The 56,191-nt window shown below is 69.8% G+C and carries 57 protein-coding genes and 1 pseudogene (1 of these 58 cut by a window edge); 49 read left to right on the top strand and 9 right to left on the bottom strand.

What is annotated here, in order from left to right:
* The 25 genes from rplV to truA all read left to right on the top strand — a co-directional run.
* Window positions 1-49 carry the 3' end of a 50S ribosomal protein L22 gene (gene rplV / locus ACFWEE_RS09975; protein WP_004571827.1) on the top strand. 299 nt of this gene lie to the left of the window's left edge, so 49 of the gene's 348 nt are visible here — the last part of the coding sequence; its start codon lies off the left edge, out of view; it ends in the stop codon at window positions 47-49.
* On the top strand, window positions 49-885 hold the full coding sequence (gene rpsC / locus ACFWEE_RS09970; protein WP_386888022.1) for a 30S ribosomal protein S3: 837 nt from the start codon (window positions 49-51) through the stop codon (window positions 883-885). The genes rplV and rpsC overlap by 1 nt, the downstream gene beginning before the upstream one ends.
* A gap of 5 nt (window positions 886-890) precedes the next feature.
* Window positions 891-1,310, top strand: coding sequence for a 50S ribosomal protein L16 (gene rplP, locus ACFWEE_RS09965; RefSeq protein WP_003966953.1), 420 nt, complete (start codon window positions 891-893; stop codon window positions 1,308-1,310).
* Window positions 1,310-1,534 carry a 50S ribosomal protein L29 gene (gene rpmC, locus ACFWEE_RS09960; protein WP_014047786.1) on the top strand — a complete coding sequence of 75 codons (225 nt, stop codon included), beginning with the start codon at window positions 1,310-1,312 and terminating at the stop codon, window positions 1,532-1,534. The genes rplP and rpmC overlap by 1 nt, the downstream gene beginning before the upstream one ends.
* A complete protein-coding gene (gene rpsQ, locus ACFWEE_RS09955; RefSeq protein WP_386888020.1) occupies window positions 1,534-1,821 on the top strand; it encodes a 30S ribosomal protein S17 in 288 nt (95 codons plus the stop codon). Before rpmC ends, rpsQ begins: the two co-directional genes overlap by 1 nt.
* 106 nt (window positions 1,822-1,927) lie before the next feature.
* Complete coding sequence (gene rplN / locus ACFWEE_RS09950) at window positions 1,928-2,296, top strand: 50S ribosomal protein L14 (protein ID WP_003966950.1); 369 nt, start codon at window positions 1,928-1,930, stop codon at window positions 2,294-2,296.
* Window positions 2,297-2,298: 2 nt separating this feature from the next.
* A complete protein-coding gene (gene rplX, locus ACFWEE_RS09945; protein WP_003966949.1) occupies window positions 2,299-2,622 on the top strand; it encodes a 50S ribosomal protein L24 in 324 nt (107 codons plus the stop codon).
* Window positions 2,622-3,179, top strand: coding sequence for a 50S ribosomal protein L5 (gene rplE, locus ACFWEE_RS09940; RefSeq protein ID WP_006126888.1), 558 nt, complete (start codon window positions 2,622-2,624; stop codon window positions 3,177-3,179). Before rplX ends, rplE begins: the two co-directional genes overlap by 1 nt.
* Before the next feature lie 2 nt (window positions 3,180-3,181).
* The gene (locus ACFWEE_RS09935; protein ID WP_024491590.1) at window positions 3,182-3,367 is read left to right on the top strand and encodes a type Z 30S ribosomal protein S14; all 186 of its coding nucleotides are present in this window, start codon (window positions 3,182-3,184) and stop codon (window positions 3,365-3,367) included.
* Between the two features lie 224 nt (window positions 3,368-3,591).
* Window positions 3,592-3,990, top strand: coding sequence for a 30S ribosomal protein S8 (rpsH, locus tag ACFWEE_RS09930; protein ID WP_266705211.1), 399 nt, complete (start codon window positions 3,592-3,594; stop codon window positions 3,988-3,990).
* Window positions 3,991-4,012: 22 nt separating this feature from the next.
* A complete protein-coding gene (rplF, locus tag ACFWEE_RS09925; protein WP_327176185.1) occupies window positions 4,013-4,552 on the top strand; it encodes a 50S ribosomal protein L6 in 540 nt (179 codons plus the stop codon).
* A gap of 2 nt (window positions 4,553-4,554) precedes the next feature.
* Window positions 4,555-4,938 (top strand): 50S ribosomal protein L18, encoded by a 384-nt coding sequence (gene rplR, locus ACFWEE_RS09920; RefSeq protein ID WP_266705209.1) that lies wholly within the window; start codon window positions 4,555-4,557, stop codon window positions 4,936-4,938.
* Window positions 4,939-4,985: 47 nt separating this feature from the next.
* Entirely contained in the window at window positions 4,986-5,591 is a 606-nt protein-coding gene (gene rpsE, locus ACFWEE_RS09915) for a 30S ribosomal protein S5 (protein ID WP_386888018.1), read from the top strand.
* Complete coding sequence (rpmD, locus tag ACFWEE_RS09910) at window positions 5,591-5,773, top strand: 50S ribosomal protein L30 (protein WP_386888016.1); 183 nt, start codon at window positions 5,591-5,593, stop codon at window positions 5,771-5,773. Before rpsE ends, rpmD begins: the two co-directional genes overlap by 1 nt.
* A 1-nt stretch (window position 5,774) precedes the next feature.
* A complete protein-coding gene (rplO, locus tag ACFWEE_RS09905) occupies window positions 5,775-6,230 on the top strand; it encodes a 50S ribosomal protein L15 (RefSeq protein ID WP_266705201.1) in 456 nt (151 codons plus the stop codon).
* 223 nt (window positions 6,231-6,453) lie between these two features.
* Window positions 6,454-7,773 (top strand): preprotein translocase subunit SecY, encoded by a 1,320-nt coding sequence (gene secY / locus ACFWEE_RS09900; protein WP_386888015.1) that lies wholly within the window; start codon window positions 6,454-6,456, stop codon window positions 7,771-7,773.
* On the top strand, window positions 7,773-8,429 hold the full coding sequence (locus ACFWEE_RS09895; RefSeq protein WP_386888014.1) for an adenylate kinase: 657 nt from the start codon (window positions 7,773-7,775) through the stop codon (window positions 8,427-8,429). Before secY ends, ACFWEE_RS09895 begins: the two co-directional genes overlap by 1 nt.
* Before the next feature lie 151 nt (window positions 8,430-8,580).
* A complete protein-coding gene (gene map, locus ACFWEE_RS09890; RefSeq protein WP_386888012.1) occupies window positions 8,581-9,417 on the top strand; it encodes a type I methionyl aminopeptidase in 837 nt (278 codons plus the stop codon).
* A gap of 218 nt (window positions 9,418-9,635) precedes the next feature.
* On the top strand, window positions 9,636-9,857 hold the full coding sequence (gene infA / locus ACFWEE_RS09885) for a translation initiation factor IF-1 (protein WP_014047798.1): 222 nt from the start codon (window positions 9,636-9,638) through the stop codon (window positions 9,855-9,857).
* Between the two features lie 60 nt (window positions 9,858-9,917).
* Window positions 9,918-10,031 (top strand): 50S ribosomal protein L36, encoded by a 114-nt coding sequence (rpmJ, locus tag ACFWEE_RS09880; protein WP_003956441.1) that lies wholly within the window; start codon window positions 9,918-9,920, stop codon window positions 10,029-10,031.
* 194 nt (window positions 10,032-10,225) lie between these two features.
* Window positions 10,226-10,606: a 30S ribosomal protein S13 gene (rpsM, locus tag ACFWEE_RS09875; RefSeq protein ID WP_266705192.1), complete on the top strand. Its 381-nt coding sequence runs from the start codon at window positions 10,226-10,228 to the stop codon at window positions 10,604-10,606.
* Between the two features lie 101 nt (window positions 10,607-10,707).
* Window positions 10,708-11,112, top strand: coding sequence for a 30S ribosomal protein S11 (gene rpsK / locus ACFWEE_RS09870; protein ID WP_003956432.1), 405 nt, complete (start codon window positions 10,708-10,710; stop codon window positions 11,110-11,112).
* A 142-nt stretch (window positions 11,113-11,254) separates the two neighbouring features.
* Window positions 11,255-12,277, top strand: coding sequence for a DNA-directed RNA polymerase subunit alpha (locus ACFWEE_RS09865; RefSeq protein ID WP_024755423.1), 1,023 nt, complete (start codon window positions 11,255-11,257; stop codon window positions 12,275-12,277).
* A gap of 149 nt (window positions 12,278-12,426) precedes the next feature.
* Window positions 12,427-12,915, top strand: a complete 489-nt coding sequence (gene rplQ, locus ACFWEE_RS09860) for a 50S ribosomal protein L17 (RefSeq protein WP_386888009.1) — start codon at window positions 12,427-12,429, stop codon at window positions 12,913-12,915.
* Window positions 12,916-13,054: 139 nt separating this feature from the next.
* Entirely contained in the window at window positions 13,055-13,930 is an 876-nt protein-coding gene (truA, locus tag ACFWEE_RS09855) for a tRNA pseudouridine(38-40) synthase TruA (RefSeq protein WP_386888007.1), read from the top strand.
* 42 nt (window positions 13,931-13,972) lie between these two features.
* Here the strand turns inward: truA and ACFWEE_RS09850 are convergent, their stop codons facing one another.
* A complete protein-coding gene (locus tag ACFWEE_RS09850; RefSeq protein WP_386888005.1) occupies window positions 13,973-17,050 on the bottom strand; it encodes a glycosyltransferase family 2 protein in 3,078 nt (1,025 codons plus the stop codon).
* 159 nt (window positions 17,051-17,209) lie between these two features.
* The gene (locus tag ACFWEE_RS09845; protein ID WP_386888004.1) at window positions 17,210-18,058 is read right to left on the bottom strand and encodes a hypothetical protein; all 849 of its coding nucleotides are present in this window, start codon (window positions 18,056-18,058) and stop codon (window positions 17,210-17,212) included.
* Window positions 18,059-18,159: 101 nt separating this feature from the next.
* Between ACFWEE_RS09845 and ACFWEE_RS09840 the strand changes: the two genes are divergently transcribed.
* The 4 genes from ACFWEE_RS09840 to glmM all read left to right on the top strand — a co-directional run bounded on the left by ACFWEE_RS09840 (window position 18,160) and on the right by glmM (window position 22,772).
* A complete protein-coding gene (locus ACFWEE_RS09840; protein ID WP_386888003.1) occupies window positions 18,160-19,779 on the top strand; it encodes an ABC-F family ATP-binding cassette domain-containing protein in 1,620 nt (539 codons plus the stop codon).
* A gap of 398 nt (window positions 19,780-20,177) precedes the next feature.
* Window positions 20,178-20,621, top strand: coding sequence for a 50S ribosomal protein L13 (gene rplM / locus ACFWEE_RS09835; protein ID WP_275493842.1), 444 nt, complete (start codon window positions 20,178-20,180; stop codon window positions 20,619-20,621).
* Window positions 20,622-20,665: 44 nt separating this feature from the next.
* Window positions 20,666-21,190 (top strand): 30S ribosomal protein S9, encoded by a 525-nt coding sequence (gene rpsI, locus ACFWEE_RS09830; protein WP_386888000.1) that lies wholly within the window; start codon window positions 20,666-20,668, stop codon window positions 21,188-21,190.
* A gap of 223 nt (window positions 21,191-21,413) precedes the next feature.
* Window positions 21,414-22,772: a phosphoglucosamine mutase gene (gene glmM, locus ACFWEE_RS09825; RefSeq protein WP_386887998.1), complete on the top strand. Its 1,359-nt coding sequence runs from the start codon at window positions 21,414-21,416 to the stop codon at window positions 22,770-22,772.
* A gap of 76 nt (window positions 22,773-22,848) precedes the next feature.
* On the opposite strand, the gene coaA is transcribed toward glmM, so the two are convergent.
* The 3 genes from coaA to ACFWEE_RS09810 form a co-directional block, all read right to left on the bottom strand.
* Window positions 22,849-23,844, bottom strand: a complete 996-nt coding sequence (coaA, locus tag ACFWEE_RS09820) for a type I pantothenate kinase (RefSeq protein WP_386887997.1) — start codon at window positions 23,842-23,844, stop codon at window positions 22,849-22,851.
* 214 nt (window positions 23,845-24,058) lie between these two features.
* Window positions 24,059-24,820: a hypothetical protein gene (locus ACFWEE_RS09815; protein WP_386887996.1), complete on the bottom strand. Its 762-nt coding sequence runs from the start codon at window positions 24,818-24,820 to the stop codon at window positions 24,059-24,061.
* A complete protein-coding gene (locus ACFWEE_RS09810) occupies window positions 24,817-28,308 on the bottom strand; it encodes an FG-GAP-like repeat-containing protein (protein ID WP_386887994.1) in 3,492 nt (1,163 codons plus the stop codon). Before ACFWEE_RS09810 ends, ACFWEE_RS09815 begins: the two co-directional genes overlap by 4 nt.
* A 735-nt stretch (window positions 28,309-29,043) precedes the next feature.
* Here ACFWEE_RS09810 and ACFWEE_RS09805 point away from each other — a divergent pair.
* The 4 genes and pseudogenes from ACFWEE_RS09805 to ACFWEE_RS09790 form a co-directional block, all read left to right on the top strand.
* Complete coding sequence (locus tag ACFWEE_RS09805) at window positions 29,044-36,657, top strand: polymorphic toxin-type HINT domain-containing protein (RefSeq protein ID WP_386887992.1); 7,614 nt, start codon at window positions 29,044-29,046, stop codon at window positions 36,655-36,657.
* A gap of 609 nt (window positions 36,658-37,266) precedes the next feature.
* The gene (locus tag ACFWEE_RS09800) at window positions 37,267-37,416 is read left to right on the top strand and encodes a hypothetical protein (RefSeq protein WP_386887991.1); all 150 of its coding nucleotides are present in this window, start codon (window positions 37,267-37,269) and stop codon (window positions 37,414-37,416) included.
* A 48-nt stretch (window positions 37,417-37,464) separates the two neighbouring features.
* Window positions 37,465-37,746 (top strand): hypothetical protein, encoded by a 282-nt coding sequence (locus tag ACFWEE_RS09795; RefSeq protein WP_386887989.1) that lies wholly within the window; start codon window positions 37,465-37,467, stop codon window positions 37,744-37,746.
* Between the two features lie 195 nt (window positions 37,747-37,941).
* A pseudogene (locus ACFWEE_RS09790) lies at window positions 37,942-38,107 on the top strand (IS5/IS1182 family transposase); the annotation flags it as partial.
* A gap of 360 nt (window positions 38,108-38,467) precedes the next feature.
* Here ACFWEE_RS09790 and ACFWEE_RS09785 read toward each other — a convergent pair.
* A complete protein-coding gene (locus ACFWEE_RS09785; protein ID WP_386887988.1) occupies window positions 38,468-38,845 on the bottom strand; it encodes a winged helix-turn-helix transcriptional regulator in 378 nt (125 codons plus the stop codon).
* A 116-nt stretch (window positions 38,846-38,961) separates the two neighbouring features.
* Between ACFWEE_RS09785 and ACFWEE_RS09780 the strand changes: the two genes are divergently transcribed.
* The 8 genes from ACFWEE_RS09780 to tsaE all read left to right on the top strand — a co-directional run bounded on the left by ACFWEE_RS09780 (window position 38,962) and on the right by tsaE (window position 46,837).
* On the top strand, window positions 38,962-39,324 hold the full coding sequence (locus ACFWEE_RS09780; RefSeq protein WP_386887987.1) for a DoxX family protein: 363 nt from the start codon (window positions 38,962-38,964) through the stop codon (window positions 39,322-39,324).
* A 115-nt stretch (window positions 39,325-39,439) separates the two neighbouring features.
* On the top strand, window positions 39,440-41,305 hold the full coding sequence (gene glmS, locus ACFWEE_RS09775; protein WP_386887985.1) for a glutamine--fructose-6-phosphate transaminase (isomerizing): 1,866 nt from the start codon (window positions 39,440-39,442) through the stop codon (window positions 41,303-41,305).
* Between the two features lie 21 nt (window positions 41,306-41,326).
* Entirely contained in the window at window positions 41,327-41,695 is a 369-nt protein-coding gene (locus ACFWEE_RS09770) for a holo-ACP synthase (RefSeq protein ID WP_386887983.1), read from the top strand.
* A 127-nt stretch (window positions 41,696-41,822) separates the two neighbouring features.
* A complete protein-coding gene (locus ACFWEE_RS09765) occupies window positions 41,823-43,274 on the top strand; it encodes an NAD(P)H-hydrate dehydratase (RefSeq protein ID WP_386887982.1) in 1,452 nt (483 codons plus the stop codon).
* A gap of 50 nt (window positions 43,275-43,324) precedes the next feature.
* Window positions 43,325-43,735 (top strand): DUF488 domain-containing protein, encoded by a 411-nt coding sequence (locus ACFWEE_RS09760; RefSeq protein ID WP_386887981.1) that lies wholly within the window; start codon window positions 43,325-43,327, stop codon window positions 43,733-43,735.
* 117 nt (window positions 43,736-43,852) lie between these two features.
* Complete coding sequence (gene alr, locus ACFWEE_RS09755; protein WP_386887979.1) at window positions 43,853-44,992, top strand: alanine racemase; 1,140 nt, start codon at window positions 43,853-43,855, stop codon at window positions 44,990-44,992.
* Between the two features lie 86 nt (window positions 44,993-45,078).
* A complete protein-coding gene (locus ACFWEE_RS09750; RefSeq protein WP_386887978.1) occupies window positions 45,079-46,293 on the top strand; it encodes an alpha/beta fold hydrolase in 1,215 nt (404 codons plus the stop codon).
* Window position 46,294: 1 nt separating this feature from the next.
* The gene (tsaE, locus tag ACFWEE_RS09745) at window positions 46,295-46,837 is read left to right on the top strand and encodes a tRNA (adenosine(37)-N6)-threonylcarbamoyltransferase complex ATPase subunit type 1 TsaE (RefSeq protein ID WP_386887976.1); all 543 of its coding nucleotides are present in this window, start codon (window positions 46,295-46,297) and stop codon (window positions 46,835-46,837) included.
* A 175-nt stretch (window positions 46,838-47,012) separates the two neighbouring features.
* Here the strand turns inward: tsaE and ACFWEE_RS09740 are convergent, their stop codons facing one another.
* Entirely contained in the window at window positions 47,013-47,207 is a 195-nt protein-coding gene (locus ACFWEE_RS09740) for a hypothetical protein (RefSeq protein ID WP_386887974.1), read from the bottom strand.
* Between the two features lie 88 nt (window positions 47,208-47,295).
* Complete coding sequence (locus ACFWEE_RS09735) at window positions 47,296-47,835, bottom strand: hypothetical protein (protein WP_386888188.1); 540 nt, start codon at window positions 47,833-47,835, stop codon at window positions 47,296-47,298.
* A gap of 204 nt (window positions 47,836-48,039) precedes the next feature.
* Here ACFWEE_RS09735 and tsaB point away from each other — a divergent pair, with 204 nt between their 5' ends.
* The 5 genes from tsaB to ACFWEE_RS09710 all read left to right on the top strand — a co-directional run bounded on the left by tsaB (window position 48,040) and on the right by ACFWEE_RS09710 (window position 51,180).
* On the top strand, window positions 48,040-48,690 hold the full coding sequence (tsaB, locus tag ACFWEE_RS09730) for a tRNA (adenosine(37)-N6)-threonylcarbamoyltransferase complex dimerization subunit type 1 TsaB (RefSeq protein ID WP_386888187.1): 651 nt from the start codon (window positions 48,040-48,042) through the stop codon (window positions 48,688-48,690).
* Complete coding sequence (gene rimI, locus ACFWEE_RS09725) at window positions 48,687-49,178, top strand: ribosomal protein S18-alanine N-acetyltransferase (protein ID WP_327176165.1); 492 nt, start codon at window positions 48,687-48,689, stop codon at window positions 49,176-49,178. Before tsaB ends, rimI begins: the two co-directional genes overlap by 4 nt.
* 5 nt (window positions 49,179-49,183) lie before the next feature.
* The gene (tsaD, locus tag ACFWEE_RS09720; protein WP_386887973.1) at window positions 49,184-50,305 is read left to right on the top strand and encodes a tRNA (adenosine(37)-N6)-threonylcarbamoyltransferase complex transferase subunit TsaD; all 1,122 of its coding nucleotides are present in this window, start codon (window positions 49,184-49,186) and stop codon (window positions 50,303-50,305) included.
* Window positions 50,302-50,571 (top strand): hypothetical protein, encoded by a 270-nt coding sequence (locus ACFWEE_RS09715; protein WP_386887971.1) that lies wholly within the window; start codon window positions 50,302-50,304, stop codon window positions 50,569-50,571. The genes tsaD and ACFWEE_RS09715 overlap by 4 nt, the downstream gene beginning before the upstream one ends.
* 144 nt (window positions 50,572-50,715) lie before the next feature.
* Window positions 50,716-51,180 (top strand): VOC family protein, encoded by a 465-nt coding sequence (locus tag ACFWEE_RS09710; protein ID WP_386887969.1) that lies wholly within the window; start codon window positions 50,716-50,718, stop codon window positions 51,178-51,180.
* A gap of 51 nt (window positions 51,181-51,231) precedes the next feature.
* On the opposite strand, the gene ACFWEE_RS09705 is transcribed toward ACFWEE_RS09710, so the two are convergent.
* Window positions 51,232-52,467 (bottom strand): SAM-dependent methyltransferase, encoded by a 1,236-nt coding sequence (locus ACFWEE_RS09705; RefSeq protein ID WP_386887967.1) that lies wholly within the window; start codon window positions 52,465-52,467, stop codon window positions 51,232-51,234.
* Between the two features lie 236 nt (window positions 52,468-52,703).
* Between ACFWEE_RS09705 and ACFWEE_RS09700 the strand changes: the two genes are divergently transcribed.
* The 3 genes from ACFWEE_RS09700 (at window position 52,704) to groL (ending at window position 56,067) form a co-directional block, all read left to right on the top strand.
* Complete coding sequence (locus tag ACFWEE_RS09700; RefSeq protein ID WP_386887965.1) at window positions 52,704-53,615, top strand: polysaccharide deacetylase family protein; 912 nt, start codon at window positions 52,704-52,706, stop codon at window positions 53,613-53,615.
* A 422-nt stretch (window positions 53,616-54,037) separates the two neighbouring features.
* Window positions 54,038-54,346 (top strand): co-chaperone GroES, encoded by a 309-nt coding sequence (gene groES, locus ACFWEE_RS09695; RefSeq protein ID WP_028439209.1) that lies wholly within the window; start codon window positions 54,038-54,040, stop codon window positions 54,344-54,346.
* 98 nt (window positions 54,347-54,444) lie between these two features.
* Window positions 54,445-56,067, top strand: coding sequence for a chaperonin GroEL (gene groL, locus ACFWEE_RS09690; protein WP_386887963.1), 1,623 nt, complete (start codon window positions 54,445-54,447; stop codon window positions 56,065-56,067).
* Window positions 56,068-56,191 lie beyond the last annotated feature (124 nt).

Below are 56,191 nucleotides of genomic sequence, written 5' to 3'. Positions count from 1 at the left end.
GACCAGCCACATCACCGTGGTCGTCAGCAGCAAGGAAGGAACCCGGTAATGGGCCAGAAGGTAAACCCGCACGGGTTCCGACTCGGCATTACCACGGACTTCAAGTCCCGTTGGTACGCCGACAAGCTGTACAAGGACTACGTCAAGGAAGACGTCGCCATTCGTCGCATGATGACGAAGGGCATGGAGCGCGCCGGCATCTCGAAGGTTGAGATCGAGCGCACCCGCGACCGCGTCCGCGTCGACATCCACACCGCTCGTCCGGGCATCGTCATCGGCCGCCGCGGCGCCGAGGCCGACCGCATCCGCGGCGAGCTGGAGAAGCTGACCGGCAAGCAGGTCCAGCTGAACATCCTCGAGGTCAAGAACCCCGAGGTGGACGCTCAGCTGGTGGCCCAGGCCGTCGCCGAGCAGCTCTCCTCCCGCGTCTCCTTCCGTCGCGCCATGCGTAAGAGCATGCAGAGCTCGATGAAGGCCGGCGCCAAGGGCATCAAGATCCAGTGCGGTGGCCGCCTCGGCGGCGCCGAGATGTCCCGCTCGGAGTTCTACCGCGAGGGCCGCGTGCCCCTGCACACGCTCCGCGCGAACGTCGACTACGGCTTCTTCGAGGCCAAGACGACCTTCGGCCGCATCGGCGTGAAGGTCTGGATCTACAAGGGCGACGTCAAGAACATCGCCGAGGTCCGCGCCGAGAACGCCGCTGCCCGCGCCGGCAACCGCCCGGCCCGTGGCGGCGCTGACCGTCCGGCCGGCCGTGGTGGCCGCGGTGGCGAGCGTGGCGGCCGTGGACGCAAGCCGCAGCAGACCGGCTCGGCAGCCGAGGCCCCCAAGGCCGAGGCTCCCGCCGCCGCTCCGGCTGCTGAGAGCACCGGAACGGAGGCCTGACCGAAATGCTGATCCCCCGTAGGGTCAAGCACCGCAAGCAGCACCACCCGAAGCGCAGCGGTATGTCCAAGGGTGGCACGCAGGTTGCGTTCGGCGAGTACGGCATCCAGGCGCTGACCCCGGCGTACGTGACGAACCGTCAGATCGAGTCCGCTCGTATCGCGATGACCCGTCACATCAAGCGTGGCGGCAAGGTCTGGATCAACATCTACCCGGACCGTCCCCTGACGAAGAAGCCGGCCGAGACCCGCATGGGTTCCGGTAAGGGTTCTCCCGAGTGGTGGATCGCGAACGTCAAGCCGGGTCGGGTGATGTTCGAGCTGTCCTACCCGAACGAGAAGATTGCTCGTGAGGCGCTTACCCGCGCTGCTCACAAGCTTCCGATGAAGTGCCGGATCGTTCGGCGCGAGGCAGGTGAGTCGTGATGTCGGCCGGTACCAAGGCGTCCGAGCTGCGCGAGCTGGGCAATGAGGAGCTCCTCAACAAGCTCCGCGAGGCCAAGGAAGAGCTGTTCAACCTCCGCTTCCAGGCGGCGACGGGACAGCTCGAGAACCACGGTCGGCTCAAGTCCGTCCGTAAGGACATCGCCCGGATCTACACCCTGATGCGCGAGCGCGAGCTGGGCATCGAGACGGTGGAGAGCGTCTGATGAGCGAGAAGACTGTGACTGCTGAGACGAACACCGACCGCGGTTTCCGCAAGACCCGCGAGGGTCTGGTCGTCAGTGACAAGATGGACAAGACCGTCGTCGTCGCTGTCGAGGACCGCGTGAAGCACGCTCTGTACGGCAAGGTCATCCGCCGTACGAACAAGCTCAAGGCTCACGACGAGCAGAACACCGCCGGCGTCGGCGACCGCGTCCTCATCATGGAGACGCGTCCGCTGTCCGCCTCGAAGCGGTGGCGCATCGTCGAGATCCTCGAGAAGGCCAAGTAATTCCTGAGGGGGATTCCCCTCAGGCAGGTTCCGCCAGGCTCGGTGGGGTCCGTTCCGGAGACGGGGCGGCCCCCGCCGGGAACCGGCAGACGATCAGGAGATAGACGTGATCCAGCAGGAGTCGCGACTTCGCGTCGCCGACAACACGGGTGCGAAGGAAATCCTCACCATCCGTGTTCTCGGTGGTTCGGGTCGCCGCTACGCGGGCATCGGTGACGTCATCGTCGCCACCGTCAAGGACGCGATCCCCGGTGGCAACGTGAAGAAGGGTGACGTCGTCAAGGCCGTCATCGTTCGCACCGTCAAGGAGCGTCGTCGTCAGGATGGCTCGTACATCCGCTTCGACGAGAACGCCGCCGTCATTCTGAAGAACGACGGCGACCCCCGCGGCACCCGCATCTTCGGCCCGGTGGGCCGGGAGCTGCGCGAGAAGAAGTTCATGAAGATCATCTCGCTCGCGCCGGAGGTGCTGTAAGCATGAAGATCAAGAAGGGCGACCTGGTTCAGGTCATCACCGGTAAGGACAAGGGCAAGCAGGGCAAGGTCATCGTGGCCTACCCCGCTCAGGACCGCGTCCTCGTCGAGGGTGTCAACCGGGTCAAGAAGCACACCAAGGCCGGTCAGACGGCTCGCGGTTCGCAGACCGGCGGCATCGTCACCACCGAGGCCCCGATTCACGTCAGCAACGTTCAGCTGGTTGTGGAGAAGGACGGCAACAAGGTCGTCACCCGCGTCGGCTACCGCTTTGACGACGAGGGCAACAAGATCCGCGTTGCCAAGCGGACTGGTGAGGACATCTGATGACTGCCACCACTGCGCCGCGTCTCAAGACGCGCTACCGCGAGGAAATCGCCGGCAAGCTGCGTGAGGAGTTCTCGTACGAGAACGTCATGCAGGTTCCCGGCCTGGTCAAGATCGTGGTCAACATGGGTGTGGGCGACGCCGCCCGCGACTCCAAGCTGATCGACGGCGCCGTGCGCGACCTCACCACGATCACCGGCCAGAAGCCCGCCGTTACCAAGGCCCGCAAGTCCATCGCGCAGTTCAAGCTGCGCGAGGGCCAGCCGATCGGCTGCCACGTCACCCTCCGCGGTGACCGGATGTGGGAGTTCCTGGACCGTACGCTGTCGCTCGCGCTGCCGCGTATCCGTGACTTCCGTGGCCTGTCGCCGAAGCAGTTCGACGGCCGTGGTAACTACACCTTCGGTCTCACGGAGCAGGTCATGTTCCACGAGATCGACCAGGACAAGATCGACCGGGTCCGGGGCATGGACATCACCGTGGTCACCACGGCGACCAACGACGACGAGGGTCGTGCCCTCCTTCGTCACCTCGGCTTCCCGTTCAAGGAGAACTGACCGTGGCGAAGAAGTCCCTGATCGCTAAGGCCGCCCGTAAGCCGAAGTTCGGCGTCCGCGGGTACACCCGCTGCCAGCGCTGCGGCCGGCCCCACTCCGTCTACCGCAAGTTCGGCCTGTGCCGCGTGTGCCTTCGTGAGATGGCTCACCGTGGCGAGCTGCCGGGCGTGACCAAGAGCTCCTGGTAACTTCCCCTCGCCCCCTGGGCGTTGGGAAAACCTTGAGACTCTCGGTAAGCATCTGGTCGGCAGGAGCCCGTCCTTTCATGCCGTAGGCTTGAAGGGTTGGGCGCCTGCCGTCCAAGACCGACTTACTACGCCGTAGGTCCCCGCACCGCACCCGTCCCGCCACTGAGCGGGGAGAGGGATGGCGCATACAGGAAACCCCGGCGAGAGAGGCCGAAGGCCAACTCATGACCATGACTGATCCGATCGCAGACATGCTCACGCGTCTGCGTAACGCGAACTCGGCGTACCACGACTCCGTCGTGATGCCGCACAGCAAGATCAAGTCGCACATCGCGGAGATCCTCCAGCAGGAGGGCTTCATCACCGGCTGGAAGGTCGAGGACGCCGAGGTCGGCAAGAACCTCGTGCTCGACCTGAAGTTCGGTCCGAACCGCGAGCGCTCGATCGCCGGCATCAAGCGAATCTCGAAGCCGGGTCTGCGTGTATACGCAAAGTCCACCAACCTGCCGAAGGTCCTCGGCGGCCTGGGCGTGGCGATCATCTCCACGTCCCACGGTCTCCTGACCGGCCAGCAGGCCAGCAAGAAGGGCGTAGGTGGGGAAGTCCTCGCCTACGTCTGGTAGTCGGGAATCGGAGGAATAGCTCATGTCGCGAATCGGCAAGCTCCCCATTCAGGTTCCCGCCGGTGTGGACGTCACCATCGATGGCCGCACGGTCGCGGTGAAGGGCCCCAAGGGTTCCCTCACGCACACCGTTGCCGCGCCGATCGAGGTCACCAAGGGTGAGGACGGCGTTCTGAACGTCGTCCGCCCGAACGACGAGCGTCAGAACAAGGCCCTTCACGGCCTGTCCCGCACGCTGGTGGCGAACATGATCACCGGCGTGACCCAGGGATACAGCAAGGCGCTCGAAATCAGCGGTGTCGGTTACCGCGTCCAGGCGAAGGGCTCCAACCTGGAGTTCGCCCTGGGCTACAGCCACCCGATCCTCATCGAGGCTCCGGAGGGCATCACCTTCAAGGTCGAGTCGCCCACGAAGCTCAGCGTCGAGGGTATCGACAAGCAGAAGGTCGGCGAGGTGGCCGCCAACATCCGCAAGCTGCGGAAGCCCGACCCGTACAAGGCCAAGGGCGTCAAGTACGCGGGCGAGGTCATCCGCCGCAAGGTCGGAAAGGCTGGTAAGTAGCCATGGCATACGGCGTGAAGATCGCCAAGGGCGACGCGTACAAGCGCGCTGCCCGCAAGCGGCGCCACATCCGCGTCCGCAAGCACGTCTCCGGTTCGCCGGAGCGTCCCCGCCTCGTCGTGACGCGTTCCAACCGTCACATCGTGGCCCAGGTCATCGACGACATCGCGGGCCACACGCTCGCGTCGGCGTCGACCCTGGACGTCTCCATCCGTGGTGGCGAGGGTGACAAGAGCGCTCAGGCCCAGCAGGTCGGCGCCCTGGTCGCCGAGCGCGCCAAGGCTGCAGGCGTCGAGGCCGTCGTGTTTGACCGCGGTGGTAACCAGTACGCCGGGCGGATTGCCGCTCTGGCTGACGCCGCCCGTGAAGCCGGGCTGAAGTTCTAAGCCCCGGTTCCTACGCACAGCGGACGTAACAGAGAGAGGTAATTCCAATGGCTGGACCCCAGCGCCGCGGAAGCGGTGCCGGTGGCGGCGAGCGGCGGGACCGGAAGGGCCGTGACGGTGGCCCCAGCGCCGCCGAGAAGACCGCGTACGTTGAGCGCGTTGTCGCGATCAACCGCGTCGCCAAGGTTGTGAAGGGTGGTCGTCGCTTCAGCTTCACCGCGCTGGTCGTGGTGGGCGATGGTGACGGCACCGTGGGTGTCGGTTACGGCAAGGCCAAGGAAGTTCCCGCGGCCATCGCCAAGGGCGTCGAAGAGGCCAAGAAGAGCTTCTTCAAGGTCCCGCGTATCCAGGGCACCATCCCTCACCCGATCACGGGTGAGCGTGCCGCGGGCGTCGTGCTGCTGAAGCCGGCTTCCCCCGGTACCGGTGTTATCGCCGGTGGCCCGGTGCGCGCCGTTCTGGAGTGCGCCGGCGTTCACGACATCCTGTCGAAGTCGCTCGGTTCTTCGAACGCGATCAACATCGTGCACGCGACCGTGGCGGCCCTCAAGGGCCTGCAGCGTCCCGAGGAGATCGCGGCCCGCCGCGGTCTGCCCCTCGAGGACGTCGCTCCCGCGGCTCTGCTTCGTGCGCGTGCCGGGGCTGGTGCGTAATGGCCAGCCTCAAGATCACGCAGACGAAGTCGTACATCGGCAGCAAGCAGAACCACCGCGACACCCTGCGTTCGCTCGGGCTCAAGCGCCTGAACGACTCGGTTGTCAAGGAGGACCGCCCCGAGTTCCGCGGAATGGTGCACACCGTCCGCCACCTCGTGACGGTTGAGGAGGTTGACTGACATGGCGGAGAACAGCCCGCTGAAGGCCCACAACCTCCGGCCTGCCCCGGGCGCCAAGACCGCCAAGACCCGTGTGGGTCGTGGTGAGGCGTCCAAGGGTAAGACCGCAGGTCGTGGTACCAAGGGAACGAAGGCTCGTTACCAGGTTCCGCAGCGCTTCGAGGGTGGCCAGATGCCCCTCCACATGCGCCTGCCGAAGCTGAAGGGCTTCAAGAACCCGTTCCGCACGGAGTACCAGGTCGTGAACCTGGACAAGCTCGCGACGCTCTACCCCGAGGGTGGAGAGGTCACGGTGGCCGACCTGGTCGCCAAGGGTGCCGTGCGCAACAACCACCTCGTCAAGGTCCTCGGACAGGGCGAGATCTCCGTGGCGCTGCAGGTTTCGGTTGACGCCGTCTCCGGCTCCGCCAAGGAGAAGATTGCCGCCGCCGGCGGCACCGTCACCGAGCTCGTCTGAGACAACTCGGACAACTCGATGTACTGAACACCCGACCGGGGATGTCTCTTCAAGAGGCATCCCCGGTTGGTCGTTCCTAGGGGGGCATGGTCGCCGGTAAGGTGGCGTTCGTTGTGTGTGCTATCCCCTCGGGCACTCGCCCTGGGACACTTTGACTTTTTTGTATCCGTCGAACCTCAAGACCGTCACCTCTACGCATAGCGCGGGGGTCGCAGGAGGCACCGTGCTCACCGCGTTCGCCCGGGCGTTCAAGACGCCCGACCTGCGCAAGAAGCTGCTCTTCACGCTCGGCATCATCGTTCTCTATCGGCTCGGGGCCCACATCCCCGTACCGGGAGTGAGTTACGAGAACGTCCAGACCTGTGTTGACCAGGCCAGCAAGGGCAACAACAGCCTCTTCGGTCTGGTGAACATGTTCAGCGGTGGTGCACTGCTGCAGATCACGATCTTCGCGCTCGGCATCATGCCGTACATCACGGCCAGCATCATTCTTCAGCTGCTGACCGTGGTCATCCCCCGACTGGAGGCCCTCAAGAAGGAGGGGCAGTCCGGGCAGACCAAGATCACCCAGTACACGCGTTACCTCACGGTCGCGCTGGCCATCCTCCAGGGCACCGGCCTGGTGGCCACCGCCCGCAGCGGCGCGCTCTTCAGCAGCTGCTCGGTGGGCGACCAGATCGTCCCCAACCAGTCGATCTTCACCACGATCGTCATGGTCATCACGATGACGGCCGGCACCGCCGCCGTCATGTGGCTCGGTGAGCTCATCACCGACCGCGGCATCGGCAACGGCATGTCGATCCTGATGTTCATCTCGATCGCCGCCAGCTTCCCGAGCGCCCTGTGGGCCATCAAGGAGAGCGGCAAGCTCGCCGACGGCTGGATCGAGTTCGGCACGGTCATCCTGATCGGCTTCGTGATGGTCGGCCTCGTCGTCTTCGTCGAGCAGGCCCAGCGCCGCATCCCGGTGCAGTACGCGAAGCGCATGATCGGGCGCCGTTCCTACGGCGGTACTTCCACGTACATCCCGCTCAAGGTGAACCAGGCGGGCGTCATCCCCGTCATCTTCGCCTCGTCGCTGCTCTACATCCCGGCCCTGATCGTCCAGTTCTCCAACTCCAACGCGGGCTGGGCGAACTGGATCAAGGACCACTTCGTCAAGGGCGACCACCCGTACTACATCGCGTCCTACTTCCTCCTGATCGTCTTCTTCGCGTTCTTCTACGTGGCGATCTCGTTCAACCCCGAAGAAGTAGCCGACAACATGAAGAAGTATGGTGGGTTCATCCCGGGTATCCGGGCAGGTCGACCTACAGCCGAGTATCTGAGCTACGTGCTCAACAGGATCACTTGGCCGGGCTCGCTGTACCTGGGCCTGATCGCTCTGGTGCCGACGATGGCGTTGGCAGGCTTCGGCGGTGCGAACCAGAACTTCCCGTTCGGCGGGACGAGCATCCTCATCATCGTGGGTGTGGGTCTGGAAACCGTGAAGCAGATCGAGAGTCAGCTCCAGCAGCGCAATTACGAAGGGTTCCTCCGCTGATGCGAATCGTCCTCGTCGGGCCTCCTGGTGCCGGCAAGGGAACGCAGGCCGCGTACCTTGCCAAGAACCTGTCGATTCCGCACATCTCCACGGGCGACCTCTTCCGCGCCAACATCAGCCAGGGCACCGACCTTGGCAAGCAGGCCCGGTCCTACATGGACAAGGGCCAGCTGGTGCCGGACGAGGTGACCATCGCGATGGCCAAGGACCGCATGTCCCAGGCGGACGCGGTGGGCGGCTTCCTCCTCGATGGCTTCCCGCGCAACGTCGGCCAGGCCGAGGCGCTGGACGAGATGCTCAAGAGCGAGGGCCTGTCCCTCGACGCGGTACTCGACCTTGAGGTCCCCGAGGACGAGGTCGTGAAGCGGATCGCGGGTCGCCGCATCTGCCGCAACGACAGCTCGCACGTCTTCCACGTCGCGTACAACCAGCCGAAGACCGAGGGCGTCTGCGACGCCTGCGGCGGCGAGCTGTACCAGCGGGACGACGACAGCGAGGAGACGGTCCGCACGCGTCTCGAGGTCTACCACTCGCAGACCGAGCCGATCATCGACTACTACCGTGAGCAGGGGCTGGTCGTGACCATCCCCGCCCTCGGCAAGGTCACCGAGGTGACCGAGCGGGCCATGGCGGCGCTCAAGTCCGACGAGGGCTGAGCACCACCCACGCAGTAACTTCCACAGCCGGCCGCGGTGCCCCAGGGCGCCGCGGCCGGCTGTTTGTCGCCGTATCGTGGATGGACGGCCGAGCCCCCGTCCCCCGGGACGGCCCCGTCCCCCAGAAGCAGACGCAGAGAGGCGCCCAGCAATGGTGCAGATCAAGACCCCGGAGCAGATCGCCAAGATGCGTGAGGCGGGCCTCGTGGTCGCCGCCATTCACGCCGCCACCCGCGAGGCCGCCGTTCCGGGCGCCTCCACCCACGACCTGGACCAGGTCGCACGCAAGGTGATCGCCGACCACGGGGCGAAGTCGAACTTCCTCGGGTACGGCGGATTCCCCGCGACCATCTGCACCTCGGTGAACGAGGTCGTCGTCCACGGCATCCCGGACGAGAAGACCGTCCTCAAGGACGGCGACATCATCTCCATCGACTGCGGCGCGATCGTGGACGGCTGGCACGGCGACGCCGCGTACACGGCCTTCGTGGGCGGCGGGCACGCTCCGGAGCTGATCGAGCTCTCCCGGGTCACCGAGGAGTCGATGTGGGCCGGTATCGCCGCGATGAAGGTGAACAACCGGCTCGTCGACATCTCCAAGGCCATCGAGGGCTACATCCGCCGCCAGCCCCGCCCGGCCACCGGCAAGTACGGGATCATCGAGGACTACGGCGGCCACGGCATCGGCACCGAGATGCACATGGACCCGCACCTGCTGAACTACGTCTCCCGCAAGCGCGGCAAGGGCATCAAGCTGGTCCCGGGCGTCTGCCTCGCGATCGAGCCGATGGTCTCGCTCGGCACCGCGCAGACGAAGGTGCTCAGCGACGACTGGACCGTGCTGACCACCGACGGCAGCTGGTCCTCGCACTGGGAGCACTCCATCGCGCTGACCGAGCAGGGCCCGCTGGTGCTGACCGCCCCGGACGGCGGCCGGGAGAAGCTGGCGCAGTACGGCGTCGAGGCCGCCCCGGACCCGCTGGCCTGAGCCTCCTACGCTCCGGCCCGGGCGCGTTTCCCGGCGCCGGACGATCCCGCCGCCCGTTCGGGCATAAGGATCACGGCCGGTGGGCAAACTTGACGGATTCGTCTTTTGGGGTCCGCTGACGTAGACTGACTCGTCGGCTCTCGTGCATCCGTGTGTCCACTTGGTGGTCGCAGGGCAGAGCGGGAGTCGATCAAGGTAGCCGATTCGAAAGGCGAAGCGTGGCCAAGAAGCAAGGTGCCATCGAAATCGAGGGCACCGTGATCGAGTCCCTCCCGAACGCCATGTTCCGGGTGGAGCTCCAGAACGGTCACAAGGTCCTCGCGCACATCAGCGGCAAGATGCGGATGCACTACATCCGTATCCTCCCCGATGACCGGGTCGTGGTGGAGCTCTCTCCGTACGACCTGACGCGTGGCCGGATCGTCTACCGGTACAAGTAGATCTTGCCCCTGCCCCGCTTCGGCGTGGTGATGGCACTGACCCGGAGAACCTGACATCCCATGAAGGTCAAGCCGAGCGTCAAGAAGATCTGCGACAAGTGCAAGGTGATCCGCCGTCACGGCCGGGTCATGGTCATCTGCGACAACCTGCGCCACAAGCAGCGCCAGGGCTGACGCACGACCCCCTGCATCTCGCAGTTCTTCGCGCGACGCACGTAATACGTACATACGCAGTGCCCGTCCAAGCCACGGCTGACGACACCTCCGGCGGGGGCCGGGGACCCGGGCGTACCACCGTCTCTCATCGACGGTCGGCGATCGGGAGCGGCACTGTGGAAGACCCCCGACTTAACAACTGGAGCCATTGAATGGCACGCGTTTCAGGTGTTGACATCCCGCGCGAAAAGCGCGTGGAGGTTGCCCTCACCTACGTCTTCGGCATCGGGCGCACCCGGTCCAAGGAGATCCTCGCCGCGACCGGCGTGAACCCGAACACCCGCGTTCGTGACCTGGCCGAAGAGGACCTCGTCAAGATCCGCGAGTTCGTCGACGCCAACCTGCGCACCGAGGGTGACCTCCGCCGCGAGATCCAGGGCGACATCCGCCGCAAGATCGAGATCGGCTGCTACCAGGGCATTCGCCACCGTCGTGGCCTGCCGGTGCACGGTCAGCGCACCAGCACGAACGCGCGTACCCGCAAGGGCCCGCGTCGCGCCATCGCCGGTAAGAAGAAGCCGGGCAAGAAGTAGTCCTCAGCGGACGCACTGCGCGGTCCGGACATCCGGCCGAGCAGCAACCAGCGGTCTTCGCTGTAGGACCGATCACCTCCCCTCTCCATCTGGAGTAAGACATGCCCCCCAAGGGTCGTCAGGGCGCAGCCAAGAAGGTGCGTCGCAAGGAAAAGAAGAACGTCGCTCACGGCCACGCGCACATCAAGAGCACGTTCAACAACACCATCGTCTCGATCACGGACCCCTCGGGCAACGTGATCTCCTGGGCCTCCGCCGGCCACGTCGGCTTCAAGGGCTCGCGCAAGTCCACCCCCTTCGCCGCGCAGATGGCCGCCGAGTCGGCCGCCCGCCGCGCGCAGGAGCACGGCATGCGCAAGGTCGACGTCTTCGTCAAGGGTCCGGGCTCCGGCCGCGAGACCGCGATCCGCTCCCTGCAGGCCACGGGCCTCGAGGTCGGTTCGATCCAGGACGTCACCCCGACGCCGCACAACGGCTGCCGTCCGCCGAAGCGTCGCCGCGTCTGACGCATGACGGCCGGTGACGGCCGTCTGTGTTCACGCACACCTGTGGGACCGGGCGGTACCTCCCTTCGGGGGCGTACCGCCCGTACCCTTGTTGTATCTGTCGGGCATCAAATAGTGGGTGCCCACGACTGAAGGAATCAGCATGCTGATCGCTCAGCGCCCGTCGCTGACCGAAGAGGTCGTCGACGAGTTCCGCTCCCGGTTCGTCATCGAGCCGCTCGAGCCCGGTTTCGGTTACACCCTCGGCAACTCCCTGCGCCGTACCCTCCTCTCCTCGATCCCCGGTGCCGCTGTCACCAGCATCCGGATCGACGGTGTCCTGCACGAGTTCACCACCGTGCCGGGCGTCAAGGAGGACGTGACCGACCTCATCCTCAACATCAAGCAGCTGGTCGTCTCCTCGGAGCACGACGAGCCGGTCGTGATGTACCTGCGCAAGCAGGGTCCCGGCCTGGTCACCGCTGCCGACATCGCGCCGCCGGCCGGCGTCGAGGTCCACAACCCCGACCTCGTCCTCGCCACGCTGAACGGCAAGGGCAAGCTGGAGATGGAGCTGACCGTCGAGCGCGGTCGCGGCTACGTCTCCGCCGTCCAGAACAAGCAGGCGGGCCAGGAGATCGGCCGCATCCCGGTCGACTCCATCTACTCGCCGGTGCTCAAGGTCACGTACAAGGTCGAGGCGACCCGTGTCGAGCAGCGCACCGACTTCGACAAGCTGATCGTCGACGTCGAGACCAAGCAGGCCATGCGTCCCCGTGACGCCATGGCGTCGGCCGGTAAGACCCTGGTCGAGCTGTTCGGCCTGGCGCGCGAGCTCAACATCGACGCCGAGGGCATCGACATGGGCCCGTCGCCGACGGACGCCGCGCTCGCGGCCGACCTGGCGCTGCCGATCGAGGAGCTGGAGCTCACGGTCCGCTCGTACAACTGCCTCAAGCGCGAGGGCATCCACTCCGTGGGTGAGCTCGTGGCGCGTTCCGAGGCCGACCTGCTCGACATCCGCAACTTCGGTGCGAAGTCGATCGACGAGGTCAAGGCGAAGCTGGCCGGCATGGGCCTGGCCCTCAAGGACAGCCCGCCCGGATTCGACCCGACCGCCGCCGCCGACGCCTTCGGCGCCGACGACGACGCGGACGCGGGCTTCGTCGAGACCGAGCAGTACTAGAACGCCCCCGGTCGGGCCGGCGCCTCGGTGCCGGCCCTTCCGTGAGGACCCCCCCGGTCCTCGAACCACCGACTTCCGCGGAGCGACCGCTTCACGGGAACTGACACCGGTACCTGATACGGCCGGTGCAGCACACAAGGAGAAACACCATGCCGCGTCCCGCCAAGGGTGCACGTCTGGGCGGCAGCGCCGCGCACGAGCGTCTGCTGCTCGCGAACCTCGCGAAGTCGCTGTTCGAGCACGGCCGCATCACGACGACCGAGGCCAAGGCCCGTCGTCTGCGCCCCGTCGCCGAGCGTCTCGTCACGAAGGCGAAGAAGGGCGACATCCACAACCGTCGCCTGGTGCTCCAGACGATCACGGACAAGAGCATCGTCCACACGCTCTTCACCGAGATCGCCCCCCGGTACGAGAACCGCCCCGGTGGTTACACCCGTATCACCAAGATCGGCAACCGTCGTGGCGACAACGCCCCGATGGCGGTCATCGAGCTCGTCGAGGCCCTGACCGTGGCCCAGCAGGCCACCGGTGAGGCCGAGGCCGCCACCAAGCGTGCGGTCAAGGAGGACGCGGCCAAGGCCGAGTCCGTCGAGGACGCCAAGCCGGCCGAGGCCGACACGGAGTCCAAGGACGCCTGAGCGTTCTGAGACCACTGTTCGGGCCCGCATCACCCTTCGGGGCGGTGCGGGCCCGTTCCGTTTCTGCGGTCCCCGCGTTCCTCGCGGGTTCCGCGACTTCTGGGATTTCTGCGATTTCTGGGATTGAGAGGACGCACGGGTGAGCGACGAGCCAGAGCCCGGTTCCGTACGCGTACGGCTGGACCTGTCCTACGACGGCAAGGACTTCTCCGGCTGGGCGAAGCAGACCTCCCGGCGGACGGTGCAGGGGGAGATCGAGGACGCGCTGCGCACGGTGACCCGCTCCTCGCGCACGTACGACCTGACGGTGGCGGGGCGTACGGACGCCGGGGTGCACGCCCGGGGGCAGGTCGCGCACGTCGATCTGCCGGCCGAGGTGTGGGAGGAGCACCGGGAGAAGCTGCTGCGCCGCATGGCGGGGCGGCTGCCGCTGGACGTGCGGATCTGGCGGGCGGGCGAGGCCCCGGCGGGGTTCAACGCCCGCTTCTCCGCGATGCACCGGCGGTACGCCTACCGGGTCGCCGACCGCCCCGGCGGGGTCGACCCGCTGACGCGCGGTCACGTGCTGTGGCACGACCGGCCGTTGGATCTCGACGCGATGAACGAGGCGGCGGCGCCCATGGTCGGTGAGCACGACTTCGCGGCGTACTGCAAGAAGCGCGAGGGTGCGACGACCATCCGTACGCTGCAGAAGCTGAGTTGGGTACGTGACGAGGAGTCGGGTGTCCTGACGGCGACCGTCCAGGCCGACGCCTTCTGCCACAACATGGTGCGCGCGCTGATCGGCGCCGCCCTGTTCGTGGGCGACGGCCGGCGACCCGCACCCTGGCCCGCCGAGGTGCTGGCGGCGAAGGTGCGGGACCCCGGCGTCCACGTGGTGAAGCCGCACGGCCTCACCCTGGAGGAAGTGGCCTACCCGGCCGACGAGTTGCTGGCGGCCCGTGCCCAGGAGGCCCGTAACGTGCGGTCGTTGCCCGACGGCAGCGTGGACCCGGACGGCTTCGGCTGCTGCTGAGCCGCTCCCGCCGAGTCCACGTCAGGCCGTGCGCCCGGGTGGCTACTTGCCCTTGAGGGCCCTGGCCACCCGGCGCAGCAGCCCCTGCTTGGGCGGGGCCGGTGCGGGCTCCGGGGTCTCCACCCGGAGCGAGAGGTCGCGGTGCGGCCTGGTCCAGTACGGGGTGATGGTGCGGGCCGGGTCGGCCGGGTGCGGGGCGGCGGTGAGCTCCTCGGCGACCTCGGCCGTGCGGGTCCGGCCCAGCCGGGCGGTCTTCGTCCAGCCGAGCGCGGTGAGCCGGACGTACAGATCCCAGGGGCCGTCGTCGAGCGCGGCGCCGCCGGCCGCCGAGGACGGGTCCAGCTCGGCCGTCCCGGCGACCGTCAGGCCGCCGTCCAGGGTGCGGCGCACCTCGGACTCGGTGGCCAGGCGGTACTCGGCACCGGTCTCGCGCTCCCGCAGCACCAGCACGGCGGTGGCCTTCTCCGGCACCGCGCCGCCCGTCAGCGACTCCCCGGCGAACCGGTCCAGCACGGTCTGCGGCAGTCCGGCCGGGGCCAGGGTGTGCCGCCCCTCCTCGTCGGTGACCACGCCCACCGGGCCGTCGGCCGCACGCGGGGTGCCGGTGAACGAAAGGCGGAAGACCCCGTCCTCCCGCCGCTCGAAACCGGTCAGCGAGGGTTCGCAGGCGAGGGAGCGGTCCCAGCGGGCGAGCCGGACCACGTCCTCGGGCCGGTCGTCCTCGATCAGGCCGACGGCGACCCGCCGGGCCAGGGGGAGCCCGGCGACCGCGCCGGCCGACGCGACTCCCGCGAGGGCGGCGCGGATGTCGCGCACCAGGGAGATCCGGTCCTCCTCCTCCATCTCCAGGAACGCCTTGCCGCTGATCCGGTCCAGCACCTCGACGCGCAGCCAGCGGCGGTGCAGCCGGTCGCGGGCCGGGCCCGGCTCGGAGACGCTGTCGGTGGTCTTCATCAGCCCGGCGACCGCCGCGTAGAAGTCCGCGGGCGACGGCGCCGGGGTGTTCCGCTTCGGGCCGTAGTGGTAGCAGACGTAGGAGCCCAGCACCGAGGCGTGCACGGCCCGCAGATACGCCTCCGCGGCGAAGGCCTGGTCCGCCAGCGGCAGGTCCTCGGCGGAGAACCGCAGGGCGTGCCGGAGCAGGAACGCGCGGTCGTACAGCTTGTTGACCGTGAGGCTGTCGGCCAGCGGGTCCTTGGCGAGGGTGGCGCGCGGCCGGTCGCGGACGAACAGCTCCTTGGGCAGGGAGCGGTCCTTGCCCGCGAGCTTCCCGACCACGATGTCGGTGTCGTTGGCCATGCCGTACGCGTACATCAGCTCCAGCGCCCGGGGGGCGAGGCGGTCGCCCGGCTCCACGAAGAGGACGTAGTCGCCGCGCGCGGCGTCGATCCCGGCGTTGCGGGGCTCGGTACCGGCCTCCGGGCGTACCTCGCCCTCCCCGTCCCCGACACGGACCGTCTCGAACTCCTCCTGCGGGAGGCTCTGCGCGTCCAGCGAGGCGAACGTCTCGCGCAGCGCCTCCGCGGTGGCCCCGGCGGTCGGCACGACGACGCTGACCTTCGGCCCGCGGGGACGCGGGGCGTCCGTGGTGGGGACGACCGTGAGGGCGAGCCCGGTACCGGTGCCCATGGCGTCGGCGACGACCGCGGGCCCGGCGCGGTGCCCGGCCAGGACCTCCCCGGCGGGCAGCGCGGACGCCTCGGCACCGGCGTTGCCGAGCGGCACCGTACGGTCGAACCCGGCGCCCATCACCCGGATCCGCACGTCCCAGGTGCCGGGGGCGAGCGGGCTGCCGCCCGCGCCGCGCACCGGGTCGAGCGAGGCGGTGCCGTTCAGCACGGGCCGCACCAGCACGGTGCCGTCCGCGTCCGTCTCCTCCTCCAGGGCGAGCCGGACGGTGGCGAGGGCGGGCCACAGGTGGGCGGTGTCGGCGTGCCGGAGCAGGACGTCCACCCGGAACGACTTCAGCTCGTCGGTCACGTCGACCGGCTCGTCCAGAACCCCGTCGGTGAGGGAGGGCGCGAGGACGTACCGGTCGCCCCGGCGGGCCAGCAGCAGCCCCGGGCCGTCCTCCCGCTCGGCGAAGCGGGCGGTGAAGGAGACCTTCAGCCGGTCGCGGTCCCAGTGGGCCTCCCCGACCGTGGTGAGCGCGGTCAGATCGGTCTGGCGGCGGGTGTACTCGGTCAGCTCGGCGGGCCGGTTCGCCCGCAGCAGGTCCGAGCGGACCCGCTGGTTGGCGGCGAGCGAGGCGTGCATCCCGTCGGTGACGAAGGTGTCGGCCAGCTCGCGCACCGCCTCGAAGGGGTCGGCGTCGAAGTGCGGGTCGATGACCGCCCCGCGCGCCGGAACGCCCAGGCGGCCGAGCATCTCGCCCCGGTAGAAGCGCCGCAGCAGCCGGTCGCGGTCCGGGCCGGGCTCGGTGCCGTCGGCCACCGTGGCCATGATCTCGCGGAGGTTGGCGTAGTACCGGCGCGGGTCCATCGCCCGGGTACCGGCGTTCGCCGCGTCGTCGCGCGCCCAGTACGTGTAGCAGACGTAGTCGCCCAGCACCGAGACGACCTCGGCCTTGAGGTACGAACGGACCAGGAAGAGCTGGTCCTCCAGGATCCACGGGCCCTCGGGGTGCACGATGCCGTGCTCGCGCAGGAACGCGGTGCGGAACATCTTGTGCGGGGTGAGGCTGTCGATCAGCGAGGCCGTGCGCACGGTGCACTTCTCACGGGTCGTGCTCATCAGGCCGTACGGCACGCCCCGGCTGGTGAAGTTGCTGGCCACCTTGCCGATGACGATGTCCGAGCCGTTGCGGACCGCCATCGCGTGCAGGCGCTCCAGCGCCTCGGGGGCCATCAGGTCGTCGTGGTCCACGAACTGCACGTACTCGCCGCGCGCCTGCTCGACCCCGATGTTGCGCGGCCTGCCCGGCCAGCCCGAGTTGGGGATGGAGGTGGTACGGAAATGGGCGTGCTCGGCGGCGAGTCGCGCCAGCCGGGCCGGGGTGTCGTCGGTGGAGCCGTCGTCGACGAACAGCACCTCGAACTCGTCGGCCGACAGCGTCTGGTCCAGCATCGAACGGACCAGCGGCTCGATGTGGCTCCCCGAGTTGTATGTCGGGACAACCACCGTCACCTTGACTGTCACAGCCCACCCCAGCTTCGTCGCCGCCCCGGGTCCCGGGCGGATGAACCGAACCCTATACAGGCGTGACGCGCAGGTGTCCGCGGTACCGCTCCACCGCGTGGGGCGGGAGCCGGCGGACCGCCGGCCGGCGGACCGGGCGGATCAGACGGCGGGTGCCGAGGCCGCCGCCGACGCCTGGACCTCGCCCCGGTGCCGTATCTGGTGGAACGTGAAGTTGGTCAGGTCGTCGCCCGCGGTGAACACGGCCTTGTCGTCCTTGGTGACGTTCCTGCTGTTCGTGAAGCCGCCCACCGAGAAGTACGCGTACCGGCCGTAGGAGTTGGCCGTACGGCGGCAGATCACCCCGGCCCGGCAGAAGGTCGGCACACCGGCGCCGCTGAGCGAGGCGATCCCGTCCGAGGACTCCGCGACGGCCTTCTTCGCCTGCGCCTCCGTGCCGAACACCGCGACACCGACCGTGACCGCGACGCCGTCCCTGGTGTACGTGGCGCGGATCAGCTGGTCGCAGCCGTTCCTGGTGAGGACCGCGCCCAGCGCGCCCTGGGCGCCCGCGGCGCACTGCGTGGTGCGGGCCGTCGGCCCCTTGAGGTGGACGCGGTCGCCGGACGTGAGCTTCTTGCCCGGGAAGAAGCCGTCCACCGTGATCGGCTGCTTGTCCCTCTTCTCGTCCGTGATGAAGTCCATCGGGTCCGGCGGGGGAGCCGGGGCCACCGACGAGAAGGACGGAGCGGGCTCCGCGGACTCCGGCGGCAGGTCCTCCGGGCCCGGCAGCGCGCTCGCGCTCGGACCGGCCTCCGGATCGCCGTTGCCGGCCGACACCACCGCCGTCGCCACGATCGCCGCGACGGCCGCCGTGGCCAGCACACCGCCCCCGATCAGCAACCACTTCCGGCGGCGGCTCTTCGCCGCGGACTCCTCGGCCAGCGCCGCCCAGTCCGGAGTCCGACTGTCCCCGGGCCCCCAGGAGGGCCCCCCATGCCCAAAGCTCATGGGGCGCATCCTAGAGGTTCTCGGACAGTGAGCGGCCCGGGTTGCGGGCCTCCCCGGGAATCCGGTTGGGCCACAGCGCCCGCGCACCCGACAATGCGGGTATGGGACATCTCGAAGCGGGCCACCTGGAGTACTACCTACCGGACGGGCGGGTGCTGCTCGGCGACGCTTCCTTCCGGGTCGCCGACGGAGCCGTGGTGGCCCTCGTCGGCGCCAACGGCGCGGGCAAGACGACCCTGCTGCGCCTGCTCTCCGGCGAGCTCCAGCCGCACGGCGGCACGGTCTCGGTGAGCGGCGGGCTCGGCGTGATGGGCCAGTTCGTCGGCTCCGTACGCGACGGGCAGACCGTCCGCGACCTGCTGGTCTCCGTGGCGCAGCCGCAGATCCGGGTCGCCGCGCAGGCGGTGGACGCCGCCGAGGAACTGATCCTCACCGTCGACGACGAGGCCGCGCAGATGACGTACGCGCAGGCCCTCAGCGACTGGGCGGAGGTGCGCGGTTACGAGGCGGAGACCCTCTGGGACATGTGCACCACGGCCGCGCTCGGCGTCCCGTACGAGAAGGCGCAGTACCGCGAGGCGCGGACCCTCAGCGGCGGCGAGCAGAAACGCCTGGTCCTCGAAGCGCTGCTGCGCGGCCCCGACGAGGTGCTGCTCCTCGACGAGCCGGACAACTACCTCGACGTGCCCGGCAAGCGCTGGCTGGAGGAGAAGCTCAAGGAGACCCGCAAGACGGTCCTCTTCGTCTCCCACGACCGCGAACTGCTCTCCCGGGCCGCGGAGAAGATCGTCAGCGTCGAGCCCGGCGCGAGCGGCAGCGACGTCTGGGTGCACGGCGGCGGCTTCGACACCTACCACCAGGCCCGCAAGGACCGCTTCGCCCGCTTCGAGGAGCTGCTGCGCCGCTGGCAGGAGGAGCACGCCCGGCTGCGCGCCCTCACCCTGCGGCTGCGGCAGCAGGCGGCCATCAGCCCCGACATGGCCAACCGCTACCACGCCATGCAGACCCGCTTCAAGAAGTTCGAGGACGCCGGACCGCCCCCCGAGCCGCCCCGCGAGCAGGACATCCGGATGCGGCTGCGCGGCGGACGCACCGGCGTGCGCGCGGTGACCTGCACCGGGCTGGAACTGACCGGCCTGATGAAACCGTTCGACCTGGAGGTCTACTACGGCGAGCGGGTCGCCGTCCTCGGCTCCAACGGCTCCGGGAAGTCCCACTTCCTGCGGCTGCTCGCCGGGGAGCCGGTCGCGCACACCGGTGAGTTCAAGCTCGGCGCCCGGGTCGTCGCGGGCCACTTCGCGCAGACCCACGCCCACCCGGAGCTGCTGGGCAAGACCCTGGTGGAGATCCTCTGGAGCGAGCAGGCCAAGGACCGGGGCGCCGCGATGGGCGTCCTGCGCCGGTACGAGCTGGAGCGCCAGGGCGACCAGCCCTTCGAGAAGCTCTCCGGCGGACAGCAGGCCCGCTTCCAGATCCTGCTCCTCGAACTCTCCGGCACCACCGCCCTGCTGCTGGACGAGCCCACGGACAACCTGGACCTGGAGTCGGCGGAGGCCCTTCAGGACGGTCTCGAGGCGTACGACGGGACGGTGATGGCCGTCACGCACGACCGCTGGTTCGCGAAGTCCTTCGACCGGTACCTGGTCTTCGGTTCGGACGGTGTGGTGCGCGAGACGACCGAGCCGGTGTGGGACGAGCGGCGGGTCGAGCGGGCGCGGTAGGCGGCGGGCCCGCTTTTCTCTCCGGGGCCGTGCCGCCGGTTTTTGTCGGGCCCGCTCTCCCTCCGGGGCCTCGCTGCCGGTCTTCGGCGGGGTCGTCGTCGATCTTCCGCCGGGCCGCCGTCGATCTTCCGCCGGGCCCCGTCAGTCCCGTAATCAGGGGGTTCGACGGGGCCGGTCGGGGGCCATTTTGACCCGTGCGGGGGCCCCCGGGTATTCTTCTGGTTTGTTATGCGTATTGGCTTGGTCGTTCTCACGCGAGGGGCCCTTACGCCGGTCCACCGGGCCGATGACCAGCGGCAGGCACTCGGGTTGCGTCCCCGCAGCGCCGCCAAGGCTGGTGGAATCGTCCGGGTGGCCTTGTCAGGACTCCACTCACTGAAGAAGCGAAGGCTACGACCGTGCGTACGTACAGCCCCAAGCCCGGAGATGTGACGCGCCAGTGGCACGTCATCGACGCTCAGGACATCGTCCTGGGTCGTCTGGCCACCACGGCCGCGAACCTCCTCCGAGGCAAGCACAAGGCGATCTATGCCCCCCACATGGACATGGGCGACTTCGTCATCATCATCAACGCCGACAAGGTTCACCTGTCCGGCAACAAGAAGACCCAGAAGATGGCGTACCGCCACTCCGGCTTCCCGGGTGGTCTCCGCTCGGTCCGCTACGACGAGCTGCTCTCCAAGAACCCGGAGAAGGCCGTCGAGAAGGCCATCAAGGGCATGATCCCCAAGAACACCCTGGGCCGGCAGATGCTGTCGAAGCTCAAGGTGTACGCGGGCGACCAGCACCCGCACGCTGCGCAGCAGCCGGTCCCGTACGAGATCACCCAGGTCGCGCAGTAGTTCCGGCCTCCCCCTAAGACCATAAGAAAGATCTGAGGAGAATCGTGGCCGAGACCACTGTTGAGACCGTCGAGGGCACCGAGGGCGAGGAGACCTTCGCCGAGGTGACCACCTTCGAGTCCGAGGTCCCCGTCGAGGGTGAGTACACCTCCGAGTCGCTCGCCGGCCGCTTCGGCGACCCGCAGCCCGCCGCCGGCCTTGGCCGTCGCAAGAACGCCATCGCCCGCGTCCGGATCGTTCCGGGCACCGGCAAGTGGAAGATCAACGGTCGCACCCTTGAGGACTACTTCCCCAACAAGGTGCACCAGCAGGAAGTCAACGAGCCCTTCAAGGTGCTCGAGCTCGACAACCGCTACGACGTCATCGCCCGCATCGCGGGTGGCGGCGTCTCGGGTCAGGCCGGCGCCCTGCGCCTCGGCGTCGCCCGTGCGCTGAACGAGGCTGACGTGGACAACAACCGCGCCACGCTGAAGAAGGCCGGCTTCCTCTCCCGCGACGACCGTGCGGTCGAGCGCAAGAAGGCCGGTCTCAAGAAGGCCCGCAAGGCCCCCCAGTACAGCAAGCGCTAAATCCCGCCTGCTCGTCTGCTTCACACGTTCGCCCCGGCGGCACACACCGTGCTGTCGGGGCGTTCGTTTATCGCCTCTCACGGGCGTATAACGGCATAAGACGTTCATCGGCACATCCGGGCCGCTCACACCCTCAGGCGTGTGAAGTGTGACGGTTGGCGCTCTTCTGCCTGTTGTTAATTGTTGTGGTTTTGCGGTTGTCGGAGCATTTCGGAGGACACCAGTGGGACGACTCTTCGGTACGGACGGCGTGCGCGGGGTCGCCAACGCGGATCTCACGGCCGAGCTGGCGCTCGGTCTGTCGGTCGCGGCGGCGCACGTACTCGCCGAGGCGGGCACCTTCGAGGGGCACCGTCCCACGGCCGTGGTCGGCCGCGACCCCCGGGCCTCCGGAGAGTTCCTCGAAGCCGCCGTGGTGGCGGGTCTCGCCAGCGCGGGCGTCGACGTCCTGCGGGTCGGTGTGCTGCCCACGCCGGCCGTGGCGTACCTCACCGGCGTGCTCGGCGCCGACATCGGTGTGATGCTCTCCGCCAGCCACAACGCCATGCCCGACAACGGCATCAAGTTCTTCGCACGCGGCGGCCACAAGCTCGCCGACGAGCTGGAGGACCGCATCGAGACCGTCTACGACCAGCACCGCACCGGCGCGCCCTGGGCCCGCCCCACCGGCGCGGGTGTGGGCCGCGTCACCGACTACACCGAGGGCTTCGAGCGGTACGTCGCCCACCTCATCGGCGTCCTGCCGAACCGGCTCGACGGCCTCAAGGTGGTGCTCGACGAGGCGCACGGCGCCGCCGCCTACGTCTCCCCGGAGGCGTTCGCCCGGGCGGGGGCCGAGGTCGTCACCATCGGCGCCGACCCCGACGGCCTCAACATCAACGACGGCTGCGGCTCCACCCACCTCACCCTCCTCCAGGCCGCCGTGGTCGAGAACGGCGCCGACTTCGGCATCGCGCACGACGGCGACGCCGACCGCTGCCTCGCCGTCGACGCCCAGGGCAACGAGGTGGACGGCGACCAGATCCTCGCCGTCCTCGCCCTCGCGATGCGCGACGCCGGACAGCTGCGCGGCAACACCGTCGTCGGCACGGTCATGTCGAACCTCGGCTTCAAGATGGCCATGGAGCGCGAGGGCATCGAGCTCGTCCAGACCGCCGTCGGCGACCGGTACGTGCTGGAGTCCATGAAGGCCGAGGGGTACGCGCTCGGCGGCGAACAGTCCGGTCACGTCATCGTGCTGGACCACGCCACGACCGGCGACGGCACCCTGACCGGCCTGATGCTGGCGGCCCGCGTCGCCGCCACCGGCCGCACCCTCGCCGAGCTCGCGGGCGTCATGCAGCGCCTGCCGCAGGTCCTCGTCAACGTCCCCGACGTCGACAAGTCGCGCGTCTCCACCTCCGCCGAACTGGCCTTTGCCGTCGCCGAGGCCGAGCGCGAACTCGGCGCCACCGGGCGGGTGCTGCTCCGCAAGTCCGGCACCGAGCCGCTGGTACGCGTCATGGTCGAGGCCGCCGACTTCGGCCAGGCCCAGGCCGTCGCGGGCCGGCTGGCCGACGTGGTGAAGTCGGCGCTGGGCTGAGCCTTCTGACGGTGCGTCACGAAGCGTGACGTCATGGCGGGGCGGCTCCTGGCGGGGCCGCCCCGCTCTCGCGTCCCTACAGCTTCCGCAGCGAGAGCCGCTGCACCTTGTGGTCCGGCCCCTTGCGCAGCACCAGCGTGGCGCGGCTGCGGGTGGGCGCCACGTTCTCCAGCAGGTTCGGCTTGTTGATGGTCCGCCAGGTGTTGCGCGCGTACTCCATGGCCTCCTCCTCGGAGACCTGGGTGTACTTCGTGAAGTACGAGGACGGGTCCTGGAACGCCGTCTCGCGGAGCTGGCGGAACCGGTTGAGGTACCAGCTCTCGATGTCCTCGGCGCGCGCGTCCACGTACACGCTGAAGTCGAAGTAGTCCGCGAGCCCCACCCTGGTCCGCCCGTCGCTGCCGGGCAGCGCGGGCTGGAGGACGTTCAGCCCCTCCACGATCAGGATGTCCGGGCGGCGCACGGTGAGCCGCTCGCCGGGCACGATGTCGTAGATCAGGTGCGAGTAGACGGGGGCGGTGACCTCCTCCTTCCCCGACTTGATGTCCGCGACGAACCGGGTCAGCGCGCGGCGGTCGTACGACTCGGGGAACCCCTTCCGCGAGGTCAGCCCGCGCGCCCGCAGTTCCTTCATCGGCAGCAGGAATCCGTCCGTGGTCACCAGCTCCACCCGCGGGTGCTCCGGCCACCGCGCCAGCAGCGCCTGGAGCAGCCGGGCACTGGTCGACTTGCCGACCGCCACGCTCCCCGCGACCCCTATGACGAACGGGGTACCGCGCTGCGCCCCGTGACCGTTGCCCGCGTCCCCGAGGAAGGTGTTCAGGGCGCCGCGCAGGCCCGAGGTGGCCTGGACGTACAGGTTCAGCAGCCGGGAGAGCGGGAGGTAGACCTCGCGGACCTCGTCGAGGTCGATGACGTCACCGAGCCCGCGCAGCCGCTCCACCTCCTCGGCGGTCAGCGGCAGCGGGGTCTTGTCGCGGAGGGCACTCCACTCGGCGCGCGAGAGGTCGACGTAGGGCGTCGGCCCGTGCTCGGTGCGACGCTGGCTGCCACGGGGCGGCGTTGTGATCACGTATTCATTGTTGCGGGAGTTTGAACGGAGCGGGGGGTGGGGTCCCTCACGCGGGCGTGGGGTCGCGCGGTGCGGTGCGCGCGGCGGGAGGTCACGCGGGGCCGGGGAGCGCGGGTAGGGGGCGCGGGGCGGGCCTCGCCCGGACGCGGCTGCGGGCCCGCAGCCCGGGTGGGTACGGGCCCGCAGAGGAGGCCGGCGGCGGTCGGTGTGTGGATCAGGCCAGGGCCACCGATTGCGCCTCGACGACCGCAGGCGGTACGGCGAGGCCCTCGGGAGTCTTGGCCGAATCGGCTGCCTTGGCCGCTTCGGTCCCCGCGGCCCCCTCGGTGGCCGTGGTGGTGAAGAGGGCGACGGTGGTGCCCCGGCGCATGACGGCGATCTTCTCGGGCGTGTCCGTACCGTCCGTCCCGCCGATGCGCTGCGTGACGCCGAAGCCCATCGCTTGGTCGGCGCCCTGGGGCGCGAGCTCCCGGGCGGCGACGGTGACCCGGTGCTCCTTCCCGGAGACCTTGAGGGTGAAGCCGTGGGCGCAGGCGTCGGCCGCGTCGGAGAGGGCGGTCAGAGCGACGGTGGCCTTCTCCTCGTCCTCGTAGACGCTGAGGGTGACGGTGGTGATGAGGCCGCCGCCGGTGACCCTGCGCACCACGGTGTCCTCGGGGGTGCCGAGAGCGGCTCCGGCGACCGCGCGGGCCAAGGGCCCGCACGGCTTGTCGCTCTGGACGTCCTTGGGGCGGGGGGCCTGGGTGCCGGTCGGGGCGGTGACCGTGGCGCCGGGGACGCTGCCGGCCTTCAGCGCCTTCGCGGTGAGGCCGGCGGCGTCGGTAGGGGCGGGGCTGGCGGCGCCCAGGCGCTGCAGACCGCCGTTGCCGCCCTCTCCCGCACTGCCGGAGACGGAGCACCCGGACGCGAGTGTCAGGGCTGCGGCCGACACCGCGCAGACGGTGATCTTGTGGACTGCGGAGGTGTGGCGGATCATCCCATGGCCTTCTTGCCGGACCAGCCACCGCTGATCACCGTGACGGGGGCGCCCAGCGAGGTGGCACCGCCCTTGAGGAACTTCACCGTGCCGTCGGCGGCCAGGGCCCACACGTCGGGGATGCCGTCCTGGCTGACGTCGGCGGACCCGGTCATCAAGGGGTAGGCGGCCAGGCTCCAGCCCGTGGCGTACTCCGCGTCGGCCCCCGAGAGGGAGGCTGCCGCACTGCCCAGGGAGGCCAGGCTGGTCCCGCCCGCCGCATCCTTCTTGCCGAGGCGCAGGAGCAGGCGGTCCGTGCCGAAGGTGCGGTAGACCAGGTCAGCCGCCCCGTCCTTGTTCACGTCTCCGATGTTCACGAGGTCGCGGGAGGTCCAGGAAGCACCGGAGAGGGTGGTCGCGGTCTGAAATATGCCTCCGGTGTATCCGGAGAAGGCCCACAGGGCGTCGCCGGCGGTCGCGAGCATGTCCGGCCGCCCGTCGCCGGTGATGTCCCCGGCCGCGAGGATCTGTGTGAACGTCGACGGATCGGGGGCGTTCGAGGGGAACCGCACCTCGGTGCGCCGGTCGATGTCGACGCTGCCGTACCCGTCGCCCCGGTATATGTAGACCTTGCCGTCGGGCATCCGCGCGACGAGGTCTTGGACGCCGTCCCCGGGCAGGAAGTCACCGTTGTGCGTGATCAGGGCGGGGGTTCCGTCCTTGTTCAGCCAGTAGGTGCCGTAGTCGGAGACGCCGTCCTCGTCGAGGTCGTCCTCCAGGCTCACACCGCTCTTGTACGCGCCGACGAGCGAGGTGTGGATGTCGCCGGAGAAGGTGGCGGGGTAGAGCCGCAGGTCACCGGTGCCGTCCAGCAGGTACAGGTCGGCGGCCTTGTCACCCGTGACGTCTCCGGCCGCGTCCTTGCTGTCGCGCGGGGTGACGTAGTGGACGTACATCGTCGGGGAGGAAGAGGAGTTGCCCGCACTGTCGACGGCCTTCACGTAGAGGACCGAGGGGCCTGCAGTCAGCGGCTTGAGCGACACGGTGGCCGACGCACCGGCCGCGACGGTGACCGAGTTGTTCAGGGCGGTGCTGTTGAACGAGTAGAGGTACTTGACCGTGTCGGTCGAGCCGGCCGGGCTGAAGGTGAAGTTTCCCGCCGTGCCGAAGAGGACCTTGCTCCAGGTGGAGGCGTTGCCGTCGTCCTCGGGGAAGTCGGTGGAGGTGACGTCGGGGGAGTTGGGCGCCGAGGAGTCGTAGACGAAGCCGCAGTTGGCCGTCGACGGCGGACCGTAGGTGGAGGAGGAACCGGAGGCGTCGAGGGCCCGGACCGCCCAGAAGTACGTCTTGCCGTTGGTGAACTCGCTCGCGGTGCCGTCCGCGCCGTCGATGGTCACGCTGGCGGCGCCGGTCGAGTCCACGGTGCGGTTGCCGTCGTACAGCCGGGTGCTGCTGCCTGACTGCCACACTGCGAAGTTGAGGTACTTCAGGTCGCCGTCGGGGTCACTCGACTTGGCGGACAGCGTCACGTCGCTGAGACCGATCGACGGGTACGGGCTGACGGTGTCGCAGCCGGTGCCGGGGGTGATGTCGAGCTTGGTGGGCTCGGCGGGCTTCCGGTTGTAGGTGATGCTGATCTTGGGCGCGGAACCTCCCTCCGCCTTGAACTTCTTCCACGAGGTCGCGGAGTCCTCGTTGGTCGCCTGGAGGCCGATGGTGATTTCGGTGGCTCCGCTGGTCGCCGCGGCCTGGGCGGCCGACTTGCCGTCGTACGTGACGAAGGCGTCGGGGCAGGCCGAGCTCCAGCCATTGGCGAAGGATTTGGCACCGATCATCGAGCTCCAGGCCGGCTGGTTGTTCCAGGTGGTCTTGGAGGAGATGCCGCCGGTGTGCCAGACCTGCATTTCACGGGGGGTGCACGACCAGGCGTAGGTCTCCATGAGCTGAATGTCGGCCTTGGTGACGGTCGCGCCCTTGATGCTGGAGGTCCAGCCGAGCCGGAAGAACGAGCGCGACAGACCGCCGGTCGTCGACTCGTAGCCGACCCGGCCCTCGGTGGTGCCGGTGTTGTAGTTGGCACCGTCGTAGAAGCTGGACGTCGGGTACTTCTTGTACACCGTTGTCCATGCCTTCGTCTGACCGTAGATCGAGGGGTCGATGAAGACCGGCCAGGTGGTGTCCGGATCAGTCAGCAACGAGTCGTCCGGCACGATGTCCAGGGTGCCGACGCTGCTGCCCTCACCCGCCAGTGAGGCCTTGCCCAGCGCGGTCTTCGCACCGACCTGCGGCCCCGCGAGACCTGGGAGGGCGAGCACTTCGGCGGAGGCGGAGGCGGAGGCGGGTATTCCGTCGCCCAGTGAAGCTCTGGACACCGTCCCGGAGTGGTACGCGGACTGCTGCGCGCGACCCTCCAATGATTCTTCGGGTTCCGGAACGGCTGAAGGGACAGCCGTGGCACCGCTGTCCTCGGGAGCCGGGTCGGTGTTCTCGGGCGCGGCCGTGTCGGCGGTGTCCGGGACCTCGGAGTCGGCCGGGGCTTCCGTCAGCTCCTCGCCGGGCTCCTCGGAGTAGGCAGGCGCCGGATCCTCGGTGGGCTCGGCGGGCTGCGGGTCGGCGCCCTCGGTCACGGCGGGGTGGCCGGCCGAGTCCCAGAGAAAGGGGGTCGGCGACACAGCGATCTCCCTCCCCGCGTCGTCCACGGCAGTGACGGCGTGTGTCACCGGGTCGAGGTGGAAGGAGAGGTCCGGCGAGGTCAGCCGGTACGAGAGCCCGGCCTGCTGAAGGCGGGCCGCCGCGGCTGCGTCACGGATCACCAGTACGTGCGTGAAACCGCCGTCCTGGGCGGTCAGCAGCAGGTCCACGCCGTCGAGGACGCCGCGGTAGAGCGCCGTGGCGCCGTTGATCTCCGGCTCCGGAAGGTCGCCCGGCCACCCCATGGTGACCGTGTGGCCACCGGAGTTCAAGGTGACGAGGTCGTGGTAGGCCGCGCTCTCGTCCGAAGCGGTGAGGGCACGGGTGCCGGAACCGCGGGAGACCGTGAACGAGGCGGTCCGCACGGAGCCGTTGCCGGAGCTCCGGGCGGTACGGGCGCTCGCGGTGCTGCCGCTGCCGTCGGAGAACACCACGGGGTCCGACGCGGCGCGCGGTGCCCAGCCGTTCTCCGTACGGACCAGGGTGGCGTCCAGCGGCTTCCAGACGCCGTCGACCTTCGCGCGTACGGGAGCCGCGCTCGCGGTGAGTTCGAAGCTGCCGTTCGGCAGCGCGAACGTCGTCGAGGTGGCGTCGCGCAGGGCGGTCACTTCGACCCGCTTGCCGGTGCGGACGGCCTCCTTCTGCGCCGTGCTCTCGTCGAGCGGGGCGGTGGCGGGCGTGACCGGCGCGGCGGACTCCCGCACCGAGCCACCGGGGGCGGGCCCGAGCATGGCGAAACCAAGGCCGGCGGCGACGAGTGCCGCCACTCCCGCCGCGGTGCGCCGGACGGTGGCCCGGCTGGGTCGACGACGTTCCACGGAGCTGGATTCCCTCCCCCAAAAAACGGTCACCGCCAAACCGGAAGAACGCCTCCGACACGGGAAATCCGTCTCTTCGGGGGTGTTCCGGAGTGCGCGCCGCAACATTCTCTGTGAGTACCTGTCCTTCCCCGGGAAGGCTTTCCGCGGGAATGAATTGACGCCCCCGACAGGGAGGGGACAGTCCGAAAGCATGCCGGATGGAGCGCATCTCCTCCACATGTGTGCTCATCGCGTGAGGCGATGTGGATGGTTTCCTTCCGCACCTTCCCGACTCCTGGCGGGGCTGCGCATGGCGCACCGGGACTCCCCGATAGTCCTTGACTGATCACACCAAGAGGCCCATAGTGCATCATTTTGGACAGTCAACTCTCATGTTTCACCTAGGTATATGCCGAGATGGGCAATATCTGGCGATCCTTTCGCATTGAGGTGCAGTATCTGCAATAGAGGCATAAGGGTGAGATAAGTGTTGTTTGAAATTAAATAGCGCGTGAGTCAAATCACCTCATGTGAAGGTCATTTGACGAGTTGTGAATGCATGGGTGAACATTCGGCGAATCAAGTAGCCTCCGGTGGCTTGTGCTGCGCACGAACCCCGTCGAAGGTGCAGGATCGACTTGGGGGGCCGCGGCCGTCGTGTGGGGATCGCTTTCATGGAGTGGCCGGGGGAGACTTCCCGGAACTCAGGCGCAGAGACGCCGGCGCAGGCGTACAAGTGCCGGTGTCATCACGGTGGTTGCCACCGCCCTGACGATCGGCGTGCTGCCGGCCTCGTACGCCGCGCCGCCCCCGAACGACCGTGCCGGTGTCGACCTCGTCGACCTGCCCGCCGCCGAACTCGCCGACGGTGAGGACGGTGGCGGTCTCGCCGAACTGACGACGGCCGACGTGCCGCCGGGGAAGGACTACGAGCCGAAGAAGATCACCGCTCCTGAGGGCACCGGCATCACGACGCCGGCGACCGGGACGGTGGACGCGCTGACGCCGGGTGAGACGCAGCCGATCAGTACGCTGCCGATCGAGATCGGTGCTCCGGCCGAGGCGACCGCCGAGGAGACGACGGCCCTGGAGGGTGACTGGCAGGTCGCTCTCGCCAGCCAGGCCGAGTCCTCGGCCGCCGACGTCGAGGGCCTGGTCTTCACGGTCACCCCGCCGGCCGGCGCGACCGGCGATGCGGTGGTGGCCCTGGATTACACCGAGTTCGCGGAGCTGTACGGCGCGAACTGGGCGGACCGGCTCCAGCTGGTCAAGTTCCCCGAGTGCTTCCTGACGACGCCGGATGCCGAGGGGTGTGCGGAGCCGACCGAGGTGGACACCACCAACGTCGTCGCGCCGCAGGACACCGACGTCGAGGGCGACGGCGTTCTCGACGGTGAGCGCCGCATCGAGGCGACGCTCGACGTCGCCGACCTGGCCGACACCGGCCCGGTGACGACGGCTGCCGTGGCGACCTCGGCCGGGACGGTCTCCCAGGCCCTGTACGTCAAGCCGACCTCCGGTTCGGCCCCGCTGACCCGGAGCGCGGCGCTGAGCGCGGCAGCCAACTCGGGCTCCTCGGTGTTCATGGCGACCTCGGCGGGCGGCGGCGCGAAGGGCGACTTCTCCGCGACTCCGCTGGCCAGCGCGGGTTCCTGGACGGCGGGCAGCAGCTCGGGTGGGTTCTCGTACACGTACAACCTCCAGGCGCCCAGCGTCCCCAACGGTCCGACTCCGAGCTTGTCCTTCGGTTACAGCTCGCAGGGTGTGGACGGCCGTACGTCCGCCACGAACAACCAGGCGTCCTGGATCGGTGACGGCTGGGACTACAACCCCGGCTCCATCACGCGTACGTACAAGACGTGCCGTGACGACACCGACGGCGGTAACAACACCAAGCGCAAGACGAGCGACCTGTGCGAGGGCTCGGAGAACGCGACTCTGACCCTGGGCGGTACGACCACTGAGCTGGTCAAGGACGACGACGAGACCGGCAACGAGTGGGTCACCGCCAACGGTGACGGCTCGCGCGTGCGGCTGCTGAAGGACACGTCACTGGACAACGGTGACTCCTTGGGCGAGTACTGGGAGGTCACCACCCGCGACGGCACGATCTACTACTTCGGCAGGCACAAGCTCCCCGGCTGGAGCGACAACGGCACCGCCGCCGACGACCCGGTCACCAACTCCGTGCTGACCGTCCCCGTTTCGGGCAACCAGCCCGGCGAGGAGTGCTACGACGCCGACTTCGCCAAGTCCTTCTGCACCCGCGGCTGGCGCTGGAACCTCGACTACGTCGTCGACACCTCCGGCAGCGCCATGTCCCTGTGGTGGGAGAAGGAGAAGTCGCTCTACGCCAAGAACATGAAGTTCAAGACCCCGGTCTCCTACGACCGGGGCGGCTACCTCAAGCGCATCGACTACGGTCAGCGCGCCAGCAGCCTCTACAGCGCCGCGCCCGTGGCCCGAGTCGACTTCGCGGTCGACGAGCGCTGTTTTGTCGAAGACGGCATAGCCTGCTCCGAGGCGAACTTCACCTCGGGCGACTTCGCGAAGAACCACATCTGGTACGACACCCCCGCCGACCTCCTCTGCCAGTCCGGCAAGGACTGCTACGTCCCGGTCCCGACCTTCTGGACCCGTAAGCGCCTGGCGCAGGTCACCACCTCCACCCAGCGCACCGAGGGCTCCACCGCCCTCTCCAAGGTCGACTCCTGGACCCTTCAGCAGTCACTGCCGTCCGAGCGCACCGACGAGGGCACCGCCCTCTGGCTGGACTCGATCACCCGTGCCGGCTACGGCACCGACGGTGAATCGAAGCCCCTGAACCCGGTCACCTTCGTCCCCAACACGCAGCCGATGCCGAACCGTGTGCGGCGGGGCGAGAAGGACCCCAACCCGACGTTCGACCGGCTGCGGATCGAACGGATCATCAGCGAGTACGGCGGTGAGACCTTCGTCGACTACCGCGAGCCCACCGGCGCCTGCAAGACCGGCTCCGGCTTCCCGGCCGTCGAGTCCAACACCGGTCTCTGCTACCCGGCTTACTGGCACCCGGACCCGGACAAGGTCGACGAGTCGATCGAGTGGTTCAACAAGTACGTCGTCGACCACGTCGAGGAACTCCCCGACGTCAAGGGCGTCGAGCCCGTCACCACCTCGTACGTCTACGGCGACGACGGTGACACCAAGGGCGCCTGGGCCCTGAACCAGGCCGAGTTCTCGAAGAAGAAGACCCGCACCTACGACCAGTGGCGCGGCTTCAGCCGGGTCCGCACCATCAGCGGCGCCGACTCCTCGGACACGTACGAGGGCAGCGCCAAGTCCATGTCGGACGTGCGCTATTTCCGCGGCATGGACGGGGACCCGCTCCCCGGTGGCTCCAAGCGTTCGGTGACCGTCCTCGACAACGACGGCGTCAAGATCGCCGACGACGTCGAAGCTCTGCAGGGCCGGGTCGCCGAAGAACTCGACTACACGGCGAACAACGGCACCCTGGTCTCCCGCTCGGTCGACTATCCGAAGGTCGTGGAGCTGGCGAGCCGGGCGCGCGACGGCGGCATCCCGGCGCTGAAGGCGTACCGGGTCCTGGACGACCACACCATCACCACCACTCGCTCCTCGGGCACGTACGACGTGAACGAGACCCGGCAGTGGCGGTCTTTGCGGACCAACACCACGTACGACGACATCTACGGCCTGCCGCTCACCGTGGAATCCCTCGGTGACACCGGCAAGACCGGTGACGAGTCGTGTGCGGTGCTCAGCTACGTCCACAACACGTCCAAGAACCTGATCGGTCTGGACAAGGAGACGCTGACGACGGCCGGCACCTGTGCCGCCGCCGCGACCGCTCCGGCCTCCGCCCGCATCGCCGGCTCCCGTATCGCCTACGACGACCTGGCCTTCGGCGCCACGCCCACCTCCGGTTCCGCGACGACCACGTGGTCGCTGAACGGCACGGGTGACGCCTGGCGGCAGACGGCCAAGCTCACCTACGACACCCTCGGCCGTGTCCTGACCACGACCAACGCGAAGAGCGAGACCGAGAAGACCACCTACACGCCGTCCACCGGCCAGGTCTACTCGATCACCGAGGAGAACGCGAAGCACCAGACTTCCACCACCTACGTCGATCCGGCGCGCGGCACCGCGCTGAAGGAGGTCGACGCCAACGGGCGCGCGACCCTCTACCAGTACGACGCGCTGGGCCGCACCACTGCGGGCTGGCGCACCTCGCAGGCCGCCACCGAGAAGCCCTCGGTCACGTTCGAGTACGACATCGAAGAGGGCCAGCCGGCCAGCGTCGTCACCTCGACGCTGAAGGAGAACGGCACCGACTACGAAAAATCCGTCATTCTGTACGACGGTCTGGGACGTGAGCGTCAGCGCCAGGAGCCGGCAGTCGGCGACGGTCGCCTGATCACCGACACCATCTACAGCGCCAACGGCACCATCGCCCGTACCAACAACGGCTACTACGCCGAGGGCGATCCGCAGCCGGTGATGTACGAGGTCGACTCCGACTTCAAGATCCCGAACGCGACCTTCTACACGTACGACGGCCAAGGCCGTGTGTTGTCGGAGACGCCGTACATGGCGGGCGCCACTGTGCCCGCCAAGGCGACCCGCTACGACTACGGCTACGACTGGTCCACCGTCATCCCGCCCGCCGGCGGCGCGGCCCAGCGCACGTGGAGCGATGCTCAGGGGCGGACCGCGCGGATCGACACCTTCACGGACGCGGCACGCAGCGCGTTCCGGTCGACCACGTACACCTATGACGCGCGCGGCGACCAGACCAAGGCCGAGGACTCGTCCAAGAACGTCTGGTCCTGGACCTACGACGCACTGGGTGAGCAGCTCACGGCCACCGACCCGGACACGGGTACGAGCAGCACCACGTACGACGTGCTCGGTCGGCCCGAGACGACCACGGACAGCAGACAGAACACGGTCTGGACGAAGTACGACGAGCTCGGCCGCACGACCGAGCAGCGCAAGAACTCCTCCACCGGCGAGCTGCTGACCTCGGCCACGTACGACACGGTCATCGGCGGCCTCGGCCTGCCGGCCACCACCACCCGCTACACGGACGGGCTGCCCTACACCAGCACGGTCACCGGGTACACCCCGGAGTACGACCCGACCGGCACCAAGTTGACGCTGCCGGCGACGATCGCAGCGCAGTACGGATTGCAGGAGACGTACGCCTACACGTACGAGTACAGCAAGTCCGGCCAGCTGCAGTCGGCTTCGCTTCCGGCGGCGGGCGGTCTCTCCCCGGAGAAGATCGTCACCCGGTACAACGAGGACGGCCTCCCGGTCTCCACGTCGGGCATCGACTGGTACAACGCGGACACCGACTACAGCGTCTACGGCCAGGTCCTGCGCGCGGTCACCGGCGAGAACCCCAACCGGGTGTGGACGACCAACCTGTACGACGAGCGCACCGGTGAGCTGACCAAGGCGTACACCGACCGCGAGTCCATCAGCGACACCTCCACGGTCCTCGGTCACCGGGTCAACGTCCGTTCCTACGGATACGACCAGGCCGGCAACGTCACCAAGATCGAGGACGCGGTCGACTCCAAGACCGACCGTCAGTGCTTCACCTACGACGCGATCGGCCAGCTCACCCAGGCGTGGACGGCCTCCGACACGGCCTGCGCGGTGACCTCCACCGGCACACCGAGTGCGCCGACCATCGGCGCGGACGGCGACGGGTACAGCAAGTCGTACACCTACGACGTGATGGGCAACCGCAAGACCGAGGTCGACCACTACCTCGGCGCCCCCGGCACCACCACCACGGCGCCGGACGCGACGAAGGACGCCTCCACCTCCTACACCTACGGCAAGGCGGACGGCACCCAGCCGCACACCCTGACCGGGATGTCGTCCACCCATCTGACGGACGCGGGTGCCAAGGTCACCGAGGCCTCGACCCGTACGTACGACGAGGCGGGCAACACCGAGACCCGGACCGACGGCGGCGACGAGCAGGGCCTGACCTGGACCTGGGACGGCCGGCTGGAGTCGGTCACCGGCTTCGGCGAGAGCGGCGCCGGCGCCTGGGTGGGCCTGTCCGGGAAGTGCATCGACCTGGCGTCCAGTTCCACGGTCGCGGGCACGGCGCTTCAGATCTACGGGTGCAACGGCACCCGTGCGCAGCAGCTGAGGATCGAGGGCGCCACGCCCACAGACTCGTCCAAGGGCGCTCTGAAGGTCCTCCAGCAGTGCGCGGAGCCCAAGGGCGGCGCCACTGCCGACGGCACGGCCGTCGTGATCGGCACGTGCACGGGGGCCGCGGCCCAGCAGTGGACGGCGGTCGAGTCCGGTCACAAGCTCAAGCACGTCGCGTCCGGCAAGTGCCTGGTCGTCCCCGGGGCCAACACGGCCGCGGGCACCGACCTGACGCTCGGCACCTGTGACACGAACGGGGCCGCGCAATCGTGGGCCCCGGCCGACGAGACGAAGTACGTCTACGGCCCGTCCGGTGAGCGGCTGATGGCGGTCACCGCGAGCACCCGCACCCTCTACCTCGGCGAGGCCACCGTCTCGGTGAACGTGGACGGGACGCCGAACTACTCGGAGCGCTACTACCAGCAGGCCGGCGGCCCTGTGGTGATGCGGTTCAAGAAGGACGGCGGCGCGGATCAACTGTCGATGCAGGTGACCGACCAGAACGGCACCGCCTACATCAACGTCAAGCTCGATGCCGGCAACGCGGTGAAGTTCGACAAGACCGACCCGTTCGGCGTCAGCCGCAAGGAGAACGCCACCTGGCTCTCCCACAAGGGCTACATCGGCGGCGACGACGACAGCTCCACCGGCCTGATCCACCTCGGGGCGCGTGAGTACGACCCCGAGACCGGCCGCTTCATCTCCGCCGACCCTGTCCTCGACCTGAACGACCCCGTCCAGATGAACGGGTACGTCTACTGCGAGAACAACCCGGTCACCTTCGCCGACCCGAGCGGCATGATCATGGAATCAGTCGGCGGCAGCGGTGTCGGCGGTGGCTCGGGAGAGACGGCCGAGGAGGCCTGGGCCAACAAGCAACTGCACACCTCGATGCGCGACATCATCGTCAGCGTCGGCTGGTCGGTGTTCAAGGGGCTTGTCGGTTTGGACGACCTGGAGTCGTGCTTCTCCCGCGGGGATCTCTGGGCCTGCGGATCACTGGTTCTGAGCGGTGTCCCCGCCCTCGGAGTCCTCAAGAGGATGAAGAGTGTTTATCGAGCCATCGACAGGGTCGCCGGCGCGATCAATGCCTGGCGCAAGGCCCAGGCGAAGGCGCGGGAAATCATCGCGGCTGCGAAGAGGGCGCGTGAGCTGGCCCGGAAGGCCGCCGAGCTGAAGAAGGCGCTGGCCAAGCAAGCCGCACAGTTGAAGAAGGTCGCTGAGCAAGGATTCACTCGTGGACTGAAGAAGGGTGCCGAGAAGACTGGGAACATCGTTCAGAAGAGCAAAAAGATAACGGCCAAGAGTGTCGAGAAAGTAAAGAGCGTCTTCAGGAAGGATGGCTGTAAGACGCCGAACAGCTTCGTTGCCGGAACCCAAGTCCTGATGGCTGACGGCTCCACGAAGTCGATCGAGAAGGTCAAGAACGGTGACGAGGTTCTCGCCACCGACCCCGAGACCGGTGAGACGACCTCCGAAGTCGTCACCGCCGAGATCACGGGCGAGGGCCTCAAGCACCTCGTCAAGGTCACCATCGACACCGACGGCGACAAGGGCGACAAGGCGGCCTCCGTCACGGCGACGGACAACCACCCCTTCTGGGTGGAGGCCGTAGGAAAGTGGCTCGACGCCGACGACCTGAAGCCCGGTGAATTGCTGCGCACGAGCGCCGGTACCTATGTCCAGGTCACCGCGATCGACCGCTGGACGGCACAGGACGCCAAGGTCCACAACCTCACCGTCAACGATCTCCACACGTACTATGTGGTGGCAGGCGCCACGTCAGTCCTGGTTCACAACTGCAATACCAGGCCTGATGGACCCGATCCCGACGGAAATATCGTCTACCGTGCGCTGGCTGAGAATGATGACGCTGCAATGGGATTGGCGGCCAGGGATCCCAGCAATGCAGGGGTCAGTCCTCTGTCGCATGTTGCCGGAAAGAAGCTGACGCCATGGATTTCGACAACCAAGAACCCCAGCATTGCATTCGATAAGTACAACCAAGGTCATGGGGTGGTTGCGATCGACCTGAGGCGAATTCCGAATAGCTACGTGGATATCTCCTCTGGCCCGTTCCCGTCGAGCAGGAGGCACAGCGCCTACGCCAGGAAGGACTCAGAAGTTTTGGTCTGGCAGACTATCCCGGCGGAAGCGATCGTCGGACACTGGCCGGGAGGGTGAGGATGGATGACTTGCTGGAACTTCTAGACGAAGCATGGGATGACGAGTCTGGATTTCTTGGGAAGCTTCGGTCTGGGGAGTTTGATCTCGATGCTGGCGAAGCATACGTAGCGCTACTTTCTCGAATTCCTCCGATCGGTGAGAATGTGGAAGCGAGACTCGTGCAACTCATCTGGTTCGCTCCCATGTTCATCGAGTGGCAAATTGAGCGAGCCACCAAGAGCGAGGATGAGCTTAGGCAGCTAACTCGCATTGCGACTCAGGTGCAGGAGGCGGTATCTAGCGTTCTCGGGATTCCGTAATTCGCTTCACTGCTTCGGGCTTGCAAGTAAGTACCAGGCAGTGAAGGGAAATGCTGCGGAAAATGTCAACCAGGGAGCCCTGCCGGACGCAGTCCGGCAGGGCTCCCTGGACGTTTGGCGACAACGCCGACGGCAATGCGAGCGAATGGCAGGGCACTTCCACGCGCACCCGCGGAAGGATTATTTGGAAGATGGTGGATGCGTGTAGGCTGGCGAAAATGGATGTCATTAATGGATCTTCTCCTTGAGGGTGGATGTGGCACTGTTGAGTTTCGATGTGACGGAGACGGTTGGTACGTCAGCGGGCATGTTTGCCCTGTGGCAGCTCTCCCGCTTCGCCAGAGTGGTCGACTTGTATGAGTGGGAAGGAGAGGTCGCGGACGAGGACAGCCTTTCCGGAGCCATCGCGGAGGGTGTCCTGGTGCCCGTCAATATCGGCGGTGACGGCGCGTACTAGTTCACCGTTCGTGGAGTCGCAGCGCTTGACAGTCTCACAGAGCGCGAGATGCAGTACCGTCTCGTTTCGTCGCAGCCCTACCTGCTGGTTTCTGATGGCCTGGTGGCGCTGGGTGGGCTTGAGGCGGTCGGAGAGTACAGCGGTGCTGACCGGCTTCGGATCCCGCTCGATCCGGGAAGATACGCGGTCCAGGTTCACCTGATCGACTGGAAGGCTGAGTCTGGCGCACTCGACGCCAACGGGAAGCCGGGTGACAACGCCCTGGGGGATTTCGTGATCGAGATCTGCCGGGAGTCCCCCGGGGGCGGCCGTGAATACCGGAAGAGTTAGTCACGTTCACCAGGTGAGAATGCCCTCTCGGGGGTCTGCCGTAGGCCTTTAAGGCTGTCCCGCCAGGAGTTTCGGGACAGTCTTGAGTTCCGCCGACGTTGTTGGCGGATTCGAGGGCGCGCGTGACGTCGGCCTTCAGGGCCCGGTTGTGGTCTCGAAGGCCGACGTTTTCGTTCGGGATGGGGCGGGTGTCTTATACAGCCGAGCGAGCCGGGTGAGATCCCGGCGGAGACAGTGCGGGTGGCGCGAGCCGCGCTTCCGAAAGGGAGCCTGGCGATCCCGGCTCGTGGCCAGCTGGGGTGCTGTTCCCGACGTGCAGTTCAAGGTTTTGTTCACGGCGCAGGGAGAACCAGCCTGGTCGCGGTAGTGGACTGCCCACCGCTGAGCGGTGGTGGGCGAGACCCGGAAGCGCTCGGCGGCTCGCCGCGGCGGCGCTGGCCGTCGTCCACGGTGCAGCGAGTCCAGACGTAGATGTCGGGACTCGGGCAGGGGCACGTTTACGGTGGGGCGCGAGGGCCTGCTCGCCGGTCGCGCAGATGCCGCAATCCACACCGAACCCATAAGGCCTTCACTCGTCCAAGATTCCCGAGCCGTGGAATCCGTCACCAACCTCCGTGGACAGAACACCTGGTGGCACGGCGCACCGCGGTGCGCTCACATGACGGTGGCGGCGCCGAGCGGATCGGGACTCGTGCCCCGGACGCCCGTGCCGGGGGCGGGGTCAGGTCCGTCCCGCGTCGAATCTGGCCCGACTGGCCTCGACGGCCGGCCCGTGGTCCACCGCCCACTCCGCCAGCGCCACCGCCGGACCGATCAGGGTCCGCCCCCGGTCCGTGAGCTCGTACTCGACCCGGGGCGGGACCTCCGGGTAGGACGTCCGGTGCACCAGGCCGTCGCGCTCCAGGTTGCGCAGGGTGCGGGTGAGCATGCGCTGGGAGATGCCGGGGACGCGGTGCTGGAGTTCGCCGAAGCGGAGGCGTTCGCCGTCGAGGACGGCCACGACCAGCAGGGACCAGCGGTCGCCGATGCGGTCCAGGAGGCCCCGGACCGTCCGGCCGCCGTCGCCGCGGATGAGGCAGGAGCCGCGGTTCTTCGACATGGGCAACCGTCCTCTTCTCCGCTCACGCACACCGGTGTGCCTTTTGTACGCGCCTCGGCCCGCGCCCATCATGTGGGTCCGCACCGGTCTGCCCACCATCATGACGGAGGACGAGGATGGACATCGCGTACTGGATCGTCGCAGCGCTTCTGGCGGTCTTCTACCTCTACGCCGGAGGCAAGAAGGTCGCGCAGAGCAAGGAACAGCTCGCGCCCATGATGGGCTGGGTGGACACCGTGCCGATGGGGGCGGTCCGGGGGATCGGGGTCGTCGAGATCCTCGGCGCCGCCGGGCTGATCCTGCCGCCGCTCACCGGGATCGCCCCCGTCCTCGCGCTGGTAGCCGCGCTCGGCCTGGTCGTACTCCAACTCCTCGCGGGCGCCCTGCACCTGTCCCGGGGCGAGGTCGAGGAGACCGGGCTCAACGCGGCGCTGATCGTGCTCGCCGCCGTGACCGCCTGGCTCGCCGCCGCGCGCTGAGCCCCGCCCCACGCGCGCCGCCGCACGCTGAGGCCGGTGCGGGACGCCCCGCCCCCCACGCCCACCCGTTCCGTAACCCCCGCCCTGACCGCCTCTCCCGCCTTATCGTGCCGACATGTGTGGAATCGTGGGTTATGTCGGATCACAGTCGGCGCAGGACGTCGTCGTCGCGGGGCTGAAGCGGCTGGAGTACCGGGGGTACGACTCCGCCGGGGTCGCCGTACTGGCGGACGGGGCGGGCGGCACGGCCGGGAGGCTGGCCAGTGCCCGCAAGGCGGGGAAGCTCGTCAACCTGGAGAAGGAGCTGAAGGACCGGCCGCTCCCCGCCGGGCCCACCGGCATCGGGCACACCCGGTGGGCGACGCACGGGGCGCCGACGGACGCCAACGCGCATCCGCACCTGGACAACGCGGGCAAGGTCGCGGTGGTGCACAACGGGATCATCGAGAACTTCGCCACGCTGCGCACCGAGCTGACCCGGCGCGGGCACGACCTCACCTCGGACACCGACACCGAGGTGGTGGCGCACCTGCTGGCCGAGGAGTTCGAGGCGGGCAGCGGGCTGGCCGAGTCGATGCGGCGGGTCTGCCGGCGCCTGGAGGGCGCGTTCACCCTGGTCGCCGTGCACGCGGACGAGCCGGACACCGTCGTCGGCGCGCGGCGCAACTCGCCGCTGGTGGTGGGGGTCGGGGACGGGGAGGCGTTCCTCGCCTCGGACGTCGCCGCGTTCATCGCGCACACCCGGGACGCCGTCGAGCTCGGCCAGGACCAGGTGGTCGAGGTGCGCCGGGACCGGGTGACCGTCACCGGGTTCGACGGTACGCCCGCCGAAGTGCGCGGCTACCACGTCGACTGGGACGCCTCCGCCGCCGAGAAGGGCGGGTACGACTCCTTCATGCTCAAGGAGATCGCCGAGCAGCCCCGGGCCGTCGCCGACACCCTCCTCGGGCGGATCGACGGCGAGGGCGCGTTGACCCTGGACGAGGTGCGGCTGCCGCCGAGCGTGCTGCGGGAGATCGACAAGGTGGTCGTGGTGGCGTGCGGCACCGCGTACCACGCGGGTCTGATCGCGAAGTACGCCATCGAGCACTGGACCCGGCTGCCCTGCGAGACCGAGCTGGCCAGCGAGTTCCGCTACCGCGACCCGATCCTCTCGCCGAACACCCTGGTCGTGGCGATCTCGCAGTCCGGCGAGACGATGGACACCCTCATGGCGCTCCGGCACGCCCGGGAGCAGGGCGCGCACGTGCTCGCCATCTGCAACACCAACGGCTCGACCATCCCGCGCGAGTCCGACGCCGTCCTCTACACGCACGCCGGGCCCGAGGTCGCGGTCGCCTCCACCAAGGCGTTCCTCACCCAGCTCGTCGCCTGCTACCTGGTCGCGCTCTACCTCGGGCAGGTCAGGGGCACGAAGTTCGGCGACGAGATCCGTACGGTCGTCCGCCAGCTCTCCGACATCCCCGACGCCGTCGAACACGTCCTCGCCGCCATGGAGCCCGTCCGCGAACTGGCCCGCTCCCTCGCGCACAAGGACACCGTGCTCTTCCTCGGCCGTCACGTCGGCCACCCGGTGGCGCTGGAAGGGGCGTTGAAGCTCAAGGAACTCGCGTACATGCACGCCGAGGGGTTCGCGGCGGGGGAGTTGAAGCACGGGCCGATCGCGCTGATCGAGCAGGACCTGCCGGTCGTCGTCGTCGCGCCGTCCCCGCGCGGGCGGTCCGTCCTCCACGACAAGATCGTCTCCAACATCCAGGAGATCCGCGCCCGGGGCGCCCGCACCATCGTCGTCGCGGAGGAGGGCGACGAGACCGTCGCCCCGTACGCCGACCACCTCATTACGATTCCACCGACGCCTACGCTGCTTCAGCCCCTGGTCGCCACGGTCCCGTTGCAGGTCTTCGCCTGCGAACTCGCGACGGCCCGGGGCAACGAGGTGGACCAGCCGCGCAACCTGGCGAAGTCCGTGACCGTGGAGTAGCAGAGGAACGAGGGTGGGCCCGTGATCATCGGGGTCGGGATCGATGTGGCCGAGATCGCGCGTTTCGACGCCGCGCTGGAACGTACGCCCCAGATGGCCGAGCGGCTCTTCCTCGACCGGGAGCTGCTGCTGCCCGGCGGCGAGCGGCGCGGCATCGCCTCGCTCGCCGCCCGGTTCGCCGCGAAGGAGGCCGTCGCCAAGGCGCTCGGGGCGCCCGGCGGCCTCCTCTGGACCGACTGCGAGGTCTGGGTCGAGGAGAGCGGGCAGCCCCGCCTCCGCGTCACCGGCACGGTCGCCGCCCGCGCCGAGGCCCTGGGCGTCCGCAGCTGGCACATCTCGCTCAGCCACGACGCGGGGGTGGCGTCCGCCATGGTGGTCGCCGAAGGTTGAGAGGGTGGGCCGGGGCTTGTGCGGGCGGGCGTACGGGTACGTGTGAGCCGACCCGCCGAATGATCGTTTCCCGGACCCGTTCCTCCCGGTACGGGACCGCTCCTCCTGACCCGCGAAGGGCTGACCGATGCGTACCGCTTACAGCGTGGAGACCGTACGGGCCGCCGAGCAGGCCCTGATGGCGCGGCTGCCCGAAGGCGCCCTGATGCAGCGGGCCGCCGCCGGGCTCGCGGTCGCCTGCGGGGACCTCCTCCGGCGCAACGGCCGGGTGTACGGGTCCCGGGTGCTGCTCCTCGTCGGCAGCGGCGCCAACGGCGGCGACGCCCTGTACGCGGGCGCCCGGCTGGCCCGGCGCGGGGCGGGCGTCAGCGTCCTGCTCACCGCGCCCGGCCAGGCCCACGCGGGCGGGCTCGCCGCGCTCCGCGCGGCCGGGGGCCGGGTGCTGGAGCGTCCCGAGGAGGCCGGGATCGTGGACCTCGTGGTGGACGGGATCACCGGCATCGGCGGCCGGGGCGGGCTGCGCCCGGAGGCCGCCGCGCTGGTGAAGGCGGTCACCGAGGGGCACGGGGCGCCGGTCCTCGCCGTGGACCTGCCCAGCGGGGTGGAGGCGGACAGCGGTGAGGTGCGCGGCGCGGCGGTACGCGCCGACGCCACCGTCACCTTCGGCGCGTACAAGCCCGGCCTGCTCGTCGACCCCGGCGCCGAACGGGCGGGCGGGCTGCGGCTCGTCGACATCGGCCTCGGCCCGGAGCTGCCGGAGACCCCGGACCTGGAGGCGCTCCAGTTCGCGGACGTGGCGGCGCTGCTGCCGCTGCCGGGCGCCGAGAGCGACAAGTACGGCCGGGGCGTCGTCGGGGTGGTCGCCGGTTCCGAGCGCTACCCGGGCGCGGCGGTCCTCGCCGTCGCCGGGGCGCTGCGCGGCGGCGCCGGGGCGGTGCGGTACGCCGGTCCGGGCGGGGAGACGGTGATCGCCCGGTTCCCCGAGACCCTGGTGCACGAGGGGCGGCCCTCGCAGGCGGGCCGGGTGCAGTCCTGGGTGGTCGGCCCCGGGCTCGGCGACGGGCGGGCGGCCACCGCCGCCGTCGAGGACGTGCTCGCCACGGACGTGCCGGTGCTGGTGGACGCGGACGGGCTGCGGCTGATGGACGGCGACGCCGTGCGCTCCCGCTCGGCGGCCACCGTCCTCACCCCGCACGCCGGGGAGGCCGCCGCCCTGCTGGGCGTGGAGCGCGCGGAGGTGGAGGCGGGCAGGCTCGCCGCCGTACGCGAGCTGGCCGCCCGCTACCGCGCCACGGTCCTGCTCAAGGGGTCCACCACGCTGATCGCGGAGACCGGCGACACGCCCGTACGGGTGAACCCGACCGGCACCGCGTGGCTCGCCACGGCGGGAAGCGGGGACGTGCTCTCCGGGCTGATCGGCTCGCTGCTCGCGGCCGGCCTCGCCCCCCGCGACGCGGCCTCGGTCGGCGCCCACCTGCACGGCCTCGCCGGGCGCCACGGCGCGGACGGGGCGCCCGTCTCCGCGCAGGACATCGCCGAGGGCATCCCGGCCGCCTGGCGCGACGTACGCAGGGGCTGAGCGTGCGGGGCCCGCCCGCCGGGACCACCCTGGAACGGGAGGCGGTACGCATGAGCGGTGCGATCGACGGCAGCGGCATCCGGGTCCGCAGGGTCTACGACCCGCCCGAGCCGCGCGCGGACGGCATCCGGGTGCTGGTCGACCGGCTCTGGCCGCGCGGGGTCTCCAAGGAGCGGGCCGCCGTCGACCGGTGGCTGAAGGACATCACCCCCTCGAACGAGCTGCGCGGCTGGTACCACCAGGACCGCTCCGGCGCCCGGCACGACGCGTTCGTCGACCGCTACCGCGCCGAACTCGACGACTCCGCGCACGCCGAGTCGGTCGCCCTCCTGCTGAGCCTGCTGGACGGGGACACCCCGGTGACCCTGCTGACCTCCGTCAAGGACATCGGAGCCAGCCATGTGCCGGTGCTGGCCGAGTACCTGGAGCACGCGCGGGCCCACCGGCCGGACGACGGCTGACGGGGATCGGAGGCCTCCCGTCCGGACCCGGCACGAGCCCGGCGAGAGGAACCGGGCCCCGCGCCGGGCTCCCGGGTGCCGACCTGGGAGGGCCCGCGACCTGAGACACTGGCCGCGATGAACGAGAAAGCGTCCTTGAGAGCCCGGGCCGAGATCGACCTCGCCGCACTCCGCGCCAACGTGCGCGAGCTGCGCGCGCGGGCGGGCGGGGCCCAGCTCATGGCCGTGGTGAAGTCCGACGCCTACGGCCACGGCGCCGTGCCCTGCGCGCGCGCCGCGCTCGAAGCCGGCGCGACCTGGCTCGGCACCGCCACCCCGCAGGAGGCCCTGGCCCTGCGGGCGGCCGGTCTCGGCTCCCGGGTCATGTGCTGGCTGTGGACGCCCGGCGGCCCCTGGCGCGAGGCGATCGAGGCCGACATCGACGTCTCCGTCAGCGGACTGTGGGCGCTGCGCGAGGTCGTCGCCGCCGCCGCGGAGGCGGGCCGGACGGCCCGTATCCACCTGAAGGCCGACACCGGGCTCGGCCGCAACGGCTGCCAGCCCGCGGACTGGCCCGAGCTGGTCGCCGAGGCCCGCACCGCCGAGGAGAGCGGGGCCGTCCGCGTCACCGGCCTCTGGTCCCACTTCGCCTGCGCCGACGAGCCCGGCCACCCCTCGATCGCCGCCCAGCTCACGGTCTTCCGCGACATGGTGGCGTACGCGGAGAAGGCCGGGGTGGAGCCCGAGGTCCGGCACATCGCCAACTCCCCGGCCACCCTGACCGTGCCGGAGTCCCACTTCGACCTGGTGCGCACCGGGATCGCCATGTACGGCATCTCGCCCAGCCCCGAGCTGGGCACCCCCGCCGACTTCGGGCTGCGCCCGGTGATGACGCTCTCGGCCTCGGTCGCCCTGGTCAAGCAGGTCCCCGCCGGACACGGCATCAGCTACGGCCACCACTACACGACCCCGGCCGAGACCACCCTCGCCCTGGTGCCGCTCGGGTACGCCGACGGCATCCCGCGCCACGCCTCCGGGCGCGGCCCGGTGCTGGTCGCGGGCCGGGTGCGGACGGTGGCAGGGCGGGTCGCGATGGACCAGTTCGTCGTGGACCTGGAGGGCGACCGCACCGAACCGGGCGCCGAGGCGGTCCTGTTCGGTCCGGGCGACCGGGGCGAGCCGACCGCCGAGGACTGGGCGGTGGCGGCGGACACCATCGCGTACGAGATCGTCACCCGGATCGGTACGCGGGTCCCCCGGGTACACGTCGGCGCGTGAGCACCTTCGGGAAGTACCCCGTGAGCACCTTCGGGAAGTAACCGCCGACGAGCACGGACCACGACCACGGACGAGGAGCGGGCACGGTGAGCGACAGCAGCGCGGGAGCCGCGGGGGACGTGGTGGCGGCGGCTGCCGCGGCCACGGCGGGCGGATGGCGCAGGGCCGGGGTCGCCGGCGCCGCCATAGGAGTCCTCGCGGCGGGTGCGGCGGCCGGGGTCGCGGTGGAGCGGCTGACGGTCGGCCGGGGCATGCGGAAGAGGGCGCGCCTCGCGCTGGACGCCTCCGGGCCGTACGGCGCGCTCCGCGGCACCCCGGGCCAGGCGGTCGCCGACGACGGCACCGCGCTGTACTACGAGATCGACGAGGCCGAACCGGCGGCCGGCGGGAGCGGCGGCCCCACCGGTCCGCGCAAGCGCCGCCTCTTCGGCCGCAAGGCTCCGGGCCCCGTCACCGTCGTCTTCAGCCACGGCTACTGCCTCGCCCAGGACTCCTGGCACTTCCAGCGGGCGGCGCTGCGCGGGCTGGTCCGTACGGTCCACTGGGACCAGCGCAGCCACGGCCGGTCCGCGCGCGGCAGGTCCCAGGCCGACGGGGTGCCGGTCACCATCGACCAGCTGGGCCGGGACCTGAAGGCGGTCATCGACGCGGCGGCCCCCGAGGGGCGCCTCGTGCTGGTCGGGCACTCGATGGGCGGCATGACGATGATGGCGCTGGCCGACCAGTACCCGGAGCTGGTCCGCGACCGGGTCGCCGCCGCCGCGTTCGTCGGCACCTCCAGCGGACGGCTCGGCGAGGTCAGCTTCGGGCTGCCGGTGGCGGGCGTCAACGCGGTGCGCCGGGTGCTCCCCGGGGTGCTGAGGGCGCTCGGTACGCAGACGGAGCTGGTGGAGCGGGGCCGCCGGGCCACCGCGGACCTCTTCGCGGGCCTGATCAAGCGGTACTCCTTCGGCTCCCGGGACGTGGACCCGGCGGTCGCCCGGTTCGCCGAGCGGCTCATCGAGGCGACCCCCATCGACGTCGTCGCGGAGTTCTATCCGGCGTTCACCGAACACGACAAGAGCGCCGCGCTGCCCGTCTTCCGGGACATGCCGGTGCTGATCCTGGCGGGCGACAAGGACCTGGTCACGCCCAGTTCGCACAGCGAGGCCATCGCCGACGTGCTGCCCGACGCGGAGCTGGTCATCGTCCCGGACGCGGGCCACCTGGTGATGCTGGAACACCCCGAGACGGTGACCGACCGGCTCGCGGACCTGCTGGTGCGGATCGGAGCCGTACCCGCTCCGACTAACGTGGTCTGACATGGAAGCACCGCACAACGGCCAGGCCGCCGAGATCGCGGCGGCCCCGGACGCCGTCACCGTACGTATCGCCGTCGAGTCACCCGAGCAGATGACCGAGCTCGGCCGGGAGCTGGCCGGGCTGCTGGCCCCCGGCGACCTGGTGATGCTCACCGGTGAGCTCGGCGCCGGGAAGACGACCCTGACCCGGGGCCTCGGCGAGGGGCTCGGGGTGCGGGGCGCCGTCACGTCCCCCACCTTCGTGATCGCCCGGGTCCACCCCCCGCTGGGCGACGGCCCCGCCCTGGTCCACGTCGACGCCTACCGCCTGGGCGGCGGGCTCGACGAGATGGAGGACCTGGACCTCGACGTGTCGCTGCCGGACTCGGTGGTGGTCGTGGAGTGGGGCGACGGCAAGGTCGAGGAGCTGTCCGACGACCGGCTCCACGTGGTCATCGACCGCGCAACCGGCGACACCGACGACGAACGGCGCGAGGTGACCCTCGCGGGCGTCGGGGCGCGCTGGGCGGACCTGGGGACCCGGATCGGCGGGCACCCGGCCTGAGCCCGGCTTTCTCCGCGCGCGGGGCGTCTTCCTCCGGGGAGGCGCCCCGCAGGTGTGTCCGGGGGTGAAGGGGAGACGGGTTCCCGGGTGGTTTCCGACAAGCTGTCGGTAAAATGTTGCGCGGACGACCCCGCCCGTGGTGGTATGGGGTGGCGAACTGGTTAGGTATACCTAACTACTCCTCCAGCGGAGCCCAGGAGGCATCCATGCCGACGCCCGAGCGAGAAGTCCGGTACCCGTGCCCCTCCGGGGTGCCGATGAAGGATCTGCTCGCGTCGTGTGCGGCGGCCAGCGCCGTGTCGACCCCGCCGTCCGAGGCGCCCGCGGCGCGCGCGGCGGACGACGCCGAGGCGGCGACGGAGGACGACACCGAGCTCCCGGCCACGGTGCACGGAATCAGGCCGCCCGCGCGGTGCGAAGCGGCCTGAGTTCCGGAAGACCCGGTCGGGGAAGCCCGGCTACCGGACGACGACGACCTTCACGGCGACCGTGGCGAACGACCACATCGCGTCGGCGTCCGCCCGCGTCATCCGCACCCCGCCCGTCTTCAGCGTCGGGTCCGGGGTCGGCAGCGAGCCGTCCTGCGCCGCGCTGAAGCCGATCACCGTGTCGTCCACCTCGGTGAACCGCACCACGTGCTCGATCGGCACACCGTCCGAGCCGGTCACCGAGCCGGTGCGGGAGAAGACCGCGTACGAACCCGGCGTGGGGCTGACGCTGCTCGGCACCACCTTGAACGTCCGCGACGCCTTGCCGTCCTCGCCGACCAGCCACACCCGGCGCTCCTTGAGCGCGTACACGACCCGCAGGCCGCTCCCGGACCCGGCCGGCACCGTGAGCGGGTCGACCTCGGGGGCGGGCTTCTTCGCCGACGGCTTCGCGGACGCGGAGGCGGAAGCGCTCGTCGAGGGGGCGGCCACCGAATCCGGGGCGTTCGCCGACGCCTGGTAAGCGAGGAATGCGACCACGGCGACGGCCGCCGCAGTGAGCCCGGCCACGATTCCCGAGCTGCCCCTTGCCACCTGAGCTCCCCTTTCGCATGCGGTCCGCCGCATGCCGCCTGTCGCATGTCGTACAAGGTTTACGTCGTACTCGTGTATCCCGGGTGACGGTAGCAGCAGCCACGGGGCGGACCGGGACGACGTACGGGCGCGATGCCCCGGTCGCCGGAGCCGTAGGCTGTTTGCGTGCTCTTGCTCGCCATGGATACCGCCACCCCCGCCGTCACCGTCGCCCTCCACGACGGCACCTCCGTCGTCGCGGAGTCCGGCCAGGTGGACGCCCGACGCCACGGGGAGCTGCTGCTCCCCACCGTCGACCGCGTCCTCGCCGAGGCCACAACCACCCTCGACGCCGTGACCGGCATCGTCGTGGGCGTCGGCCCCGGCCCGTACACCGGGCTGCGCGTCGGCCTGGTGACCGCCGCGACCTTCGCCTCCGCCCTCTCCGTCCCCGTGCACGGCCTGTGCACCCTGGACGGACTCGCGTACGCCGCCGGGGAGGAAGCCGGGATCACCGGCCCCTTCGCGGTCGCCACGGACGCCCGCCGCAAGGAGGTCTACTGGGCGCGGTACGCGGACCCCCGCACCCGCACCGGCGGCCCCTCCGTCGACCGGCCCGCCGACATCGCCGAGGAGCTGGCCGGCCTCCCCGTCGTCGGCGCCGGAGCGGCCCTCTACCCCGACTTCTTCCCGGACGCGCGCGGCCCCGAGCACGTCTCGGCCGGGGCGCTCGCCGCGCTCGCCGCCGAACGCCTCACCGCGGGCGAGAAGCTGCTCGACCCGCAGCCGCTCTACCTCCGCAGGCCCGACGCGCAGGTCCCGAAGAACTACAAGGTGGTCACCCCCAAGTGACCGTCCCGACCGCTGAACTGCGCGAGATGCGCTGGTGGGACATCGAACCGGTGCTGGAGCTCGAACACGAGCTCTTCCCCGACGACGCCTGGTCGGCCGGGATGTTCTGGTCCGAGCTCGCCCACGCCCGGGGCCCGCACGCCACCCGGCGCTACGTCGTCGCCGAGGAACCCGCCACCGGGCGGATCGTCGGCTACGCCGGACTCGCCGCCGCGGGTGACCTCGCCGACGTGCAGACCATCGGCGTCACCCGCGACCACTGGGGCGGCGGCCTCGGCTCGGAACTCCTCACCGACCTGCTGAAGCACGCCACCGCCTTCGAATGCGCCACCGTGCTGCTCGAAGTCCGGGTCGACAACACCCGCGCCCAGAAGCTCTACGAACGCTTCGGCTTCGAGCCGATCGGCTTCCGGCGCGGCTACTACCAGCCGGGCAACATCGACGCACTCGTCATGCGCCTCCACGTACAAGGAACAGAGAATGGCTGATGGCAATGGCTGACGAACCGCTCGTACTCGGCATCGAGACCTCCTGCGACGAGACCGGCGTCGGCATCGTGCGCGGCACCACCCTCCTCGCCGACGCCGTCGCGTCCAGCGTGGACACCCACGCCCGGTTCGGCGGAGTCGTCCCCGAGATCGCCTCCCGCGCCCACCTGGAGGCGATGGTCCCCACCATCGAGCGCGCCCTGAAGACGGCCGGGGTCAGCGCCCGGGACCTGGACGGCATCGCCGTCACCGCCGGTCCGGGCCTCGCCGGAGCGCTCCTCGTCGGCGTCTCGGCCGCCAAGGCGTACGCGTACGCGCTGAACAAGCCGCTCTACGGCGTCAACCACCTGGCCTCGCACATCTGCGTCGACCAGCTGGAGCACGGCCCGCTGCCCGAACCGACGATGGCCCTGCTGGTCAGCGGCGGCCACTCCTCGCTGCTGCTCGCCCCCGACATCACCAGCGACGTACGGCCGCTGGGCGCCACCATCGACGACGCGGCGGGCGAGGCCTTCGACAAGATCGCCCGCGTGCTGGACCTCGGCTTCCCCGGCGGCCCGGTCATCGACCGGCTGGCCAAGGAGGGCGACCCCAAAGCCATCGCGTTCCCGCGCGGCCTGACCGGCTCCCGCGACCCCGCGTACGACTTCTCCTTCTCCGGCCTCAAGACCTCGGTCGCCCGCTGGATCGAGGCGAAGCGCGCGGCCGGCGAGGAGGTGCCGGTGCGCGACGTGGCGGCGTCCTTCCAGGAGGCCGTGGTCGACGTGCTGACCCGCAAGGCCGTCCGTGCCTGCAAGGACGAGGGCGTCGACCACCTGATGATCGGCGGAGGCGTCGCGGCCAACTCCCGGCTCCGCGCGCTGGCCCAGGAACGCTGCGAGCGCGCCGGAATCCGGCTCCGGGTACCCCGCCCCGGACTCTGCACCGACAACGGCGCGATGGTCGCGGCCCTCGGCGCCGAGATGGTCGCCCGCAACCGGCCCGCCTCCGACTGGGAGCTGTCCGCCGACTCCTCGCTGCCGGTGACCGACCCGCACGTACCGGGCGCCCAGCACGGCCACGCCCACGATCACGCCCACGATCACGACCACGTGCACGAGATCAGCAAGGACAACCTGTACTCATGACCGTCGCGCTGATGTGGGAGGCCCGCGCCACCGACGGGCGGGGCGCGGAACTGCTGGAGTGGGCCCGCGCCCGGACCGGCGAACTCGCCCGCACCCCGCTCCGGACCGAGCTGCTGCGCGCCCCGCAGGACCGGGTGCTGGTGATCACCTGGTGGCCGGGGGAGTACGGCGACCGGCTGCCGGAGCTCCCCGAGCCCGACGAGCGGCTGATCACCCGCGCGGTGCACCGCTGGCGCTTCGAGTCGCTGGGGCCGGCCGACTCCTGACGGACAAATCTCCTCCGGGGCCGCCGCCGTACGGGCGGCGGCCCCGCGTGTCCGATGAGTTCCGGCCACCCGCCGGGTCTACCTTCCAGAGCCCCGGACCGGTGACCGGGCCCGGGCCGAGCGGGACCCCTGGAGGAGAAGACCATGCAGAAGATCACCCCCTGTCTCTGGTTCGACGGCCGGGCCGCCGAGGCCGCCGACTTCTACGTCTCCGTCTTCGGCGGCGACTCGCGCGTCCTGGAGACCAGCCACTACCCGGAGGGCTCCCCGGGCGAGGCCGGCGCCGTGATGACCGTCCGCTTCCGGCTCGCGGACCAGGAGTACATGGGCCTCAACGGCGGACCCGCCTTCCACTTCACCGAGGCCGTCTCGCTCTCCGTGGACTGCGCGGACCAGGCCGAGGTGGACCGGCTGTGGGCGGCGCTCACCGAGGGCGGCGAGGAGAGCCAGTGCGGCTGGCTCAAGGACAGGTTCGGGCTGTCCTGGCAGATCGTGCCGCGCGCGCTTCCCGACATCCTCGGCGGCCCCGACCGCGACCGCGCCGACCGCGCCATGAAGGCGATGATGGGCATGGGCAAGCTCGACGTGGAGACGCTGCTCAACGCCTGAGGGCCGACCGACGTGTGCTGCTGACACCCCCGGCCCCCGGCGCAGGGCTGATCAGACCGCCGGGCGGAAGGGCCGGCCGACCAGCATGGTCGGGGCACCGGCGACCCGGGTCAGCAGGACCGTCGCGGAGTTCGGCCCCGCGAGCTTCATCCGGCGCCGCACCTCCTCCGGCTCCACCGCGGAACCGCGCTTCTTCACCGTCAGCACCCCCACCTCCCGCTCCCGCAGCAGCGCCTTCAGCCGCTTCATGTTGAACGGCAGCTGGTCGGTGATCTCGTACGCGGAGGTGTACGGGGAGGAGTAGGGCTCGTCGCTGGTGACGTAGGCGATCGTCTCGTCGATCAGCCGCCCGTCGCACCGGGCCACGATGTCGGCGACCAGGCTGGCGCGGATCACGGCGCCGTCCGGCTCGTACAGATAGCGGCCGACCGGGCCCACCGGCGGGGCCGGCAGCGGGGAGCGGGTCGCGAGGGTGGCGCCGGACGGCAGCAGGGTCGCCCGGTAGGAACCGGCCTCGAAGCCCTCGCCGTACCAGAGCACCGCCTCCTTCACGTCCCCGCCGTCCGAGATCCACTCGGCCTCGGCCTCCGGGCCGATCGCCTCGTGCGGGATGCCCGGCGCGATCTTCAGGGCGGCGCGCGGGGCCTTCAGCGCGGCGGCGGTCGCCCAGGAGAGCGGCGGCGAGTACGCCTCCGGGTCGAAGATCCGGCCGCGCCCGCCGCGCCGGGCCGGGTCGACGAAGACCGCGTCGTACCCGGCGGTGTCGACGCCGGTCACGTCGGCGCACCGCACCTCGATCAGTCCGGCGAGGCCGAGCGCCTCGGCGTTGGCGCGGGTCACCTCGGCGGTGAGCGGGTCGCGGTCGACGGCCAGCACCGCGATGCCCGCGCGGGCCAGCGCGATCGCGTCGCCGCCGATGCCGCAGCACAGGTCCGCCACCCGCCGCACCCCGCCCAGCGCCGCGAACCGCCCGGCGCGGTAGGTGGCGACGGATGTACGGGTCGCCTGCTCGACGCCGTCGGGCGTGAAGAACATCCGGTACGCGTCCTCGGCGCCGAACTTCGCCACCGCCCGCTGTCGCAGCCGGGCCTGCCCCAGCGCGGCCGACACCAGGCCCGGCGCGTGGTCGCGGCGCAGCCGGGTGGCGGTGGCCAGCTCGCGCGCCGGGTCGTGGTCCCGCAACTCGTCCAGGAGGGCGGCGCCTTCGGGCGTACGCAGGGCGGCGAAGGAGGCGAGCGGGTCGGCGGGGCCGTCACCGGCGGGCAGAGGTGCGTTCACCCGTCCCATTGTGGGCCAGTGGGCGGCGACGGCTTCCCCGGGCTGCGCGGCCGGGCGTCCCCCGGCTTCCCCGGGTGTGCGCGGCCGGATGTCCCCCGGCTTCCCCGGGTGTGCGTGGCCCCGGCCGGGCTGTGCGCCAGGCGGGGGACGCGGCCGGACGGGCGGCGGTGTCGGGACGGGGGGCCGGGGGCGGGCTGGCAGGATGCGGCGCCATGCAACCAGTACGACAAAAGGAAAAAAGCACAATGAAGCGGCTCGGATCCGGCACGGTCGCGCTGGCGGCCCTGCTGGGCGCCGCCCTCGCCGCCGGTTGCTCCGGCGGCGACCACCCCTCCCACCCGGGCGCGGCGGGTGCGGGCGGCCGGGCGGCGGCCGGAGCGGCCCCGCAGGCGGGACCGGCCGGCGCCCTCGTCTCCTACGCCGAACAGCTGAAGCGGCGCCAGGCGCAGCGGGTCGCCCTCGCGAAGAAGTGGGGGCTGGCCGAGGTCCCGCTGGTGGCCCCCGCGCCGCCCGCCGAGAAGCCGGAGATCACCAGCCGCGAGGGGTTCGAGGTCGACGACGGCGAGGACCTGCCGCAGGTCTTCACGACCGTCCCCACCGATCAGCGGATCGTCTTCCTCACCATCGACGACGGGGCCGAGAAGGACCCCGAGCTGATCCGGATGATGGACGAGCTGAAGATCCCGTACACCGCCTTCCTCAGCGACTACCTCGCGAGCGAGGACTACGGCTACTTCGCCGCGATGCAGAAGAAGGGCGTCACCCTCAACAACCACACCCTCACCCACCCCTATCTGCCCGGGCTCTCCTACGCCGAGCAGAAGAAGGAGATCTGCGACCAGCAGGACCGGATCGAGAAGCACTTCGGCAAGCGGCCGGTGCTCTTCCGGCCGCCGTACGGCAACTACAACCGCGACACCCTCGTCGTCGCCAAGTCCTGCGGGATCAAGGCCGTGCCGCTGTGGGCGGAGGAGGCGTTCCCCGACCACATGGACTGGCGGGAGTGGGACCGGGACCTGCACCCCGGCGACATCGTCCTGACCCACTTCCAGGGGCCCGCGCAGTGGAAGGGGACCATGGCCGACATGGTCCGCAACGTCATGAAGGTCATCACGGAGAAGGGGTACGCGGTAGCCCGGCTGGAGGACTACGTCTGATCCGCGGGCGGGGGCGCGGCGGTGAGGGCGGGGGGCGCACCGGCCGCCCCGGTCAGTACGGGCACCGTCGCCCGGAACGGCGTGTACCGCCGCCGCGTTGTCCCTGCGGGCGCCCGATCGAGACCCGCCCGGCACGGCGTCACGGCGCGCACTCCGGCGCGCGTCCCGGCACGCTCCCCGGGCCGCGTGTCGCCCGGCCGGTCCGTCCCGGCGGGCGTCCCGCGCCACGCACGGGTACGGAATTGGCACTCCGCTTGACCGAGTGCTAATCGCGGTCATAGTCTCGGTGCTGGCACTCCCCCCTGGAGAGTGCCAGCAGTACCGCGCGACAGGGCAGGTCCGGCACCCGCGACGACGGATCCGGCCCGGCGCGACCCCAGACTGTTAAACCCCGTGAGATCTCCGAAGGGGGAGACCGGATCGTGTCGACCACCAGCTCCAAGGTTGCGATCAAGCCGCTCGAGGACCGCATTGTGGTCCAGCCGCTCGACGCCGAGCAGACCACGGCTTCCGGCCTGGTCATTCCGGACACCGCCAAGGAGAAGCCCCAGGAGGGCGTCGTCCTGGCCGTGGGCCCGGGCCGCTTCGAGAACGGCGAGCGCCTTCCGCTCGACGTCAAGACCGGCGATGTCGTCCTGTACAGCAAGTACGGCGGCACCGAGGTGAAGTACAACGGCGAGGAGTACCTCGTCCTCTCGGCCCGCGACGTCCTCGCGATCATCGAGAAGTAATTCACCCACTTTTGCTGTCTGTTCTGCGCCCCTGGCCCCCTGCGACATAACAAGCCGGGTGGCTGGGGGCGCAGTTCGTTCGAGAGGGAAAACAGCCCATGGCGAAGATTCTGAAGTTCGACGAGGACGCCCGTCGCGCCCTTGAGCGCGGCGTCAACAAGCTTGCCGACACGGTCAAGGTGACGATCGGCCCCAAGGGCCGCAACGTCGTCATCGACAAGAAGTTCGGCGCGCCCACCATCACCAACGACGGTGTCACCATCGCGCGCGAGGTCGAGATCGACGACCCGTTCGAGAACCTCGGTGCCCAGCTGGTGAAGGAGGTCGCCACCAAGACCAACGACGTCGCCGGTGACGGCACCACCACCGCCACCGTCCTCGCCCAGGCGCTCGTCCGCGAGGGTCTGCGCAACGTCGCCGCGGGTGCCTCCCCGGCCGCCCTGAAGAAGGGCATCGACGCCGCGGTCAAGGCCGTGTCCGAGGAGCTCCTCGCGACCGCCCGTCCGATCGAGGACAAGTCCGACATCGCCGCCGTGGCCGCGCTCTCCGCGCAGGACCCGCAGGTCGGCGAGCTCATCGCGGACGCGATGGACAAGGTCGGCAAGGACGGCGTCATCACCGTCGAGGAGTCCAACACCTTCGGCCTGGACCTCGAGTTCACCGAGGGCATGGCCTTCGACAAGGGCTACCTGTCCCCGTACATGGTGACCGACCAGGAGCGTATGGAGGCCGTCCTCGACGACCCGTACATCCTGATCCACCAGGGCAAGATCGGCTCGATCCAGGAGCTGCTCCCGCTGCTGGAGAAGGTCATCCAGGCCGGCGGCTCGAAGCCCCTCCTGATCATCGCCGAGGACGTCGAGGGCGAGGCGCTCTCCACCCTCGTCGTCAACAAGATCCGCGGCACCTTCAACGCCGTCGCGGTGAAGGCCCCGGGCTTCGGCGACCGCCGCAAGGCCATGCTCGGCGACATCGCCACCCTCACCGGTGCGACCGTCATCGCCGAGGAGGTCGGCCTCAAGCTCGACCAGGCCGGTCTGGACGTGCTGGGCACCGCCCGCCGCGTGACCGTCTCCAAGGACGACACGACCATCGTCGACGGCGGCGGCGACGCCGGTGACGTCAAGGGCCGCGTCAGCCAGATCAAGGCCGAGATCGAGAACACGGACTCCGACTGGGACCGCGAGAAGCTCCAGGAGCGCCTCGCGAAGCTGGCCGGCGGCGTGTGCGTGATCCGCGTCGGTGCCGCCACCGAGGTCGAGCTCAAGGAGAAGAAGCACCGTCTGGAGGACGCCATCTCCGCGACCCGCGCCGCGGTCGAGGAGGGCATCGTCTCCGGTGGTGGCTCTTCCCTCGTCCACGCCGTCAAGGTCCTGGAGGGCAACCTCGGCAAGACCGGCGACGAGGCCACCGGTGTCGCGGTCGTGCGCCGCGCCGCCGTCGAGCCGCTGCGCTGGATCGCCGAGAACGCCGGCCTCGAGGGTTACGTCATCACCTCGAAGGTCTCGGACCTCGACAAGGGCCAGGGCTTCAACGCCGCCACCGGCGAGTACGGCGACCTGATCAAGGCCGGCGTCATCGACCCGGTCAAGGTCACCCGCTCCGCCCTGGAGAACGCCGCGTCCATCGCGTCGCTGCTGCTCACGACCGAGACCCTGGTCGTCGAGAAGCCGGCCGAGGAAGAGGCCGAGGCCGGTCACGGCCACGGTCACTCCCACTAGTACCGACGCTCACCGGCCCCCGGGCCCGTGAGCCGGGCGAGGCCCGGTGCCCCCGTCGCGGGGGGCCCCGGGCCCGGGGGAGATAAAAAAAAAACAACCCCCCAGAACAAAAGACCGAGGGGTT

This window comes from Streptomyces sp. NPDC060184 (genome assembly GCF_042728795.1).
In the GTDB taxonomy this organism is placed as follows: Bacteria; Actinomycetota; Actinomycetes; order Streptomycetales; family Streptomycetaceae; genus Streptomyces.
Note: the sequence above shows the minus strand (reverse complement) of the source record. Positions and strands in the feature narration are given on the sequence as shown.

Excerpts from the sequence above, each read along its gene's own strand:
- ACFWEE_RS09800 (WP_386887991.1), top strand. The coding sequence starts at position 37,267 with ATGTTTGCCCTGTGGCAGCTCTCCCGCTTCGCCAGAGTGGTCGACTTG.
- rpsK (WP_003956432.1), top strand. The coding sequence starts at position 10,708 with ATGCCCCCCAAGGGTCGTCAGGGCGCAGCCAAGAAGGTGCGTCGCAAG.
- ACFWEE_RS09795 (WP_386887989.1), top strand. The coding sequence starts at position 37,465 with ATGCAGTACCGTCTCGTTTCGTCGCAGCCCTACCTGCTGGTTTCTGAT.
- rplR (WP_266705209.1), top strand. The coding sequence starts at position 4,555 with ATGGCATACGGCGTGAAGATCGCCAAGGGCGACGCGTACAAGCGCGCT.
- rplP (WP_003966953.1), top strand. The coding sequence starts at position 891 with ATGCTGATCCCCCGTAGGGTCAAGCACCGCAAGCAGCACCACCCGAAG.
- ACFWEE_RS09710 (WP_386887969.1), top strand. The coding sequence starts at position 50,716 with ATGCAGAAGATCACCCCCTGTCTCTGGTTCGACGGCCGGGCCGCCGAG.
- rpsH (WP_266705211.1), top strand. The coding sequence starts at position 3,592 with ATGACCATGACTGATCCGATCGCAGACATGCTCACGCGTCTGCGTAAC.
- ACFWEE_RS09865 (WP_024755423.1), top strand. The coding sequence starts at position 11,255 with ATGCTGATCGCTCAGCGCCCGTCGCTGACCGAAGAGGTCGTCGACGAG.
- rplO (WP_266705201.1), top strand. The coding sequence starts at position 5,775 with ATGGCGGAGAACAGCCCGCTGAAGGCCCACAACCTCCGGCCTGCCCCG.
- map (WP_386888012.1), top strand. The coding sequence starts at position 8,581 with ATGGTGCAGATCAAGACCCCGGAGCAGATCGCCAAGATGCGTGAGGCG.
- groL (WP_386887963.1), top strand. The coding sequence starts at position 54,445 with ATGGCGAAGATTCTGAAGTTCGACGAGGACGCCCGTCGCGCCCTTGAG.
- rplX (WP_003966949.1), top strand. The coding sequence starts at position 2,299 with ATGAAGATCAAGAAGGGCGACCTGGTTCAGGTCATCACCGGTAAGGAC.
- tsaD (WP_386887973.1), top strand. The coding sequence starts at position 49,184 with ATGGCTGACGAACCGCTCGTACTCGGCATCGAGACCTCCTGCGACGAG.
- rplF (WP_327176185.1), top strand. The coding sequence starts at position 4,013 with ATGTCGCGAATCGGCAAGCTCCCCATTCAGGTTCCCGCCGGTGTGGAC.
- rpsM (WP_266705192.1), top strand. The coding sequence starts at position 10,226 with ATGGCACGCGTTTCAGGTGTTGACATCCCGCGCGAAAAGCGCGTGGAG.
- ACFWEE_RS09845 (WP_386888004.1), bottom strand. The coding sequence starts at position 18,058 with ATGAGCTTTGGGCATGGGGGGCCCTCCTGGGGGCCCGGGGACAGTCGG.
- ACFWEE_RS09765 (WP_386887982.1), top strand. The coding sequence starts at position 41,823 with ATGCGTACCGCTTACAGCGTGGAGACCGTACGGGCCGCCGAGCAGGCC.
- ACFWEE_RS09715 (WP_386887971.1), top strand. The coding sequence starts at position 50,302 with ATGACCGTCGCGCTGATGTGGGAGGCCCGCGCCACCGACGGGCGGGGC.
- rpsC (WP_386888022.1), top strand. The coding sequence starts at position 49 with ATGGGCCAGAAGGTAAACCCGCACGGGTTCCGACTCGGCATTACCACG.
- tsaE (WP_386887976.1), top strand. The coding sequence starts at position 46,295 with ATGGAAGCACCGCACAACGGCCAGGCCGCCGAGATCGCGGCGGCCCCG.
- rpmJ (WP_003956441.1), top strand. The coding sequence starts at position 9,918 with ATGAAGGTCAAGCCGAGCGTCAAGAAGATCTGCGACAAGTGCAAGGTG.
- rpsQ (WP_386888020.1), top strand. The coding sequence starts at position 1,534 with ATGAGCGAGAAGACTGTGACTGCTGAGACGAACACCGACCGCGGTTTC.
- rplQ (WP_386888009.1), top strand. The coding sequence starts at position 12,427 with ATGCCGCGTCCCGCCAAGGGTGCACGTCTGGGCGGCAGCGCCGCGCAC.
- ACFWEE_RS09815 (WP_386887996.1), bottom strand. The coding sequence starts at position 24,820 with ATGATCCGCCACACCTCCGCAGTCCACAAGATCACCGTCTGCGCGGTG.
- ACFWEE_RS09700 (WP_386887965.1), top strand. The coding sequence starts at position 52,704 with ATGAAGCGGCTCGGATCCGGCACGGTCGCGCTGGCGGCCCTGCTGGGC.
- rpmC (WP_014047786.1), top strand. The coding sequence starts at position 1,310 with ATGTCGGCCGGTACCAAGGCGTCCGAGCTGCGCGAGCTGGGCAATGAG.
- rpmD (WP_386888016.1), top strand. The coding sequence starts at position 5,591 with ATGGCCAGCCTCAAGATCACGCAGACGAAGTCGTACATCGGCAGCAAG.
- tsaB (WP_386888187.1), top strand. The coding sequence starts at position 48,040 with ATGGATACCGCCACCCCCGCCGTCACCGTCGCCCTCCACGACGGCACC.
- ACFWEE_RS09785 (WP_386887988.1), bottom strand. The coding sequence starts at position 38,845 with ATGTCGAAGAACCGCGGCTCCTGCCTCATCCGCGGCGACGGCGGCCGG.
- rplE (WP_006126888.1), top strand. The coding sequence starts at position 2,622 with ATGACTGCCACCACTGCGCCGCGTCTCAAGACGCGCTACCGCGAGGAA.
- ACFWEE_RS09840 (WP_386888003.1), top strand. The coding sequence starts at position 18,160 with ATGGGACATCTCGAAGCGGGCCACCTGGAGTACTACCTACCGGACGGG.
- alr (WP_386887979.1), top strand. The coding sequence starts at position 43,853 with ATGAACGAGAAAGCGTCCTTGAGAGCCCGGGCCGAGATCGACCTCGCC.
- ACFWEE_RS09895 (WP_386888014.1), top strand. The coding sequence starts at position 7,773 with ATGCGAATCGTCCTCGTCGGGCCTCCTGGTGCCGGCAAGGGAACGCAG.
- ACFWEE_RS09760 (WP_386887981.1), top strand. The coding sequence starts at position 43,325 with ATGAGCGGTGCGATCGACGGCAGCGGCATCCGGGTCCGCAGGGTCTAC.
- ACFWEE_RS09705 (WP_386887967.1), bottom strand. The coding sequence starts at position 52,467 with ATGGGACGGGTGAACGCACCTCTGCCCGCCGGTGACGGCCCCGCCGAC.
- rpsE (WP_386888018.1), top strand. The coding sequence starts at position 4,986 with ATGGCTGGACCCCAGCGCCGCGGAAGCGGTGCCGGTGGCGGCGAGCGG.
- ACFWEE_RS09780 (WP_386887987.1), top strand. The coding sequence starts at position 38,962 with ATGGACATCGCGTACTGGATCGTCGCAGCGCTTCTGGCGGTCTTCTAC.
- glmS (WP_386887985.1), top strand. The coding sequence starts at position 39,440 with ATGTGTGGAATCGTGGGTTATGTCGGATCACAGTCGGCGCAGGACGTC.